Origin of the sequence: Tahibacter aquaticus, from assembly GCF_004363655.1 — a bacterium.
Taxonomy (GTDB): domain Bacteria; phylum Pseudomonadota; class Gammaproteobacteria; order Xanthomonadales; family Rhodanobacteraceae; genus Tahibacter; species Tahibacter aquaticus.
Genome location: NZ_SNZH01000001.1, coordinates 2217 through 54472, shown reverse-complemented (window position 1 = coordinate 54472; position 52256 = coordinate 2217). Strand labels below are relative to the sequence as shown.

The 52256-nt window shown below is 66.8% G+C and carries 31 protein-coding genes; 21 read left to right on the top strand and 10 right to left on the bottom strand.

What is annotated here, in order from left to right; all coding sequences use genetic code 11:
• Positions 1–307: glycoside hydrolase family 30 beta sandwich domain-containing protein (locus DFR29_RS28900; RefSeq protein ID WP_166653778.1), on the top strand; the 307-nt coding region annotated here is incomplete at its 5' end.
• Between the two features lie 45 nt (positions 308–352).
• Here the strand turns inward: DFR29_RS28900 and DFR29_RS00205 are convergent.
• Positions 353–1744: a delta-60 repeat domain-containing protein gene (locus DFR29_RS00205; RefSeq protein ID WP_133816541.1), complete on the bottom strand. Its 1392-nt coding sequence runs from the start codon at positions 1742–1744 to the stop codon at positions 353–355.
• Positions 1745–2034: 290 nt separating this feature from the next.
• Between DFR29_RS00205 and rfbB the strand changes: the two genes are divergently transcribed.
• The 7 genes from rfbB (at position 2035) to DFR29_RS00170 (ending at position 10826) form a co-directional block, all read left to right on the top strand.
• Positions 2035–3090, top strand: coding sequence for a dTDP-glucose 4,6-dehydratase (rfbB, locus tag DFR29_RS00200; protein ID WP_133816540.1), 1056 nt, complete (start codon positions 2035–2037; stop codon positions 3088–3090).
• Positions 3091–3141: 51 nt separating this feature from the next.
• Positions 3142–4029: a glucose-1-phosphate thymidylyltransferase RfbA gene (gene rfbA, locus DFR29_RS00195; RefSeq protein ID WP_133816539.1), complete on the top strand. Its 888-nt coding sequence runs from the start codon at positions 3142–3144 to the stop codon at positions 4027–4029.
• Positions 4026–4586, top strand: a complete 561-nt coding sequence (gene rfbC, locus DFR29_RS00190) for a dTDP-4-dehydrorhamnose 3,5-epimerase (RefSeq protein ID WP_133816538.1) — start codon at positions 4026–4028, stop codon at positions 4584–4586. The genes rfbA and rfbC overlap by 4 nt, the downstream gene beginning before the upstream one ends.
• A gap of 67 nt (positions 4587–4653) precedes the next feature.
• Positions 4654–5574 carry a dTDP-4-dehydrorhamnose reductase gene (rfbD, locus tag DFR29_RS00185; protein WP_133816537.1) on the top strand — a complete coding sequence of 307 codons (921 nt, stop codon included), beginning with the start codon at positions 4654–4656 and terminating at the stop codon, positions 5572–5574.
• A gap of 49 nt (positions 5575–5623) precedes the next feature.
• Positions 5624–7060: a mannose-1-phosphate guanylyltransferase/mannose-6-phosphate isomerase gene (locus DFR29_RS00180; protein WP_133816536.1), complete on the top strand. Its 1437-nt coding sequence runs from the start codon at positions 5624–5626 to the stop codon at positions 7058–7060.
• 163 nt (positions 7061–7223) lie between these two features.
• Complete coding sequence (locus DFR29_RS00175; RefSeq protein WP_133816535.1) at positions 7224–9200, top strand: alpha/beta hydrolase family protein; 1977 nt, start codon at positions 7224–7226, stop codon at positions 9198–9200.
• A gap of 516 nt (positions 9201–9716) precedes the next feature.
• A complete protein-coding gene (locus DFR29_RS00170; protein WP_133816534.1) occupies positions 9717–10826 on the top strand; it encodes an FAD-dependent oxidoreductase in 1110 nt (369 codons plus the stop codon).
• A 9-nt stretch (positions 10827–10835) separates the two neighbouring features.
• On the opposite strand, the gene DFR29_RS00165 is transcribed toward DFR29_RS00170, so the two are convergent.
• Positions 10836–12662 carry a peptide MFS transporter gene (locus DFR29_RS00165; RefSeq protein ID WP_133816533.1) on the bottom strand — a complete coding sequence of 609 codons (1827 nt, stop codon included), beginning with the start codon at positions 12660–12662 and terminating at the stop codon, positions 10836–10838.
• Between the two features lie 128 nt (positions 12663–12790).
• On the opposite strand from DFR29_RS00165, the gene DFR29_RS00160 reads away from it, so the two are divergent.
• The 5 genes from DFR29_RS00160 (at position 12791) to DFR29_RS00140 (ending at position 20012) form a co-directional block, all read left to right on the top strand.
• Positions 12791–13462: a hypothetical protein gene (locus DFR29_RS00160; protein WP_243745914.1), complete on the top strand. Its 672-nt coding sequence runs from the start codon at positions 12791–12793 to the stop codon at positions 13460–13462.
• Positions 13463–13681: 219 nt separating this feature from the next.
• A complete protein-coding gene (locus DFR29_RS00155) occupies positions 13682–14323 on the top strand; it encodes a hypothetical protein (RefSeq protein ID WP_133816532.1) in 642 nt (213 codons plus the stop codon).
• A gap of 13 nt (positions 14324–14336) precedes the next feature.
• Positions 14337–15611 (top strand): OmpA family protein, encoded by a 1275-nt coding sequence (locus DFR29_RS00150; RefSeq protein WP_133816531.1) that lies wholly within the window; start codon positions 14337–14339, stop codon positions 15609–15611.
• Between the two features lie 278 nt (positions 15612–15889).
• Positions 15890–17821 (top strand): OPT family oligopeptide transporter, encoded by a 1932-nt coding sequence (locus DFR29_RS00145; protein ID WP_133816530.1) that lies wholly within the window; start codon positions 15890–15892, stop codon positions 17819–17821.
• Between the two features lie 70 nt (positions 17822–17891).
• Positions 17892–20012 (top strand): S9 family peptidase, encoded by a 2121-nt coding sequence (locus DFR29_RS00140; protein ID WP_133816529.1) that lies wholly within the window; start codon positions 17892–17894, stop codon positions 20010–20012.
• Between the two features lie 128 nt (positions 20013–20140).
• Here DFR29_RS00140 and DFR29_RS00135 read toward each other — a convergent pair whose 3' ends face one another.
• The gene (locus DFR29_RS00135) at positions 20141–21286 is read right to left on the bottom strand and encodes a glycerophosphodiester phosphodiesterase family protein (RefSeq protein WP_133816528.1); all 1146 of its coding nucleotides are present in this window, start codon (positions 21284–21286) and stop codon (positions 20141–20143) included.
• A 256-nt stretch (positions 21287–21542) separates the two neighbouring features.
• On the opposite strand from DFR29_RS00135, the gene DFR29_RS00130 reads away from it, so the two are divergent.
• Positions 21543–23204 carry a DUF11 domain-containing protein gene (locus tag DFR29_RS00130; RefSeq protein WP_133816527.1) on the top strand — a complete coding sequence of 554 codons (1662 nt, stop codon included), beginning with the start codon at positions 21543–21545 and terminating at the stop codon, positions 23202–23204.
• Between the two features lie 102 nt (positions 23205–23306).
• On the opposite strand, the gene thrC is transcribed toward DFR29_RS00130, so the two are convergent.
• From thrC to DFR29_RS00110, 4 genes are all read right to left on the bottom strand, one after another.
• On the bottom strand, positions 23307–24620 hold the full coding sequence (gene thrC, locus DFR29_RS00125) for a threonine synthase (protein WP_133816526.1): 1314 nt from the start codon (positions 24618–24620) through the stop codon (positions 23307–23309).
• Positions 24617–25540, bottom strand: coding sequence for a homoserine kinase (locus DFR29_RS00120; RefSeq protein WP_133816525.1), 924 nt, complete (start codon positions 25538–25540; stop codon positions 24617–24619). The genes thrC and DFR29_RS00120 overlap by 4 nt, the downstream gene beginning before the upstream one ends.
• Positions 25537–28059, bottom strand: a complete 2523-nt coding sequence (thrA, locus tag DFR29_RS00115; RefSeq protein ID WP_133816524.1) for a bifunctional aspartate kinase/homoserine dehydrogenase I — start codon at positions 28057–28059, stop codon at positions 25537–25539. Before thrA ends, DFR29_RS00120 begins: the two co-directional genes overlap by 4 nt.
• A 388-nt stretch (positions 28060–28447) precedes the next feature.
• Positions 28448–29539 carry a ribonuclease D gene (locus DFR29_RS00110; protein WP_166653777.1) on the bottom strand — a complete coding sequence of 364 codons (1092 nt, stop codon included), beginning with the start codon at positions 29537–29539 and terminating at the stop codon, positions 28448–28450.
• A gap of 94 nt (positions 29540–29633) precedes the next feature.
• Between DFR29_RS00110 and DFR29_RS00105 the strand changes: the two genes are divergently transcribed.
• The 5 genes from DFR29_RS00105 (at position 29634) to DFR29_RS00085 (ending at position 36370) form a co-directional block, all read left to right on the top strand.
• Positions 29634–31538, top strand: a complete 1905-nt coding sequence (locus DFR29_RS00105; RefSeq protein WP_133816522.1) for a formylglycine-generating enzyme family protein — start codon at positions 29634–29636, stop codon at positions 31536–31538.
• A gap of 209 nt (positions 31539–31747) precedes the next feature.
• Positions 31748–34585, top strand: a complete 2838-nt coding sequence (locus tag DFR29_RS00100; RefSeq protein WP_133816521.1) for a ligand-binding sensor domain-containing diguanylate cyclase — start codon at positions 31748–31750, stop codon at positions 34583–34585.
• Between the two features lie 52 nt (positions 34586–34637).
• The gene (locus DFR29_RS00095) at positions 34638–35387 is read left to right on the top strand and encodes a L,D-transpeptidase family protein (RefSeq protein ID WP_133816520.1); all 750 of its coding nucleotides are present in this window, start codon (positions 34638–34640) and stop codon (positions 35385–35387) included.
• A complete protein-coding gene (locus DFR29_RS00090; protein ID WP_133816519.1) occupies positions 35387–35752 on the top strand; it encodes an MmcQ/YjbR family DNA-binding protein in 366 nt (121 codons plus the stop codon). Before DFR29_RS00095 ends, DFR29_RS00090 begins: the two co-directional genes overlap by 1 nt.
• A 9-nt stretch (positions 35753–35761) precedes the next feature.
• On the top strand, positions 35762–36370 hold the full coding sequence (locus DFR29_RS00085) for a class I SAM-dependent DNA methyltransferase (protein WP_243745934.1): 609 nt from the start codon (positions 35762–35764) through the stop codon (positions 36368–36370).
• Positions 36371–36386: 16 nt separating this feature from the next.
• On the opposite strand, the gene DFR29_RS00080 is transcribed toward DFR29_RS00085, so the two are convergent.
• The 3 genes from DFR29_RS00080 to DFR29_RS28895 all read right to left on the bottom strand — a co-directional run bounded on the left by DFR29_RS00080 (position 36387) and on the right by DFR29_RS28895 (position 40765).
• Entirely contained in the window at positions 36387–38345 is a 1959-nt protein-coding gene (locus tag DFR29_RS00080) for an LVIVD repeat-containing protein (RefSeq protein WP_166653776.1), read from the bottom strand.
• A 276-nt stretch (positions 38346–38621) separates the two neighbouring features.
• Positions 38622–40535, bottom strand: a complete 1914-nt coding sequence (locus DFR29_RS00075; protein ID WP_166653775.1) for an LVIVD repeat-containing protein — start codon at positions 40533–40535, stop codon at positions 38622–38624.
• Between the two features lie 2 nt (positions 40536–40537).
• Positions 40538–40765 carry a hypothetical protein gene (locus DFR29_RS28895; RefSeq protein ID WP_166653774.1) on the bottom strand — a complete coding sequence of 76 codons (228 nt, stop codon included), beginning with the start codon at positions 40763–40765 and terminating at the stop codon, positions 40538–40540.
• Positions 40766–41609: 844 nt separating this feature from the next.
• Between DFR29_RS28895 and DFR29_RS00070 the strand changes: the two genes are divergently transcribed.
• Both DFR29_RS00070 and DFR29_RS28890 read left to right on the top strand, forming a co-directional pair.
• Positions 41610–41888, top strand: a complete 279-nt coding sequence (locus tag DFR29_RS00070; protein ID WP_133816516.1) for a hypothetical protein — start codon at positions 41610–41612, stop codon at positions 41886–41888.
• 190 nt (positions 41889–42078) lie between these two features.
• Positions 42079–52256, top strand: a 10178-nt coding sequence (locus tag DFR29_RS28890; protein WP_166653773.1) for a DUF6923 family protein, incomplete at its 3' end; no start/stop codon positions are given.

Genomic DNA, 52256 nt, shown 5'->3' with positions numbered 1-52256 from the left:
ACTGGTCGGTTTCCTGGAATGGATGCCCTGGGATTCGCAGCGCTACCAGGTGGACGAGACCACGGTGCGCAAAGACCAGCGCATCCTCGCCTTCCGTCAGGGCGGTCCGACCGGCAAGCTCGCGGTGGTGCTGACCAATCGCGGTACAAGCAATTTCACCTTCACCATCGACGCCGGCACGGCCGGCAGTTTCCAGGGCCATCGCTATCGGCTGGATACCTGGAACGGCACGCTGCCCAAAGTGGCCGGGCCGAACCTGAATCTGATGGTGCCGCCGAACTCAATCGAGTTCTGGGTGCAGCAGTAGTGTGCGCCGGCGCCGCCGTTCGGGCGAACGGCGGCGCCCTCTGCGTTACTGCAGACCGTTGCGGAAAATCCGGTCCGGCAAGGGACCGCTGTTGTTGGTGATGCGCTGGATCAGGGTATGGCTGCGGCCTGGATCGCTGGAGATGACGAACGAACCGGCGAACAGCGGCCGGCCGCGGGCGTCGAGGAAAAGCTGGCCGGCGTTGTTGGGGCCGTCGTCGCCCAGGCCGCTGCCGCCGATGAAGCACAGACCGCTGTTGCTGCTGAGGCAGTTGCCGTAGGTGGAATCGAAGCCCATGCTGCCGGTGAAGGCTTGCGCAATGAAGTAGTTCGGTCCCGGCCCACTGTCGCCGACGGCGATGACTCGCGTGCCGGCGCCGTCGGCGAAGCGCACGTCGGTATAGCGGCCGTTGCCGTTCAGGCCCGGCTCCAGCCGTTCGGACTGCTGCACGCCGCTGCCGTCGAAGCGGGCGATGGCGGCCTGGCGCGTGGCACCGTCGTCAGAATAGGTGTTGCCGGCAATGGCGATATCGTTGTTGGCCGCCACGTCGATGCCAAGGATTTCATCCGCATGCGCCGTCTGCTGACCGAAGTAGTAGACGCGCCTGCCGTTGTTGATGCTGTTGTAGCCCGCGTTGAACGAACAACTGCTGGCGCAGAACGTGGCGTCCAGGCTGCCGTCCACATTGAGCTGGGCCAGTACCGGGCGCAGGCGCGAGATCGTGCTGTCCAGGGCAATGCCGCCGAGCACGATCTTGCCGTCGTTGCGTACGGCTACGGCATTCGCCTGGTCGATGCGGGTATTCGGTCCCAGGTCGAAAAACACCGTGGTCTTGCCGTCGCCGCTGAACGTGGTATCCAGGCCGCCGTCGGCTGCGCGCAGGCGCACCACGGCGAAGTCGGTGTCGCCGGCAGCGCTGCGCTGGGCCGAACCGGCGACGATGACGTTGTCGTCGCGATCCACCGTAACCGCCAGCGGGTAGTCGTTGTTGCCCTGGCCCAGGCCGAAATTGATCGCCGTGCCGCCGTCGCCGGCGAAGCTGGTGTCGTCGCTGCCGTCGGCTTTGAAGCGCACCACGCCGAAGTCGCTGCCGTCGGCGCCGGCACCCTGGGTGGGCCCGATCACGATGATGCGGCCGCGACTGTCCACGGTCGCCGCCTTGACCGACTGCAAGGCCGCGGCCTTGACGCGCAGCGAGTCGATCTGGGTGGCGTTCGTGGTCCAGCGCCGGATGCCGATACAGGCCGGGTCGCCGCAACTGCCCGACTGGGTGGGGAATTCGAAGATTTCCACCAGATTGCCGTTGGGCTGAGGCAGCAGGGCAATGGCCTTGAAGCTGTTCAGGCCGGTGCCTGTGATGCGGAAGGGATCCAGTTGTTCCGCCGCTTGCGCGGCAGTGCCCAGCAGCAGCGCCGCCAGCACCAGGGTGAGTCGCATCGATAAGCTCCGTCTTCAATCAGGGCGGAGCAGGAATACGCAGTGCCGCACCGGGCCATGACAGCACGGACGGGCGGTATCGCCATACGAGCGCGCATGCTGACGCCCGTCCATGCCGGCAGTGGGCCTGGCGCGGGCGGGACTGTCGGCAATTGTCGCTTTCCCGGCAAGCGCCTTGTTTTTGTGTCGGAAAAGCCAGGCCGGGACGGGTTGCGCAGCCTTCTGGTAACCTTTCGGGCTGTCCGGCCGCGAACTGGCCGGGTCCAGGTACCTTGGAGCGACCTTAGCGCATGAAAACCCTGCTCGTGACTGGTGGCGCCGGCTTTATCGGCGGCAATTTCGTGCTTGATCTGTTGGCCCAGGGCGGTTTCCGCGTGGTCAATCTGGACAAGCTCACCTATGCCGGCAATCTCGATACGCTGGCGCCGCTGAAGGCCAATCCCGACCACGTCTTCGTGCAGGGCGACATCGGCGACAAGGTCCTGGTCGAACGCCTGCTGGCCGAACACCAGCCCGACGCGATCGTGAATTTCGCCGCCGAATCGCATGTGGACCGCTCCATCGACGGTCCTGCCGAATTCGTACAGACCAATGTGGTCGGCACCCTGAATCTGCTCGAACGCGCGCTGGCCTATTGGCGCTCGCAATCGCTGGAACGCCAGGACGCTTTCCGCTTCCTGCACGTGTCCACCGACGAGGTGTACGGTTCGCTGGGCCCACTGGGCAAGTTCACCGAAGAAACCGCCTATGCGCCGAATTCGCCGTATTCGGCGTCCAAGGCCGCATCCGACCACCTGGTACGTGCCTTCCACCACACCTACGGCATGCCTACGCTGACCACCAATTGTTCCAACAATTACGGTCCGTACCAGTTTCCGGAAAAGCTCATTCCGCTGATGATCCAGAAAGCCCTGCGCGGCGAGGCGCTGCCGGTCTACGGCGACGGCCGCAACGTGCGCGACTGGCTGTACGTGCGCGACCACTGCCGCGCCATCCAGCGCGTACTGGAAGCCGGCCGCACCGGCGAGGTATACAACGTCGGCGGTGATTCCGAGCGGGAAAATATTCATGTGGTAAAAGTTATTTGTGAGCTTCTGGACCGACGCGAGCCGCTGGCCGACGGGCGCCGGCGCGAGAGTCTCATCACTTACGTCAAGGACCGGCCCGGCCACGACCGCCGCTACGCGATCGACTCGGGCAAGCTGCAGCGCGAGCTGGGCTGGGCGCCGCAGGAAACCTTCGAGTCGGGCATCGAGCGCACTGTGCAGTGGTATCTGGACAACCAGGCCTGGTGCGGCCGCGTGACCGACGGCAGCTACCGCATGGAGCGCCTCGGCGGCGCTTGATATTTCAGGGATGGCCGGCGGTTCCGCCGCATTGCAACGCAGGTGCATGACATGACGACCAAGAAAGGCATCATCCTCGCCGGCGGTTCCGGCACGCGGCTGTATCCGCTTACCCAGGTGGTGAGCAAGCAACTGCTGCCCGTCTACGACAAGCCAATGATCTACTACCCGCTCAGCGTGCTGATGCTGGCGGGCATCCGCGAAGTGCTGGTCATCAATACGCCGCACGAACAGGCCTTGTTCAAGCAGCTGCTCGGCGATGGCTCGCAGTGGGGTATTTCGATCAGCTACGCGGCGCAGCCTTCGCCCGACGGCCTGGCCCAGGCCTACCTGATCGGGGCGGACTTCGTCGGCAGCGATCCCTCCTGCCTGATCCTTGGCGACAATATTTTCTACGGCCACGGCTTCACCGAGGTACTGCGCCGCGCCGCCGCGCGCGACCACGGCGCGACGGTGTTCGGCTACTACGTACACGATCCGGAACGCTACGGCGTGGCCGAATTCGACGCCGCCGGCAAGGTGATTGGGCTGGAGGAGAAACCCTCCAGTCCCAAGTCCAACTACGCCGTCACCGGCCTGTACTTCTACGACGGCCGCGCCGTCGACTACGCCCGCACGCTCAAGCCGTCGCCGCGCGGCGAGCTGGAAATCACCGATCTGAACCGCTGCTACCTGGAAGACGATTCGCTGATGCTCGAACGCCTGGGCCGCGGCTACGCCTGGCTGGATACGGGCACGCACGATTCCCTGGTCGAAGCGTCGAACTACATCGAGACGATCGAGAACCGGCAGGGCCTGAAGGTCTGCTGCCCAGAAGAAATCGCCTTTCATGCCGGCTGGATCGATGAGGCGCAGCTGCGCACCCTGGCCAGGCCGCTGGCCAAGAACGGCTACGGCCGCTATCTGCTGCAGATAGCCGAGCAGGGAGTGGTGCCGTGAAGGTGATCGAAACCCGCCTGCCCGGCTGCGTGGTGATCGAGCCGGTCGTGTTCGGCGACGAACGCGGCTTTTTCTACGAAAGCTACAATGCGGAAAAATTCAAGGCGGCGGGGCTGGAACTGAATTTCGTCCAGGCCAATGTATCGCGCTCGGCGCGCGGCGTGCTGCGCGGACTGCACTACCAGTGGCCGCGGCCGCAGGGCAAGCTGGTCAGCGTGCTCGAAGGCGAGGTCTACGACGTGGCTGTGGATATCCGTCACGGCTCGCCCACCTTTGGCCAGTGGGCTGCGGTGCTGCTGTCGGCGGAAAACAAGCGCCATTTCTGGGTTCCCGAAGGCTTTGCCCACGGTTTTGCCGTGGTGTCGGAATTCGCCACCTTCGCCTACCAGTGCACCAATCTCTACGACGCCAAGGCCGATGCGGGCGTGCGCTGGAATGATCCGGCCCTGGGCATAGACTGGCCGGTCGCCTCGCCGCAGCTGTCGGGCAAGGACGAGAAGGCACCGCTGCTGGCCGATGTCGCACCTGAGCGGCTGCCGCGCTACGACGGCGCCTGATGCACCCGGCGGCACGCCGGTTGCGCTGCTGCTGCGGTATCTCTTCTGCCATTCCCGGACCAAAGCCATGAACATTCTGCTGCTGGGCGCCAACGGCCAGGTCGGTTTCGAGCTGCAGCGCAGCCTCGCGCCGCTGGGCCGCGTCATTGCGGCCACACGCAGCGGCCGCCTGCCCGGCGGTGCCGCCTGCGAGACGCTGGACCTGGCCGATGCGGCCGCCCTGCAAGCTCTGCTGCAGCGCAGCGCGCCGCAGCTGATCGTGAATGCCGCCGCGCATACCGCGGTCGACCGGGCCGAGGACGAGGAATCGCTGGCCCAGCTGGCCAATGCCACCGCACCGGGCCTGCTCGGGCAATGGGCGGCAGCGCAACATTGTTCCGTCGTGCACTATTCCACCGATTATATATTCGACGGCCAGGGCCTGCAGCCCTACCGCGAAGACGATGCCACCGGCCCGGTCAGCGCCTATGGCCGCTCCAAGCTTGGCGGCGAGCTGGCACTGGCGGCCAGTGGTGCGGCCTATCTGAATTTCCGCACCGCCTGGGTCTATGCCGCGCGCGGCAGCAATTTCCTGCGCACCATGCTGCGCCTGGCCCGGGAGCGCGATCGCCTGAGTGTCGTTGCCGACCAGCGCGGCGCGCCGACGCCGGCACGGCTGATCGCCAATACCACGGCCGCCGTGCTGGCGCGCTGGCTGCAGGGCAATGCCGCCAGCCGGCAGCAGAGCAGCGGCCATTACCACCTGGTCAGCGCCGGCGAATGCAGCTGGCAGGAATTCGCCGTGGCGATCATGGCCCAGGCGCAGGCGGCCGGACTGATCGAGAAATCGCCCGATATCGCCGCCATCGCCACGGCCGACTATCCGACCAAGGCACGCCGGCCAGCCTATTCCGTGCTCGACACGGGCAAACTGCGCCAGACCTTCGGCCTGTACCTGCCCGACTGGCGCGAAGGGCTGCGCGACGTGATCGCCGAACTGGGCGTTTGAGGGGTTCTGCCCCGCGCTGCGTCTGGCTTTACTGATTCTGGAAACGACCATGCTGATTCCCGTAATTCTCTCCGGCGGTGCCGGCACCCGTCTCTGGCCTGTTTCGCGCAGCGCCTATCCCAAGCCGTTCATGCGCCTGGCAGACGGCGAGTCGCTGCTGTACAAGACCCTGGACAGGGCCATGGCCGTGGCCGACGGCGGCCATGTGCTGACCGTCACCGGGCGCGACTACTACTTCCTGACCCGCGACGAATACGCCAGCCATCCCCACGCCGACCTGGACAAGCTGCCGTTCCTGCTGGAACCGGCGGGGCGCAATACCGCACCGGCCATACTGCTTGCTGCGCAGTACGCGATCAGCCATATCTCGCCGGATGCCGTGCTGCTGGTACTGCCGGCCGATCACCTGATCCGCGCGCTGGATACCTTCGCCGCCGACGTGCGCCGCGCGCGCGAACTGGCCGAGGACGGCTGGCTCGCCACCTTCGGCATTCCGCCCACGCAGCCGGAAACCGGTTTCGGCTATATCCATGTCGGTGCAGCGATTGCCGGGCGCGAAGGCAGCGAAGTCGCTGCTTTTGTGGAAAAACCCAAACGTGAACTGGCCGAGGCTTATCTCGCCGGCGGCGAGCATCTGTGGAATTCGGGCATGTTCTGCTTCCGCGCCGATGCCTTGCTGGCAGCGGCAGCGCAGACCTGTCCCGAGGTGCTGGCCGCAGCCGAGGCCTGCGCCGCCGGCGCGATCGCCCAGGAAAGCCCGGTCGAATACGCGCGCGAGGCCTTCCTGGCCCAGCCGGATATTTCCATCGACTACGCCGTGATGGAAAAAGCCGCGCGCCGCGCCGTGGTACCGGCCGCGTTCGACTGGAGCGACATCGGCTCCTGGAAAGCCGTGAGCGATCTGGAAGCCGAGTCCGACGAACACGGCAACCGCGTACGCGGCCAGGCCATCCTGGTCGAATCGGCCAACTGCTATATCCAGAGCGACAAGCGCATGGTCGCTGCGGTCGGCGTGAACGATCTGGTCATCGTCGATACCGACGATGCCGTACTGGTCGCCCATCGCGACCGCGCCCAGCAGGTCAAGCTGGTGGTCGACCGCCTGCGTGCGGACAAGCACGAGGCAGCGGCGTTCCACCAGACCGTCTATCGGCCCTGGGGCAGCTACACCGTGCTTGAGGATGCGCAGGACTGCAAGGTCAAGCGCCTGGTGGTGAAACCCGGCCATGTCCTCAGTCTGCAGAAGCATCATCGCCGCAGCGAACACTGGACCGTGGTCAGGGGCGTGGCCACGGTACGCGTCGGCGAGAAGATTTTTGCGCTTCATTCCAATCAATCTACGTATATACCCATAGACACGCTGCACCGGCTGGAAAACGCCACCACGGAAGATCTGCACCTGATCGAGGTCCAGTGCGGCGACTATTTCGGCGAAGACGACATCGTGCGGCTGGAAGACCGCTACGGCCGTGTCGCCCGCAGCTGAAGCGGGCGTTCCGGCGGGGATGTAGCGGTTGGTTGTGGCGGTCGAACTGCAGTACGCGCAAGGGTCAAGCAGGGCCAGCCCGTCCCTGTGCAGGGCTTCATTCGTTCCGATCGGTACCTCCGGGGAGGCGGTGCCGTTTGCGTCCCACTCCAAGGAGTCATCCATGTCCATCCATCGCCTGGCCTTCGCTGTCGCCGCGCTGGCGTCCACCGCGGCCGTTCATGCGCAAGTGCCGCTGGCCGATTTTGCGCGTCATACCCAGTACCGTTCGGTCAAGATTTCCCCCGGAGGCGACTATCTGGCCGCCGACGCCATCGTCGACGGCAAACGCCATCTGGCCCTGATCGAAATCGCCAACAACAAGGTGCTGACCATCCGCCCGCGTGGCGACGATGAACTGTCGGACTTCCAGTGGGTCGGCCCGCGCCGGGTGATCTACAGCCTGCAGCAGAAGATCGGTGGCGCCGATCGGCCGGTCAGCACCGGCGAACTGTTCGGCGTCGATGCCGACGGCAAGGGCAACGACCTGCTGTTCGGTTTCCGTCTCGGCGGCCAGTCGGGCGAAAGCAAGATCAAGAAGACGGTCGGCGAATACGCTTCGGGCGAGGTGATCGACGACCTGCGCGACGACGACGAAAACGTGCTGATCGCCACCGTGCCTTGGGATGCCGGTCCCGACGGCACCATGCCGACCGTGTATCGCTTCGACGTGCGCCACGGCACCAAGAAGGAACTGTTCAAGGCGCCGATCCGCAATGCCTCGTTCCTCACCGACCATGCAGGCGTGGTGCGCTTTTCCTATGGCGAAGACGTCAACACCAACTGGAAGGTGATGTACCGCGACAACGACGACGGCAAGTGGGAAGAAGTCTTCAGCGAAGCCGCCAAGGGTTCGCGTTTCTATCCGCTGGCTTTCGACAAGAGCAACAACAGCGTCTATTGGGCCTGCGAAAACGAAGCCCGAGCCAACGCCGTCTGCACCTGGGATACCAAGGAACGCACGCTCAAGCCGGTGTGGACCAGCAAGAGCGTCAGTGTGTGGGACCTGATCCACAGCTTCGACGAACAGTCGGTCGTCGGCGTCGAAGCGATGCCGGGCCGCATGGCCATCGGCGTGCTGGACAAGAATTCCGAAGAGATCAAGACTCTCAGCCAGCTGATGCAGCAATTCCCCGGCGAGCACGTCTCCATCCATTCCAGCGACAAGGAAGGCAACCGCCTGGTCGTACTGGTGGAAAGCGACATCAACCCTGGCGAGTTCTTCCTGCTCGACCGCAAGAGCAAGAAACTCACGCCGCTGCTCAAGCGTGCCGGCTGGATCGATCCGGCCAAGATGGCGACGATGGAGCCGGTAGAGCTGAAAAGCCGCGACGGCCTGCCGCTGCACGGCTACCTGACCCGGCCGCTGGGCAAGGAAGAAGCGAAAAACCTGCCTCTGGTCGTGATGGTCCACGGCGGTCCGTACGGCATACGCGATACCTGGAGCTTCGACATCTACGCCCAGGCACTGGCCAGCCGCGGCTATGCGGTGCTGCAGGTCAACTACCGCGGTTCCGGCGGTTACGGCCAGCGTTTCGTCGACGCAGGCTATCGCGAGTGGGGCGGCAAGATGCAGGACGACGTCACCGATGCCACCCAGTGGGCCATTGCCCAGGGCATCGCCGACGCGAAGCGCATTTGCATCTACGGTGCCAGCTACGGCGGCTACGCGGCGCTGCAGGGCGCGGTGCGCGAACCCGACCTGTACCGCTGCGCGATCGGCGACAGCGGTGTCTACGACCTGCGCCTGATGTATACCCGTGGCGACATCCAGCAGCGTCTTATCGGCGAGAACTACCTGACCAAGGTGCTGGGCGAAGACAAGGCCGAGCTGACCGCACGTTCGCCCATCGCCAACCTTGACAAGCTCAAGGCCAAGGTGATGCTGATTGTCGGCGGCCAGGACAAGCGCGTACCGCCAGTACACGGCGAAAGCCTGCATAACGCCCTGGAAAAGAAGGGCGTCAAGCACGAATGGCTGTACGAGCGCACTGAAGGCCATGGCTTCTACGACGAGAAAAATCGTGAAGTCATGTTGAAGAAAATGCTCGAGTTCCTCGATGCATCGATTGGTGCGGGGGCGTCGCCGGCGGCGCCTTGATCCGCTGTTGTGCGATTGAACGGGCTTCTGTCTTGCCTGCTGCTTTTTGTATTCGACGAGATTTGTAAGATGCGACGCGTTTTACAGGGTGCGATGAATTTGTAGGGTGCGATGAGCGAAGCGAATTGCATCATCAACGCAGAAATTTTGCGGCGCGCTCATGCTCTAGCCCTCTCCTCCACGCTTCCTGGGGGAGAGGGCTTTTGCTGCTTCGCATTGCCGATTTCCGCTTCTGCATCAAACCAGCCGCCAACCGGCAATCCAGCGACTGACGAAACTCACGCAACCGCGTCCACTGTTGCAGAACCTACTTGTACTATCCGCAAAAACGCCACAGGGCAGCGTTGACGTCGTTCGAATCCGCTGCTTCGGCTGTCGCGCGACTACGTCGGTGCAACTGCACCGGCCTCGCTAACGGCAGGGCGCTGTCACGCCGACGTCACCGAACTGCAACCAAAGCCTCACGGGGCGACTGTACTTTGCGAAAAGTTTCTCTCGCAAGGACGCGCCAACCGCATGATTCCTTCCACCGCCATCGTTGTCGGCGCCGGTATTGTCGGCCTGGCCCTGGCCAAGGCCCTGGCCGAACGCGGCTGCCGCGTCGTTGTCTTCGAGCGGCACGAGCGTGCCGTCGGCGCCTCGCTGCGCAGCCCGGGCGCGCTGTGGCTGCTGGGCGAGGCGAACGGACGTTTGCTGGAACTGGCGCGGCGTTCGCGCCGGGCCTGGCAGGAGTTCTGCGAGGCGGCTGATGTCTGGTACGAATCCAGCGGCTGCCTGGTGCCGGCCTACAGCGACGACGAAATGGCCTTGCTGCAGGAGTTCTGCGCCGCCAGCGGACAGCAGCGCGACTGCCAGCTGCTCAATCCGGCGCAGACGCGCGAACGCTGCGCACAGGTGCAGCCGCGTGGACTGCGCGGCGCGCTGTGGAGTGGCGAGGAAGCGGTGCTGGACCCGCGCGTCGCCCTGCGCCAGCTGCCGCTGTGGCTGGCCGACCGCCTCGACGTGGAATTCCGCTGGAAGCATGCGGTCACGCGCGTGGCACACCCGTATGTCTGGAGTGGCGGCCGCCGCCACGCCGCCGATGCGATCTATCTGGCCGGCGGGGCGGATCTGCCGGCCTTGTATCCACAGCTGTTTGCCGAAGGGCGCCTGTCGCTGCTGCGCCGCCAGGTCGTGCGCCTGGCGGCCCAGCCCGACGGTTTCCGCCTGGGCTGCCAGTTGCACGGCGTGGCGGGGCTGGCCGCCTGGCCGGCGTTTGCGGCCTTGCCGGCGGCGCAGCGCCTGGCCGAGCGCGCGCAGGCCGACAGCGCGGAATGCGGCCCTGACGATTTGCTGCTGCTGCAGAACGGCAGCGGCGAAATTCTTGCCAGCCATGCACTGAGTGCCGCGCCTGCCGCAGCCACTGGCGACAGCCTGCAGGCGACGCCGCTGTTCGACGCGCTGCGCCGCCTGACGTTGCTGCCGGACTGCCGCATCGCCCAGTCCTGGCAGACCGTACATGCATGCAGTGCCGGCGATTTCGCCATCCAGCCCGAAGCCGGCGTCAGCATCGTGGCTGCGCCGGCCGGCCCGGGCCTCAGCCTCGCTTTCGGCCTGGCCGAGGAAGTGGCGGCTGCCTCGGCGTAGCCGGCGGGCTCAGCGCACGCCGTGCATGAGCCGGCGCAGCAGCGGTGCAGCGACCAGCGCCAGCAGGCCGCAGGCCACACCGATGATCAGCATTACCAGGAACAGGTGGGCATAGCTGGCGCCGGCGTCGACGAAGGACAGCGTCTCGCCCTCGGGTATTTCTATCGCCGCCAGCTTGCCGAACTGCGCCGCCAGCGTCTCGGAGAACGCCGTGGCCAGAAACCAGGTGCCCATCATCAGGCTGACCACGCGCGGCACCGACAGCTGGCTGACCGCCGACAGTCCGACCGGAGAAAGGCACATTTCTCCAAGTTCCAGAATGAAATAAGCCAATACCAGCCACCATACACTGGCCTGCACACCGGTGGCGCCTGCATGCTGCGCGGCCCATAGCAGCGGCAGGAACGACAGTCCGCCCAGCAGCAGGCCGACGGCCGATTTCACCGGTTTGGACGGATCGGCGCCGCGCCGGTCCAGCCAGCCCCATAACCCGCTGAACAGCGGCGCCAGCAGCACCAGGAACAGCGCACCCAGATAGGTCAGCGAGCCCGCCGTCTGCGGCAGCACCACGCAATCGCGCAGCAGCAACAGCAGCGTGACGACGACGACAAGGCCGAACAGGTACTGCGGCGCGCGCGAAGCCGCATCGCGGTCGGACAGGCGCGCGGCAACGACGAACGCCGCCGGTGCCAGCAGCAGCGCCACCAGCGACCAGGGCGCGGTGCGCACGAACAGGCTCAGGTTGGCGCCCCAGTCGTTGCCCCAGACCAGCTCCGGCGTCGGCTGTACCAGCGCGGGCAGCACGTCCTTGGTCAGCAGCCGGTCGGTGAACGTGACCCAGGAGCCGTAGGTCTGCTCGTACAGGGTGAAGAACACCAGGCACATGAAGATCATCGCCATCAGCGCCAGCATCTGGTCGCGCTGGATCCTGGTGCATTGCGTGGCGAGGAACCAGACAAACCAGACCAGTACGCCGAGCATCATCAGCAGCATCAGCGCCAGCGCCGGCGAGATCACGCCGCCCAGGGAAAACGCGCCATTGGCCACAGCCCACATCAGTCCGGCCACTGGCAGCAGCCCGGCCACGGCGGTCAGGTAGATCAGCCATTCCCGCGGCAGCAGGCCGACACGCTCGCGCAGCCGTTCCGGCGCGGGCGGCTCGGCGTGGCCGCGCAGGTATTTCTGGCCCCAGAGAAACTGCAGCAGCCCCAGCAGCATGCCGATGCCGGCGATGCCGAAGCCGTAGCTCCAGCCCAGGGTCTGGCCGAGATAGCCGCAGATGATCGAGGCCAGCAGCGAACCGAAGTTGATGCCGGCATAGAACAGGGCAAAACCCGAGTCGCGGCGTGGATCGTCCGGCGCATACAGCTTGCCGACGATGGTGGAAATATTCGGCTTGAGAAAGCCGACGCCCATGATGATCAGCGATAGCGAGAAATAGAAGGCGAGCAGTGCACCGCTGTCGCGCTGCATCACGCCGTCGACCAGGCGTGCCTCGTGGCCTTCGATGGCCATGCCGGCGTGGCCCAGCACCAGCAGCAGGCCGCCGAACACCACCGCCTTGCGCATGCCCAGCCAGCGGTCGGCCAGCATGCCGCCGATGACCGGCAGGCAGTAGACCAGGCCGCCGTAGGCGCCCAGTACGTCCAGGCCGACCTTGTCGCCGAACTTGTGGTGCTGCAGCAGGTACAGCAGCAGCAGGGCCTTCATGCCGTAGAAAGAGAATCGCTCCCACATCTCGGTGAAGAAGCAGACGTAGACGCCTTTCGGATGGCCGAGGAAATTGTCGCTGGCCGGCAGGCTGGCCTGCGGAGTGGAGATCGCTGCAGAGGACATTGCGGGGCCGGCTGGTACTGGGGCGCGGAGTATATCGGCCGCGCCAGGGCGCCGCGCCGCAACGGCGCGGGCCGGCAACAACGCGGGCCGGGTTTGCCCGCTGCGGGCCGAAACGCTACCGTGCGCGGATGCCCAATTCCTCCTTGCGTTGCAGCGCCGCACTGGCGCTGGTCCTGCTGTCGTCCGCCTGTGGTCTGGTCCACGGCAGCCAATCCGTCCTCGTTGCCACGGCCGACGAAACGCGCACTGCCGCGTCGCCGCCGGGCGAGTTCCTGCAGCAACTGCGCGCGCTGTGCGGCAAGGCCTTCGCCGGCCGCGTGGTGGCCGATACGCCGGCCAGCACCGACAATCCGTTCGCCGGCAAGAAGCTGGTCATGCATGTGCGCGACTGCGCTGCCGGCGAGGTGCGCATTCCATTCCATGTCGGCGACGACCATTCGCGTACCTGGGTATTCACCGCCGACGCCAAGACCAGCCAGTTGCGCCTCAAGCACGATCACCGTCACGCCGACGGCAGCGCTGATGCGATGACCGGGTATGGCGGCGACAGCCGCGCCGGCGCGGTTGCGCGGAGCGCCGCCGGCTGGCGCTATGAATTTCCTGCCGATGCCGAATCGCAGCAGCTGTTCCGGCGCCTGGACCGGGCCGTCTCGATAACCAATGTCTGGGCCGTCGAACTCGATGCGAAGCGCTTCGTCTACGAACTGGCCCGGCCGAACCGGCTGTTCCGCGTCGAGTTCGACCTGGCCCGGCCGCAACCGCTGCCGCCGGCAGCGTGGGGCGCTGCCGCGACCAGGTAGCTGCGGCCGGCGCGGCGACAGTGCAGGGTGTTACTATTTATACATTAATGGTTAGTATCCTCCGGGCTCTCGACGGACCAGTTTGCCATCGGCCGGCGTATGGCGGCCGGTAGCGCTTTCCACACTGCGTTGTATGTAAATTATTTACCGTACGCATAGGCAGGCCGGCAGGCGGGTGAAATACTCGGCGCGCATCCAGTCCAAACCGGAGAATGTGCAATGAGCCTGTTCGCTTGCTGCTTCTGGTGGTTCGTACTCGGCCTGTTGCTGGGATGGTTGTTGAATTGGCTGCTGTCGCGCTGGTTGCGCAAGGATCCGCCGGCGCCTGCCGCGGCATTCGACAGCACCAGCCGGCGCTCGCAGGGCGCCTACACGCCGCCGGATGAAACACCGCGGGCTTCTTCCGCCCCGGTCGATCTCTATTCGTCCGAAGTGAAGTCCGAAACGCCGCGGGTCTACTCCTCGGGGATCGACCTGCCTCTGCCGGCAGCGCAGGCTGCCGCAGCGCGCGTGTTTACGGTGACTACCGACCCGGCGGCGGCAATTCCCATCGATCTGTCCGCGGCGCGACTGTCCGGCTTCGTGCTCAAGCACGCGGACGATCTGACCATCGTCGAAGGCATAGGGCCCAAGATCAACGAGCTGCTGCTCGGTGCAGGCGTCGTCACGTTTGCGCAGCTGTCCCGGCGCAGTGTCGACGAGCTGCGCGCCATCCTCGACAGCGGTGGGCCGAATTTCAAGATCGCCAATCCGGGCAACTGGGCGCAGCAGGCCGGGCTGGCGGCGGCAAACCGCTGGAGCGAACTGCGCACCCTGCAGGATCGCCTGAACGCCGGCGTCGAGCCGACCGACAACGACTGAGGCGGAGACTGCCATGAGCCAGGTCATCGATTGGCCGCGCTATACGCGCTGGACATGGGGCATCGCGTTGCTGCTGGTGCTGCTGCTGTTGGGTCTGTGGCTGGGCGGGCGCTGTCCGCTGGCCACGCCCGGCTGCTGCGGCGCGGCACCGGCCGGCGCTGCCGCGGCAAGCGCGCAGCTCGGCTTCAGTATGGAAAACGGGAAATTGGTACTGACCGGTGCGCTGCCGCAGCAGGCCGCCAAGGAGCGCCTGCTGCAGTCCGTCGCCGCCGTGGTGGTCACGGACGGCACGAGAGACCGGCTGCGCGTCGATGCTGCCGCGGGCGCCAGCCCCTGCGCGGCCAGGGCGGCCGACATTGCGGTCCAGCTGAGCCAGTCCGGCGCTCTTGCCGTCGTCTGCGAAGGCGGTACCGTGCGCCTGCGCGGTGATGTCGACAGCGAGGCGACGCGGCGAAGGCTGGGCGACTGGGCGGTAAGCCTGTTCGGCACTTCGGCCAGTGTCGTCAATGAACTGCACGTCGTCGTGCCTGCTCTCGCCCCTGCCGCTGTGCCGGCGGCAGCGACGGCGGCGCCCTTCGGCCTGCTGCTGCAGCAGGGCAAATGGCGGGTTACCGGCGCAGTGCCCGACCAGGACAGCCGCGAGCGTGTGCTTGGCGCCTTGCGCGGCACCTTCGGCAGCAGCGCCCTGGTCGACGAACTGCAGCTGCGGCCTGGCGCCCTGCTCGGTCCCTGCGCCGCGCGCCTGGACGGCTTGCTGGCGTGGTTGCGCAAAGCTGCCGGCGTCGGCCTGACCTGCGAGGCCGGCAGCGTGACGCTGAGCGGCGAAGTGGCCAGCGAAGAACAGCGCAGCGCCCATCTGCGCTGGCTGCGCGACTACTTCGGTGCCGATACGGCCATCGTCGACCAGCTGCGTGTCGTGGCCGCCGTAGTGCCGGCCAGCAAGGCCGAAGAAGTGAAGTGCGCGGATCGCATGGGCGCGATGGTGACCTTCCACACCGGCTCTGCCCAGATCGACGAAACCGGTCACCAGCTGCTCGATGCCGTTGCCGCCTGTTTCCAGCAGAGCGTCTACGAGATATCCGGCCATACCGACAGCGTCGCCAGCGACGACATCAACAACCCCCTGTCGCAACAGCGCGCCGACGCCGTGCGCAACTATCTGATCGGCAAAGGCGTACCCGCCGACAACCTGGTCGCCCGCGGCTATGGCTCGTACCGGCCCATCGCCGACAACGACAGCGAGGAGGGCAGGGCGCGCAACCGGCGTATCGAGTTCCAGAAAATGTAGGGGTGGAATAGGTTACAAAAACCAACCCGGCCTTGGCCGGGTTGGTTTGTGGTGGCAGCGGCGGCCGTCACCACGTCCCGTTCCGGCCCGCCACACCTGCCGCTGTACGCAAACGCAGCTATGCCCGATGCGTCTCTCGACCGGCTGCGCGACCGCGCATCGGCAGCAACAACCATGACTTCCGGACTATCCGCACCCGGGTACGCGCAGACCCCGACCCCCGGTTATGCTTGGCGCCCCCCGCCCAGTCGTGCGGGTGTCTATCTCCCGGAGTCCGCATGAGTACACCTGCAGTTCCGCAGCTGACTGTCCGCGCCGTCTTGCTGTCCGTGGTGCTGGCAATGATCCTCGCTGCCGCCAATACCTATCTGGGCCTGTTCGCCGGCCTGACCATCGCCACGGCCATTCCCGCCGCGGTCATTTCCATGGGCGTGCTGCGGGTACTGGGCGGCGGCACCATCCTGGAAAACAATATCGTGCAGACCGGCGCCTCGGCTGGTTCGTCCATCGCCGCCGGCGTCATCTTCACCATTCCGGCGCTGATCATCCTCAACTACTGGCAGGACTTCCGCTATTCCTGGGTGCTGGCCATCGCCGGCCTCGGCGGCCTGCTCGGCGTGCTGTTCTCGGTGCCGCTGCGTCGCTCCATGATCGTCGACGATCCGCTGCCCTTCCCCGAAGGCAAGGCCGCGGCGGAAGTACTCAAGGCCGGCGAGAACCCCGGCCCGGGCCTGAAGATCCTCGGCATTTCCTCGGTGCTGGGCGCCGTGGTCAAGCTGATGGCGGAGAGCGGCCTGCGCATGATTCCGGACAATGCCTCGGGCGCCGGCTTCTTCGGCAAATTCCTCGGCTATATGGGTACCGGCCTGTCGCCGGCCCTGCTCGGCGTGGGCTATATCGTCGGCCTGAATATCGGCATCGTGGTGCTGTCGGGCAGCGTGCTGTCGTACAACATCGCCATTCCGCTGTACCACGCGTTCGCGCAGTCCTTCGATCCGGCCCTCGCGTCGCAGCTGGCCGGCCTTGGCGCCGCCGAGGCGGCTGGTCTGATCCGCGCCGAGAAAGTGCGCTACCTCGGCGTCGGCGCCATGCTGATCGGCGGAATGTGGACCCTGTTCTCGCTGCGCAAGTCGCTGGTGTCGGGCATCCGCAGCGGCATCGCCGCAGCGCGCAAGGGCAGCGATGCCAACGTGCCCGAGACCGAGCGCGACCTGCCGATGAAGTGGATGCTCATCGCCCTGGTGATCTTCGTACTGCCGCTGCTGCTGCTGTACCAGGCCATCGTCGGCAACTGGGCGGTGAGCATTCCGATGGCCATCATCATGGTGGTGGCGGGCTTCCTGTTCGTGTCGGTGTCGGGCTACCTGGCCGGCCTGGTCGGTTCCAGCAACAACCCGGTGTCGGGCATCACCATCGCCACCATCCTGTTCGCCTCGGTGGTGCTGATGCTGCTGCTGGGTAGCGACTCGCCGATCGGTGCGGTGGCCGCCATCATGATCGGCGCGGTGGTCTGCTGCGCGGCCGCGGTCGGCGGCGACAACCTGCAGGATCTCAAGGCCGGCTACCTGGTTGGCGCCACGCCGTGGAAGCAGCAGGTGATGCTGGCGATCGGCGCCCTGTCCTGCGCGCTGGTGATGGCGCCGGTGCTGAACCTGCTCGCCACGGCCTACGGCATTGGCCCGGCCACGCCGGAACACCCGAACTCCCTCAACGCGCCACAGGCCACCCTGATGGCGTCGGTGGCCAAGGGCCTGTTCGGCGGCAAGCTGCCCTGGGAAATGATCATTGCCGGTGCCGTGATCGGCGCGGTCGTGATCGCACTGGACGAATGGCTGAAGGCGCGCAAGTCCACCTTCCGCGTGCCGGTGCTGGCCGCGGCGATCGGCATCTACCTGCCGCTGGAACTGATGGTGCCCATCTTCCTCGGTGGCGTGCTGTCGTACCTCGTCGAGCGCCGCTTCAAGGTGCCGGCGCACGACGAGGCTGCGCGCGACCGCGTACACCGCCCCGGCACGCTGTTTGCCGCCGGACTGATCACCGGCGAGGCGCTGATGGGTATCGCCATCGCCGTGCCCATCGTGGTCAGCGAGCGCGCCGATGTGCTGGCCCTGCCGACGCCGTTCCATCTGGGCCAGTTTGCCGGCCTGATCGTGCTGGCGCTGATCGGCTGGCTGCTGTATCGCGCGGCGGTCAAGAACCAGAACACCTGAGCAAGGCCGTTGCGGCGATTGCCGCAACGGTTATTTTGCCTTGTTGTCCACACTTTCCACGGATGCACGCATGAAACTTTCCGCTTCGCTTTCCTTCGCGCTGCTGGCGGCGCTGGCCCTGCCCGCCGCCGCCGACCGCGGCCTCAGCGTCAACGATCTGGTCAATCTCGAGCGCGTGTCCGATCCGCAGCTTTCGCCGGACGGCCGCTATGTTGCCTACCAGGTGCGCGAAACCGATTTCGCCGCCAACAAGGGCGTCAACGGCCTGTGGCTGCTCAAGCTCGACGGCAAATCATCGCCGCAGCGCCTGACCGACGCCGCTGCCAGCAGCGCCGGCCCGCGCTGGGCACCGGATGGCCGCAGCATCTACTACACCGCCGCACAGGACGGCGTGGCCCAGCTCTGGCGCGTCGATGTGGCACCGGCCCTGGCCGGCGGCGGCAAGGATGCCGACAAGTCGGTGATGCGCGATGCGTTCGAGGCCAAGCCGCAGCCGGCGGTGGTGTCCAGCGGCCTGCCCATCGACATCGGCGCGTTCAAGCTGTCGCCCGATGGCAGGAAGGTGCTGCTGGCGTTGGACGTGTTCACCGACTGTCCGGACATCAACTGCACCAAGCAGCGCCTGGACGCCACCGCGGCGAGCAAGGTCAGCGGCCAGCTCTACGACAAGCTGTTCGTGCGTCACTGGGATACCTGGGCCGACGGCCGCCGCAGCCAGCTGTTCCTCGGCGAGATCGGCGCCGACGGCGCGCTGCAGCCGCGCCTGAAGCTGATGTCCCGCGGCATCGACGGCGACGTGCCGTCCAAGCCGTTCGGCGACGACTCCGAATTCGCTTTCTCGCCGGATGGCAAGACCGTTTATTTCGGCGCGCGCATCGCCGGCAAGAGCGAACCCTGGTCGACCAATTTCGACCTGTACGCCGTGCCGGCCGATGCCTCGTCGGCACCGCGCAACCTGACCGCGGCCAACCCGGCCTGGGATGCCAATCCGCTGCCCTCGGCCGACGGCAAGACCCTGTACTACCTGGCGATGAAGCGCCCCGGCTTCGAAGCCGACCGTTTCGGCCTGATGGCACTGGATCTGGCCAGCGGCAACAGCCGCGAAATCAATCCGGGCTGGGACCGCTCGGCTGGCTCGATCAAGCTGTCCGCCGACGGCAAGACCATGTTCGCGGTAGCCGACGACAACGGCCAGCATCCGTTGTTCGGCATCGACCTGGCCAGCGGCAAGGCGCGCCTGATTGCCGGCGACGGCCATATCAACGGCTACGACGTGGCCGGCACCACCCTGGTCTTCGGCCGCGACACCTTGCAGTCGCCCAGCCAGCTGTTCCTCGGCAGCAGCAAGGGCGGCAAGACGCGCCAGCTCACCGGCAACAATGCGGACAAGCTCAAGGGCATCGTCTTCGGCGAGCCGGAATTCTTCGATTTTCCGGGCTGGAACAACGAGCGCGTGCAGGGCTATGTGGTCAAACCGTGGAATTATGAACAAGGCAAGAAATATCCAGTCGCCTTCCTGATCCACGGCGGCCCGCAGGGCGCCTACGGTAACGACTTCCACTACCGCTGGAATCCGCAGACTTACGCCGGCCTTGGCTTCGCCGTGGTGACGGTGAATTTCCACGGTTCCACCGGCTACGGCCAGGCCTTCACCGATTCGATCTCGGGCGACTGGGGCGGCAAGCCGCTGGAAGACCTGCAGAAGGGCTGGGCCGCGGCGCTGGCCAAGTACAGCTTCCTCGATGGCGAGCGCGCCTGCGCACTGGGCGCCTCGTACGGCGGCTACATGATCAACTGGATCGCCGGCAACTGGCAGCAGCCGTGGAAGTGCCTGGTCAACCACGACGGCGTGTTCGACACGCGCATGATGGGCTATTCCACCGAAGAGCTGTGGTTCAGCGAGTGGGAAAACGGCGGCACGCCGTACGACAAGCCGGAAAACTACGAGAAATTCAATCCGGTCAACCATGTGGCGAAGTGGAAGGTTCCCATGCTGGTGATCCAGGGCGGCATCGACTTCCGCATTCCGCTGGAACAGAGCCTGGGCGCCTTCACCGCGCTGCAGCGCCGCGGCATCGACAGCCAGTTGCTGCATTTCCCCAACGAAAACCACTGGGTGCTCAAGCCGCAGAACAGCGTGAAGTGGCACGAGACGGTCAACGCCTGGCTGCAGCGCTGGACCGCAAAATAGCAGCGAGACGCAGGTCGGGGCGAGCCGTCAGGCGAGCCCCGGCAGCGCGGTATTGCCGCATCGCAGCGTTGCCAGTGGCAGTTCGGTGCGCCGCACTGTCTGAGACCTCGCGGCGCACTTCGCGTTGCTTATCGCGCTCTGCGTGCATCGCGGGCGGCAACGCCGCGATCGGGAAAGTCGGTGAAGAAGCCATCGATGCCGGCAGCCAGCAGCAGGCTGATTTCCTGCTCCATGCTAAGGCTGGATCCGTCCTGCGCCGTCGCAAGGAACGCCGGTTCTGCACGCAGGGTATACGTATGTACCTTTAGTCCTGCCGCATGCGCGTGTGCAATCAGCGGGTGCACTGCGTCGCTCAACCGCGCCGGTGCCGCGCCGGTCGCTGTTTGCCGCAGCAGCAGATTGTCCTTCCAGGGCGCGACGCCATACGCGTAGCGCTGCCGCATCCAGCCCAGCACGCCGGGTGTTGTCAATTCGCCGTACGACACGGCACCGCTGCCCAGTCCGGGTAGCGCGGCACGCAGTCCCGGATACAGCGCATCCAGGTCGTCACCCCGGGCCTGATGCCAGCGCAGGTCGTAGGGCAGGGCGAAATCGCGGTTCTGCGCCGTGACCGCGCCTGTGTCGCCGAACAGTTGCATCAGGCGCAGTTCGACGCCGGTGGCGGGCAGTATCGAATCGTGCAGCTCGATCAGGTTGGCCAGCTCGAACGACTGCACGTACACGCGTTGCGTGTCGGTAAATCCGCTGCGTACGAGTTCGTCAACCAGCAGCCGTCCCAGCGAACGCGCGATCGGCGTGCCGTCGAGATAGCGGCCTTCGTGGGCGAAATAGGTCGGATGCTTGGTTTCCGGATAGATTGCCACTGGCCGGCCTGCCTTGGCTGCCAGCGCAATGACTTCGGCAAAGCTGGGAATGACGAATTCGCCGTCGTAACGCGTATTGCCGCTGCGCAGCTGCGGCAGGCGTTCGCGCGCGCGCAGCGTGCGAATTTCTGCAAACGTGAAATCTTCCGCAAACCAGCCTTCGATGTCTTCGCCATCGACGCGCTTGCGCGTGCGCCGGCCGGCAAATTCCGCATGCGCTGCCACGTCGGTAGTGCCGCCGATCTCGTTTTCGTGGCGGCAGATCAATACGCCGTCGCGCGTGACGACGAGATCGGGCTCGATCACGTCGGCGCCCTGCTCGATGGCCAGGGCGTAGCTGGCCAGCGTGTGCTCGGGCCGGTAGCCGCTGGCGCCGCGATGGCCGATGACGAGGGGCAATTCGTACTGCATGACGGTTTCCGCAGGCTGCTTCGACGCTGTGCCGGCGCAGGCTGCAACCAGCAGCAGGATAAAAGCAGCAAGAACGCTGTCGCGCAAGCTGCGACAGCGCGGCGCACCGGACAAGCTGTCCGGTCGCAGGCGAAACACAGTGGACAAGTCCGGGATACGCATGGGCGCGGACTTTCGCAAACTGCGATGGCGACAGTGTGACGCCCGACCTGCGGCCTGCTGTCGCTTCCCAGGACCCCGATCGCTAGGAGCGACCATGTACTACACCATTCCCTCCATCTACCTGCCGCCCGTCGCCAGGACTGTTGCCGCCATTCTGCTTGCCCTGTGCGGCAGCGGTGCGGTGCAGGCGCTGGGCACCCCCGGTGCCGCCAGCGGCCCGGCGCTGCGGCACAACCTTTTCGTTTCCGGCAAACAGCACCAGGCCTCCATCGCCTCCGACGCCGACGGCAACGCGGTCAGCGTCTGGTATAGCTCGCCCGCTGTGGGCAGTCCCGTGGTCACGCCCTACGGCTTGCGCGCGCGCCTGCTCGACAGCGCCGGTACCCCGCTGGGCGACGAGATCGTCGTCAACAGCACGCCGACTGCCGGCTCCTCGTTCTATCCCGAAGTGGCCATGGACCAGGGCGGCAATTTCACCGTGGTCTGGTCTGCGCTGGGCACGCAAATGGGAAGTCTCTCTCATGTATATCGGCGTCGCTTCGACAGCCTCGGCAATCCGCTGGAATTGCAGCTACAGCTCGATATCGGCTCGCCCACAGAAGGCGCCAGCCCTGCCATCGCCATGACGCCGGCCGGCGCCGCGGTGGTGGTCTGGAAGAACTACCTGCCCACGGGCGTTGAAATCCGTGCGCGCCGTTTCGACAGCGCAGGCGTGGCGCAAGGCACGGATTTTGTCGTAGCTACGCCGGGCAGCAATGCCATGAGTCCCGAACTGCGCGTGGCCCTCGACGACAGCGGCAACTTCACCGTGGTATGGACGCAGGACGTCGCCGACGGCGCCGGGCAGGACGTCTATCGCCGCCGATTCAGCGCCGCCGGCACCGCGCTCGGACCGGCGCTGCGCACGCTGGCCAGCGGCAGCCAGAGCGAGGCCGATATCGGCATGGACGCCGCCGGCAACAGCGTTGTCGTCTGTAACTCGCTGGTCTCGCGCAACAACTCGCGCATCCTGGGCCGGCGCTACGATGCGGCCGGCAATGCGGTCGGCGGCGAATTCATTCTGGCCTACCAGCAATTGCATCCCGCCTATGAAGCGATGAATCCGGCGGTTGCCATGGTGCGCAGCAGCGGCGAATTCAGCGTGGCCTGGAACCGGCGCAACAACACCGTCTACCTGCGCCGCTATGCGGCCAGCGGCACCGCGCTGGGCGACGAGACGGCGGTCCCCGGCGGTGGCCTTGGCCTGACCGAGCCGCGCATTGCCAGTGACTACGACGGCGATATCAGCCTGGTCTGGCGCGATGACGAATCGAGCTATGCCCAGGACTACGGCGTGATGGGGCGGCGCATTGCCGGTTTCGCCAGTGTCGATCTGGCGGCGCAGCTGTCGGCCGCGCTGGTGAGCGGCAGCAGTCCGGCGGCGATCGACTACCAGGTCAGCGTCGCCAACCTGCAGGCGCCGGCCAGCTATGCCGGTGCGCGCACTGCGACCGGTGTCGTCGCCGTGCTGACGCCACCGGCCGGCAGCGTGGTGCTGCAGGCCTCCGGCAATCGCTGGTATTGCGATACGGCGCAGCAGAATCCGCGTTGTACCTATCTGGCGGAAATTCCGGCCGGCGGCAGCAGCGATGCCTTGCAGGTGCGTGTCGGTGGCGCGGGCAGCGGCAACGTACAGGCCAGCGTGCAGGTGTCGGGCAACCAGTACGATGCAGCGGCGGGCAACGACAGCAACAGCGTGACGCTGCCGGTTCCCTGAGGCGACCTGCGGCGAGAGCGGTCCGATGACCTCTGCCCCGGCTTGCCGGGGCAGAGGGCTTGCAGCGATGCCGCGCGCCAGTACGGCGCAATATGTGCAGCATTATGGAAAAATAATTTCCTGAAGTTGCTGCAGCTGCGCAGAAAAGTCCGCATAGTCCGGCGCCAGCGGCTGCGCCCTTGCCGGCCGTTGCAGCAGTCCGGCCAGCGCGGGCGGTATTTCGACGGCGCGTCCGATCAGCGGCTCGACGATGCTCTCGAACTTGGCCGGATGTGCAGTCGCGACCACGCACCAGTCGCCGTCGGCACCGTCGCGGCGCAGGTCTTCCAGCAGCTTGACGGCAGTCGCCGTATGCGGACAGAACACTTCGCCGTGGTCGCGATAGCGCCGCTGTATCGTCTCGCTGATGGCGGCGTCGTCCACGCTGGCGGCCACGAAGGCGCCGCGCAGTTCCGCGGCATCGGGATACAGCCAGCGCAAGCGTTCGAAGTTGCTCGGTGCGCCCACGTCCATGGCATTGGCCAGGGTGGCGATGCTGGCTCGCGGTGTGTAGTCGGCGCCGGAGAAGAACTGCGGCAGCACGTCGTTGGCATTGCTGGCCAGTACGATGCGGCCCAGCGGCAGGCCCACGGCACGGGCCAGCACGGCAGCAAAGGCATTGCCCAGGTTGCCGGTGGGAATCACCCAGTTCAGCACGCGGGCGTGCCGGCGCCAATGCGCCAGCGAGGCTGCAGCGTAGTAGCTCATCTGCGGCAGCAGCCGGCCCAGGCTGATGCTGTTGGCGGAACTCAGCGGTACCTGCTTCTGCAGGCTGGCATCGTTGAGCGCCTGCTTGACCAGGGACTGGCAGTCGTCGAACGAACCGGAAACCTTGTAACTGTGGATATTGTCGCCAAAGCAGCCGAGCTGGTGGGCCTGGCGCGGCGAGACGCGGCCGTCGGGATACAGCACGGCGACGCGCAGGCCCGGCTGGCGATGAAACGCCGCGGCCACGGCGGCACCGGTATCGCCCGAGGTAGCGACGACAATGGTCAGCGGCCGCGTAGCGGCGCGCTGCAGCCGGCTCAGGCAGGCGGCAAGGAAACGCGCGCCGAAATCCTTGAATGCGGCGGTCGGGCCGTGGATCAGCTCCAGCACGTAGTCCTGCGGCGTGGCCAGTGCATTCAGCGGTGCCGGGAAATCGAAGGCTTCGGTACAGATCGCAGCCAGTTCGCCCTGCAGCGGATCGCCGGCAAAGAAGGGCTGCAGCAGGCGCGTGGCGATCTGTGCCAGCGTGTCGCAGCCGTCGAAATCGGCAATGTCCAGGGCCGGCAGCTGCTGCGGCACATACAGGCCGCCGTCGGGCGCAAGGCCGGCGGCAATGGCGGCGCTCAGGCCGGTCGGCGGCGTGCTGCCGCGGGTGCTGACGAACTTCATGCGATGACCTCGGCCGCAGGACCGGCCACCGGAGAAATGAACACGTCGCTGGCAAAGCCCGCCGCGGCGAAAGCCGCCTGCATCGCCGCTGCTGCGGCCGTGGCGGCGGCGGGATGTTCGAACCAGGCAAATACGCTGGGACCGGCGCCGGAAATGCTCGCGCCCATCGCATCGTGCGCCAGCGCGGCCTGCTTGACCGCGGCAAAACCCTGGATCAGCGGCGCGCGGCGCGGCTCCACCAGTACGTCGTTGAGGCCGGCCCGTACCAGCGCCGCATCGCCGCGCCAGCAGCCGGCCAGTACCAGGGCAAGGTTGGCGCTTTGCTGCACGAACTCCTTCAGTTCGTAGCTGCCCTGCAGGGCGGCGCGGGCGCGGCGGGTTTCCAGCACGGCGTCGGGGTGTACCAGTACACAAGTCCATTCGGCCGGAACCGGGATCGGCACCACCTGTTGCGCCGTGGCCAGCACCACGCCGCCGAGCAGCATGGGACCGACATTGTCGCCATGGCGGCCGCCGCTGGCGACGGCCTCGCCGGTGATGGCATGCGTATACAATGCCGTGCGCGGCAGCGGCTGGTCGAGCAGGGCGTTTGCCGCAACCAGCGCCGCGACACACGATGCCGCCGAACCGCCCATGCCCGAGCCCAGCGGTATGCCTTTGTCGAGTTCGATCTCGAAACCATAGGGCAGGGCCAGCGCTTCGCGCAGCGCAATCAGTGCTGCGCCGGCGGTGTTCGCCGCGGCTTGCAGCGGCAGGTCTACTGTGTTGCCGCGGATCGCCGCGATGCGCACTTCCGGCGCGGCGATGCGGCGCACCGTGGCACGGTCGCCGGCGCCGGCGATGGAATGGCCGAGAATGTCGAAACCCACGCCGATGTTGCCGACCGAAGCCGGCGAGAAAGCCGTCGCTGCGCGATTCATCCGATGCGTGCTCCCAGCGCCGCGGCCACGCGCAGCAGATCGGCGAATACGCCGGCGGCGGTCACTTCCGGCCCGGCGCCCGGACCTTGCACCACCAGCGGATTGTTGCAATAGCGCCGAGTGGAGAATTGCACGATGTTGTCGGTTTCGCGCAGGTGGGCGAAGGCGTGCTCGCGTCCCAGTTCGACCAGGCCGACGCGGGCGCGGCCGTCCCGGTCGAGACTCGCGACATAGCGCAACACCTTGCCGGCGGCCGCGGCGGCGGCGTGGCGGCCGGCGAAATGCGCATCCAGCTCGTCCAGGCGCTGCATGAACTCGTCCGGTGCGGCACTGCGCAGGGATGCAGGCACCAGGCTTTCCACGTCCACCTCGCCCAGCGACAGCTCGCGTCCGGCTTCGCGGGCGAGGATCACCAGTTTTCGCGCCACGTCGGTACCGGACAGGTCGTCGCGCGGATCGGGCTCGGTATAGCCCAGGCCGTGCGCTTCGCGCACCAGTGCCGAGAACGCGGTACTGCCGTCATAGCGGTTGAACAGCCAGGCCAGGGTGCCGGAGAAGATGCCTTCGACCGCGACCAGATCGTCGCCGGTATCGAGCAGGTCGCGCAGCGTGCCGACGACCGGCAGGCCGGCGCCGACGGTGGCTTCGTAGCGGAAGCGCGCACCGCTCGCCGCGGCGGCGCTGCGGATGGCGCGATAGCGTTCTATGGCGCCGGCACCGGCCTGCTTGTTCGGCGTGATCACATGGATGCCGGCGGCGAGCCAGTCCGCATAGCGCTCGGCCACGCGGTCGCTGGCGCTGCAGTCGATGATTACTGTATGCGGCAGGTGGGCTGCCTGCAGATGGTGGGTGAATGCATCCAGGTCGGCGTCGAGTTCGGCCTGCTCCAGACGCTGCTGCCAGTTCTGCGTCGTGCCGCGGTCGTCCAGCCACATGCGGTTGCGCGAGGCGACGGCGCGCAGGCGCAGGTCCAGATTGGTATCGCGCTTGAGGCGTGCCTGCGCCGCATGCAGCTGCTCCAGCAGCGCGCTGCCGACCTTGCCCGGGCCGATCACGCCGAGGGAAATCGTCTGTGCCGACAGCCAGAAGCTGGAATGTGCCGCGCGCAACGCCTTGTCCGCATCGGCACTGGCGATAGCGACGGAAATATTGCGTTCCGACGCGCCCTGGGCGATGGCGCGGATATTCACCTGTGCCCGCGCCAGCGAGGCAAACAGCCTGGCGGCCACGCCGGGCGTGCCGGCCATGCCGTCGCCGACTGCGGCCAGTACACTGATGTCGTGGATCAGCTGCACGTTCTGCACCTGGGCATTGGCCAGTTCCCGCGCGAATGCCGCCTGCAGCGCACGCCGGCCGATTTCCGCTTCGGCTTCACGCACCACGCAGCAGATCGAGTGTTCGGACGAACCCTGCGAAATCATCACCACCGAAACACGTGCGTCGCGCAGGGCGGCAAACACGCGTTCGGCCGTGCCGGGCACGCCGATCATGCCGGCGCCTTCGAGGTTGAGCAGGGCCAGCTCCGGCGACAGGGTCAGGCCCTTGACCGGGCCGGCGCTGTCGCCGACCGACGCAATGCGCGTGCCCGGGTGCTCCGGGCGGAAACTGTTGCGTATCAGGATGGGCAGGTTGCGGCTGATCGCTGGCGTCATGGTCTGCGGGTGGACGACCTTGGCGCCGAAATAGGCCAGTTCGCAGGCTTCGTGGTAGGACAGCGCCGCCAGCGGCACCGCTTCGGGCACCAGGCGCGGATCGGCCGACAGCACGCCGTCGACGTCGGTCCATATATGTAATTCTTGCGCGTTGAACAAAGCGGCAAAAATGGCGCCGGAATAGTCGCTGCCGTTGCGCCCCAGCGTGGTGATGCGGTTGGCGCCGTCGCGGGCGACAAAGCCGGTGATGATCACGCGCCGGGCCGGGTTGGCTTCGCGCCAGCGCGCCAGGCGTGCCGCGCTGGTATCCCAGTCCACCGCGACGCCGAGTTCGCCGTGGCTGACGACCAATACCTCGCGTGCGTCGAGCTTGGCCACGTCTTCGCCCAGCGCGTGCATATGTTCGCTGAGCAGGTGGGCGGAAAAGACTTCGCCCAGGCCTTGCACGCGTTCCAGCGCTTCGCGCGTCGGCGTGCCCAGTACCGACAAGGCGTGCAGCAGTTCGGCGAGTTCCTCGAACTGGGCGAACAGCCAGGCCTGGGCGGCTTGTGGTGCGGACGCGAGCAGATCGGCCGCGGCATCCAGGTGGCGCTGGCGCAGGGCCTGCCAGGGTGTACGCCAGTCTTTGCCGTCGGCGGCGCCATGGGCCAGCGCAATGAGTGCGTCGGTGACGCCTTTCATGGCCGAGACGACGGTAGCTTGGATCGCCTCGGGGCGCTTGCACAGCAGGTCCGCGACGTGGCGATAGCGCTCGGCATTGGCTACGGACGTGCCGCCGAACTTGTGCGCGACGACGCGCAACGGCGCCGTATCGCTGGCCGCCGCGGCGGCCTGGGGTTGTTGCAGTTGCATAGCGGACGAACTCATGCAGCCTCCGTTGAGGCCCGCCGTCGTCCGGATGGGGAAGTACCCGCATCCTGATTCAGGTGCGGGCCGGTGCGTGATTGAACCTATTCGCGCACGACTCGCCGCACCACGATAGTGGTGGACGTAGTAATCATGCTACCGCCGCGGCGGCAAATATCGGCGCTCATGGTCCGAGTGGAACGGAAAGCGCGGCGGCGTGTCAAGGCATATGGGGATGAGGTTTGGGTATGGCGATGGCAGGGCTCATGCCTGGCTCTCGGCCTGTTTCTCGAGCCTTGCTTGCGCCATTTCCCAAGAATGCATCTCGTGCGACTTCTCGATACTGCAGCGCAGGCGAATTCTCTCGAACGTATCGCACTATTCCCCGCACGGAACGATAACCGCCTCATCACCCCTCGACCTTCCCCATCAACGCCTCGAACAGAATCCCCTTGCGCCAGCCTTCCAGCGCTTCGGGCCATTCGCGGTCGAACACCAGGGCTTCCAGATGGCGCCGCGCACAGAGCAGGCCTTCGGGTACGTTCAGTTGCGTGGCAATTGCGACCACCGATTCCTTCATCGCCCCGATGACGCGTTTCTGCGCCGGCGTCGGCAGGGGGAAAATAGGTGCAAATTCCATTTCTTCCTCTTGCAACGGATCTTGCAATACCTGCAGCAGTTCGTCGCGCTGGGCACCGCGCAGGGCACGCAGGCCTTTGGCGCGGGCGAACAGCTCGTCGCTGCCATGCGGCGGGTTCAGCACGAACTCGGCGATATGCGCGTCGTCGAGCAGCCAGGGGCGAGGCTTGTCGATGCGCCGGGCTGCCTCTTCGCGCCACAGCAGTACCCGGCGCAGCAGCGCCTGTTTCTGCCGTGGCCATTCCGCGGCGCTCTTGAAGCCGCGCTGCGGCTGCGGATCGCCGTCGCGGCTGCGCGCCTTGGCCAGCAGGCGCTGGCAGTCTTCCGCATGCCAGTCGCGCCGGCCCAGTTCGGCCAGGCGTGCATCCAGTTGCTGATGCAGGGCGGCCAGGTGGACGACGTCCTGCGCGGCATAGTCCAGCTGTTCGGCGCTCAGCGGGCGGCGCAGCCAGTCGGAGCGTGTTTCTGCTTTGGGCAGGTCGACGCCGGTCAGCGCCGCGACCAGTTTCTGGTAACTCAGGCCTGCGCCCAGGCCGGTGATGGCTGCGGCGATCTGGGTGTCGAACAGCTGGCCCAGCCCCTGCGGCACGGCAACGGCCAGGGCTTCCAGGTCTTCGCTGGCGCTGTGCATGACGCAGATCGTGGCCGCATCGGCCAGGCGTGGTGCCAGCGCGGCCAGGCCGCCCAGGGCGAGCGGATCGAGCAGGGCGATTTCGCCGGCCAGGTTGACCTGCACAAGAGCCAGACGGGGGTAGAAGGTATCGATGCGCATGAACTCGGTATCGAGTCCGATCACGCGGGTGTCGGGATGCCGGGCCAGCAGTGTGGCGGCGGCTTCAGGCTGCGCGATCCAGTGGTGCACGCAAAACTCCATTCGGGGCGTGCAGTGCACGCGGTTGTCAGGCAGAACGCGTTAGCCTAAGGTCAGTCGTCCCTGCTGTCACACAATCGCGCGCATGGCTGGTCCCGAAAACGTCCGCAAGCAGACCACCTGGGGTGGAGCAGCGGGCATTGCCCTGCTGGGATTCGCCCTGGTCTATCGCTTCTTTCCGGACGTGATCCACGTCTCGCCGGGCGTGCGCCCGACCAGCGTGCCCCTGCATACCGGTGCGCCGCCGCCGCCGATCGATGTGCGCGCCAATGCCATGCCGGTGGTCGAATTCGGCCCGCCGCGCGAAATGGCCGCGATCGAAGGGCCGCCGGCGCCGGAAGTGCCGGCGACGGCGAATATCGCCGCCCTGCTCAAGCAGGCTGACAAGGCCCTGGCCGACGGCCAGCTGTTCGAACCGGCCGAGGGCAGCGCGCTGCTGCTGTATCAGCGGGTGCTGGACGAGGAAAAGAGCAATCGCCGCGCGCGTGCCGGCCGCCTGGCCGCGCAGGACGGCCTGGCCGGCATGATCGGCGCCGCGCTGGACCAGGGCGACAGCGCCGAGGCCGAGCGCGTGGTCGCCGCGCTGGACAAGCTGCCGCACGACGCCGAACGCTTCGCCGAACTGCGCGAGCGGGTCAAGCTGGCGCGCACGCTGGAGCCCTTGCTGGCGAATGCGGCCGAGCTGCTCAAGCAGGGCCGCGGTCTTGAGCCTGCCGGGTCCAGCGCACTGGACGTATACCGGCGCGTGCGCGAGCTGGATCCGGACAACAGGCTGGCCCAGCAAGGCCTGGAACAGATCCAGCGCGGCGTGCTCGATCGCGCCCTGGCCGCGGTGGCCAAGGACGATTTTGCCGCTGCCGATACGGTGCTGGCCGAAGCGGCCACGCTGGCGCCGGGTTCGCAGCAGCTGCTGGACACGCGTTCGCGCATCGAAGGCATGCGCCGGCAGCGCGCGGAAACCGTGCTGGCGCAGGCGCAGTCGGCGCTGGATTCGGGCAGTGCCGACCTGGCCGAGCGCCTGGCCCAGCAAGCCCAGCGCATCAGCCCCGACCTGCCCGGCGTGGATGAATTCTCCGACCGGCTCAACAATGCCCGCGTCTACGCCAGCATGCATCCTGGGCAGGCCATCGAAGATCCGTTCCTCGACCGCGCCGGCAGTGCGCCGGGATTGCTGGTCGTGCCGACCGGCACGTTTCTGATGGGTTCGCCCGACAGCGAGGAAGGCCACCGCGGCGCCGAAGGCCCGCAGCGCGAAGTGGCCATTGCCAGCGGCTTTGCCCTGGGCCGCAGCGAGGTGAGCGTCGGCCAGTTCCGCGAATTCATCCGCGCCTCGGGCTACAAGACCACGGCGGAAAGCGAGGGCGCGTCGAGCATCTACGACGAGGCCTCCGGTCGGATGGTCGACGGCCGTGGCGTGACCTGGCAGGACGACTATCGCGGCCGCCGCGCCGCCGACAACCTGCCTGTCGTGCATGTCAGCTGGAGCGATGCGACGGCCTACCTGGCCTGGCTCAGCGAGCGCACCGGCAAGAATTACCGCCTGCCCTCGGAAGCCGAGTTCGAATACGCCATGCGCGCGGGCTCGACCACGCGCTTTGCCTGGGGCGACGGCGATCCGCAGCGCGTGATCGGAAATTTCACCGGTGCTGGCGACCGCTCGCCGGCCCACCGCACCTGGCGCAAGGCCTTCCCGCGCTACGCCGACGACCACTGGGGGCCGGCGCCAGTGCAGAGTTTCCCGGCCAATCCGCTGGGCCTGTTCGACCTCGAAGGCAATGTGTCGGAATGGGTCGAGGACTGCTGGCACGACACCTATATCCGCGCGCCGCGGGACAGCCGCGCCTGGGTCAACCCGGGTTGCGAGCGGCATGTGGTGCGCGGCGGCTCCTGGGGCAGCGATCCGGACCAGGTGCGTTCGGCCTTCCGCCTGTCCGCGCTGACCGTGACCCGCAGCGGCCGCGTCGGCTTCCGCGTCGCCCGCGACCTGTAGCACCCTACGGACCAAGCGCCGCGGCGCAGGCGCGCTGAGCAACACGAATTGCGCCGTCCGGCTGGCAATCCCTGCGAAAGCCGCAAGGCTGCCGCTGCATCCAGGCCCAGGCTAGGCACCTGCCCCGACGATGCGTTCGCTACCTCTTCTGCGCTATACCCTGTCCATGCGCGCCGCCGCTGCGGCGGCACGGGACAGGGGAGTCGCACATGGGACTGCGCCTGACGCGCTGGCTGGTCTTGGCGGTGCTGTGGCTGTGCGCCGTGCCGGCCATCGCGGCAACGCCGGCGATGACGCGCTTCCGGCCCGACCTGGATGTTTTCCCGCAGTACTTCTCCGTCGCGCGCAGCGCCGACGGCCTGCTGTATGTCGGCGGTATCGGTGCGGTGCTGCGCTTCGACGGCGTGCGCTGGGAAGCGTTCGCGCTGCCGCGGCCCGGCGCCGTGCGTGCGCTCTGGCGCGACAGGCGCGGCCGGCTCTGGTACGGCGCCAGCGACAGTTTCGGCTGGATCGAGCGCACTGACGACGGCGGCGAGCGTTTCGTCGACGTCGCCGGCGCATTCGCCGACCCGGTCGGCGCACAGGGCTTCGATGACATCTGGGATGTGCTGGAGCGCGACGACGGCATGTATTTCCGCGCCCTGCGCTGGCTTTTCCAGGTCGATGCGGACGGTCGCCGCGTACAGGTCTGGCATGCACCCGACCGCTTCGGCGGCATTGCCGAGCATGCGGGCGAGCTGATCGTGAACTGGCGTGGCGAAGGCCTCAAGCGCCGCGTCGGCGACCATTTCGAACGGCTGCCCGGCGGTGCAGAATTTGCCCAGCAGCCGGCGTTCAACCTGATTTCGCTGGGCGAGCAGGGTCTGCTGGTGCACGACCAGACACCGCGCCTGGTGCTGCTGAAGGACGGAAGGCTGCACCCCGTGCTGGCCGGCGACGAAGTGGCACACTTCCACGACGCCCAGGCGCTGGACGCGCGCCATGCCGCCTTCGGCAGCGACGACGGAGTTTTGCGCATTGTGGACATTGCCGACGGCAGCCTGCTGCGGGTGCGTACCGGCAACGGTTTCCAGAACAGCCTGCAGCGCGACCGCGACGGCGCCGTGCTGATCGTCGACGACACGGGCGTGGTGCGGCTGCCTTGGCCGGTGGCCTGGCGGCAATACAGCCAGGAAGACGGCATCAACGGCGCCGTGCACGATGTGCAGCTGGTTCAGGGCGAGCTGCGCGTGCAGTCGGCCGCAGGCGAGGCAGTGGCGCCCTGGGACGAAAGCGGTGCACGAGGCGCGTTTTCCCTGCAGCGCTCCAGTCGCGGCGAAGCCTGGGCCCTGTTCGTCGACGGTGCTACGCGCATTCTTGCCGGCACCTACGGCCTGCGCCATCTGGACGGCAGCGGCGCGGCAGTAGGGCCGGACGATCTGTACCCGCGCCGCATCGAGCGTTCGCCATTCGATCCCGGCCGCGTCTGGATCGGTGCCGAGTCAGGTTTTGCCTTATTGCAAAAAGGGACTTCCGGCTGGCAGCTGGCCGCACGGCATACCGACCTGCGCGCGCGGGTCATGAGCCTGGTCGAGACCGCGCCAGGCGAACTGTGGCTGGGCAGCGAAGACCATGGTCTGCTGCGCGCCCGCATCGCCGCCGATCCGGCGCAGCCGCCGCAACTGCAGCGTTTCGACGGGCAGCTTGGTGTTGCCGCCAGCGACGAAGTCATCGTCAGCCGCCTGGAGGGCGCGCTGTATGCCAGTGCTCGCAGCGGTCTTTTCCGCTGGAACGGCCAGCGTTTCGTCGCGGCGCAAGCCGACGGCCTGGCGGCGCTGCTGCCGGCGGGAGAGGCTGTGCGCCTGCGCGACGGCGCCCATGGCGAGGCCTGGGCCTGGAGTTTTCGCGTTGTATACAAACGCGATGCGGCGCGGCGCTGGCGGCGCGTCGATGCAGTCGACCTGTCGCGCGGCGCCGTGGATACCTTGTATCCGCTGCCCGACGGCGACGTGATCGTCGGCAGCGCCGGCCGGCTGCTGCACTACGACGCGGCCGCGGCGAGTACCACGGAAAGCCTGCCGGCGCTGCGCCTGGCCGCGGTACGGCTGCAGCCGCGGCAAGGCGCTGCGGCGTCCTTGCCGTTGCAGCAGCCGGCGCAACTGGATTACGGCGCCGGCAGCCTGCTGTTTCGCCTGGGCATGATCGACCTGGCGCGTACGCTGCCGCCGCAGTTCCAGGTGCGTGTGGCAGGGCTGGATGCGAACTGGTCCGACTGGAGCCCGCGCGCTGAATTCAGCTATGCGCAGATTCCACCCGGCGAGTATCGCTTCGAGGCGCGCGCGCGCCTGGCCGACGGCCAGCTGTTCGATGCGCCGGCCTTCGCCGTGCATATCGCGCCGCGCTGGTATCAGCGCGGCAGCGTGCAGGCGCTGGCCGGCCTGCTGCTGCTGGCGCTGCTGGGCTTTGCCGCCAGCTATACCTTGCGCGCGCGCATCCGCCGCCTGGATGCACGCAACCGCAGCTTGCACGCGCTGGTGCGCGCGCATACGGCCGAGCTGGAAACCGCGAATACCCAACTGCGCGACCTGGCCGAACGCGACGGGCTTACCCAGGTGGCCAACCGGCGCCGCTTCGACAGCCTGCTGGCCGCCGCGCTGTCGGCGTCGGTGCAGACCGGCCGGCCAGTGGCCGTGCTGCTGATCGATGTGGATCACTTCAAGGCCTATAACGATAGCCACGGGCATCTGGCCGGTGACGAGGTGCTCAAGAGCGTGGCCGCGGCCTTGAGCCGCGGCGTGCGGGAAAACACCGTGGTGGCACGCTACGGCGGCGAAGAGTTTGCCCTGGTCGTGCCGCAGTGCGACCCAGCGGCGGCGCTGGAACTGGGCCGCCGCCTGTGTGCGCTGGTGGCCGAAGCCTGCGCCGGCGTCACGGTCAGCATCGGCGTTGCCGCCACCGTGCCCGCGGCCACCGATGCACTCGACCTGCTGCTGGCCCGCGCCGATGCGGCGCTGTACCGCGCCAAGCGCAACGGGCGCAACCGGGTCGAGGCGTTCGAGGCGGCGTAAGCCTGTCCTGCCTCAAGTACACTGCGGCGTCATTCCGCCAGAACCCTTTGCCATGCTGCGCTGGATTGTTTTCATCGTCGCCGCCCTGGCCGCCGTCGCGGCGCCCTGGGCCTGGAGCAGCAAAGGCCACGTCGTCATGAGCGCAGCGGCAATCAGCAGCAATCGGGCGCAACAGGCCGCCGAGCGGGTAAAACCCGGCCTGCAGCGCGATCTCGCCGCGCAGGGTCTGCACTACGGCGCGCCGCTGTTCGTGCGCATCTTCAAGCGCGAGGCCGAACTGGAACTCTGGCTGCGGCACAGCGACGGCAAGTTCCGCCTGTTCCGCACCTATCCTGTCTGCCGCTACTCGGGCGAACTCGGCCCCAAGCGCCGCGAAGGCGACAACCAGGCACCGGAAGGCTTCTACCGGGTAGGCCTGGGCCAGCTCAATCCCGCCAGCAGCTATCACCTGAGTTTCAACCTGGGCTATCCGAATGCCTACGAGCGTGCCCAGGGCTATACGGGCAATTTCCTCATGGTGCATGGCAACTGCGTCTCCATCGGCTGCTATGCCATGGGCGATGCGGCGATAGAGCAGATCTATACCCTGGCCGAGGCGGCGCTGCGCGGTGGCCAGGCGGCGTTCGAGGTACATGCGTTTCCGTTCCGTCTCGACGAAGCGGCACTGGCCGCGCAAAAGGCGTCGCCCTGGTTCGGCTTCTGGTCCCAGCTTAAGCCCGGTTACGATGCGTTCGAGCGCACGCACCAGCCGCCGCGCATCGGCGTGCAGGACAAGCGCTACCGTATCGGCGAGGAAGGTTGATGAGCACGCTGCAGGCAGAACAACTCGATGCCATCTGCCTGCACTGGCCAGGCGTAACCACGGCGATGAAATGGGAAGTCGACCGGGTCTACAGCGTCGCCGGCAAGATGTTCGCGGTGTATTGCACGCTCGGCGTCGAACGTGGCCGCGTGTCCTGCAAGGTCGACGCCGACCGTTTTCTCGAACTGACCGAACAGCCCGGCTTCATGCCGGCGCCGTACATGGCCCGCGCGTTCTGGGTCACCCTGACCGATCCCGATCAGCTGGCCAGGGGAGCGCTGGAGGCTTTCCTGCGCCGTTCCTACGATCTCGTTGTGGAAAAGTTGCCCGCCAAGATGCAACGCACTCTTGCCGCGCCGGAGTAGACCTTGCCCGTGCCTGCCAAATCCAAGCTCTACGACCGTGCCTATTTCGACAAGTGGTACCGTGACGACAACCATCGCGTTATCTCCCGCGACGTGCTGTCGCGCAAGGTTGCCATGGCGGTGGCCATGGCCGAGCACTATCTGGGCCGGCCCATCCGCAACGTGCTCGACGTAGGCTGCGGCGAAGGCGCCTGGCATGCACCGCTGCACGCACTGCGTCCGGATGCGCACTACCTCGGTCTTGATGCCAGCGAATACGCCATTTCGCGCTGGGGACGCTCGCGCAACCTGCGCCTGGCCACATTTGGACAATTGGCCGAATTGCGCTTCGACCAGCGTTTCGACCTGATCGTCTGCGCCGACGTGATGCACTACCTGGGCCGCGGCGAACTGCTGCGCGGCCTGCCCGGCATCGTCGACCAGCTGGAAGGGCTGGCCTACATCGAGGTCTATACCAGCAAGGACAAGCTGATCGGCGACCTGGAAGGCTTCAAGCGCCGTTCGCCGCAGTGGTACCGGCAGGCGTTCGCCGAAGCGGCATTGCTGTCGGTCGGCTCCATGGGCTGGGTAGGCCCGCGCCAGGCGCCGTGGATTACCGCGATGGAAGCCGCTGGCTGACGAGGAAACGGCGGACTCATTCCAGGCCGTCGGCAAACAGCTGGTCGAGCTGGAAAACGGCAATGCCGTCGGCCAGACCGTACAGGCGTGCATCGCTGCCGATGCGCAGCCTGTCCGCGCCGGACTGTGCCAGTGTCCGCAGCGTGACGGGATTGAGCGGATCGGTCAGGTCTGCCTCCTGGATCGTGCTGCCGCTGCTGAAATAGATGCGGTTGCCGCGGCGCACCAGCGCCCGCGTATCGCCCCCTGTGGGGATGCGCTGCAGCAGTGCCGGGCTGGCCGGATTCTGCACGTCGACGAGTTCCACACCGTTGTCGCAGGCCAGCGCCGCCACGCGCGCGTGGCGATCCAGCGCCACGGTATGCGCACGACTGCAGCTTTCGTAGCTGCCGAGCAAGGCCGGCGCGGCGGGATTGGAAATGTCCACGATGCGAAGTCCTCCATTCCAGCTGGCACCGCCGCTGACCCCGGCGAACAGCAGATTGCCGTGCAGGACCAGGCTGGATGCGGTGGGGAGGGGCAGGCTGCTGCGCAATTGCGGGGCGGACGGATCGCTCATGTCGACGATATCCAGTGTGCCCTGTGTCGCGGGAAGGGTGCTGCGGCGACCGAGATAGACCACGTTGCCGCGCACGGCCAGGCTGTTTGCCGGCCCTGCGTGGAAGCCCAGCGCGACAGCCTGGGCAGGATCGGCAATATCCATCACCTTGACGCCGTCGTTCGCGCTCAGCAGATAGGCGCGGTTGCCTTCCGCTGCCATCGCATTGACGACGTAATAGCTGCTGCCGGCCGGCAGCGGCTGGAAGCCAAGGCGATCGAGCCTGCCCGTGCGCACGAGGCCCAGGCCGCCGGGTTCGCCCAGCAGAATGCGGTCGTCGCGCACGAGCAGATCCTGGGCCGAGGCAGCGGCCGGCAGCAGGGCCGTGCCGCTGATCTGCGGGGCGGCCGGTTGTGCCGGCTCCAGGCGCAGCAGGCGGTTGCTTTGGGTGGCAGCGACGATGTGCGGGCCGATGCGCTCGACCCTGCGCAGTTGGTACAGGTCCAGCGGCACGCTGCCGAGCAGGGAGGGTTGTGCCGGATTGGCCAGGTCCAGCACATCGATGCGGCTGTCGCCGACGTTCCAGGCATAACCGTCCAGCATCAGCGGGCGAGCGTCGAATGCCTGCGCCAGCTCGGTCTGTACCTGGATGCTGGCCGGGTTGCTCAGATCCAGCACGCGGAAAGGGTCGCCGAACACATAGCCGTAGCTGCCCTGCACGCGGGTACTACCGAAGCTGCAGCAGTCGAAATTCTTTCTGCCGAGCAGTTGCGGCGCCAGCGGTGCGCTGAGGTCGTAGATGCTCATCTGCGTATCGCCAAGATCGTTGTTGCCGACGGCGTAAAGCCGGCTGCCCTGTGCTTCCAGGGAATAGTCCGAGGCCGCGGCGCCGGGGCCCAGCACATTGACGAATTTCGGGTGGGCAGGATCCGCGAGCGGGCTTGCATAAACACCGTAGCGCGGATCGACCAGATAAAGATGATCGGCCGCCAGCAGCATCCGGGCGATGCGGCGCGAGGTTTCGGCGCTGAAATCGTCGTACTGCCCCAGCAATAGCGGCTGGGCGCGGTTGGCGATGGAATAGACGGCGACGCCGGCGCCATAGTCGGCATAGAGATAATCGCCGCGCCGTACCAGCGAACCGATACTGCCGGCTGCCGGCGCTGTTCTCGTGTCGCCGCCTGGCGTTATGGCCCCGGCCGTGTCGCTGTACCAGGCGGTGATCGTGCGTCCGGTCGGCACGTAGAAGTAGCTTTCCGCCGCCGCCGGCGTACCCACAGTGCCGCCTTGGAGGCTGTCGAACACCATTGGCCCTGGTGCTTCCGCGGCGGCGGCGGCGGCGAATGCGAGGCTCGACGCCAGCGCCAGATATTTCTGCCTTGGCCGGGTGCCGCAGCTGGTAATGCCGGATAAAAATCTACAAAAATATTTCTTCATTGCGAGTCTCAAGCAAAGCGCATCATTGCTGACGCCACTGCTGGCTGAGTGCATCGAAACAGATGCGACTTGCCTGAGACGGCCACGATCCGCGCATCCCCCAAACGGGCGATTGCGAGGTCTTGCGAGGATGGGTGCAGCCCCACACCGCGCCTGTGCAGCGCGGTGTGGGGTTGCGGGCGTGCCTTACCGGGGGGATGGGGAGGAACCGGCACGCCTGAACGCCGACGCCAACAGGCTGCAGAACGTCGCAGCCTGTGTGACAAATCGTTCCGTCTATTGCTGTGTATCGGCAAAAATGCGGTCGGGTTCAAATACGTAGACGCCGGCCAGTCCGGTCATCGCATAGACGCGGCCGTCGGCGGCGGCCTGGACGCGCATGGCCGGCGCAGCCAGGTTCCAGCGTTGCAGGCGTTGCGGCTGGGCCGGATTGGCCAGGTCGACTTCGTCCAGCGTGAAATCGCTGCCGATAAATGCCCGGTCGCCGCGCAGGGCCACGGTGCGGCCGCCGTCGGTGTAGATGCCCAGCAGCACGGGCTGGGCGCGGTTGCTCACATCCACCAGGTGGGCAAACTCGCCGCAGGCGATCAGGGCGCGGCGGCCGCTGGGGTCGACGGCCACGTCGCTGACCGAGTTGCAGCCGGTATAGCGCGAGGTTTCCACCGGCGCATCCGGATTGGAAATATCCACAAGAATAAGACTGCCCGGGCCGTCGACGGCTTCGTCGGCGATGAACACATGATTGCCGTGCAGGGCCAGGCGCAGGATCTTGCTGCTGGCCAGGCTGCCGCGGGGCTGCGGCTGGGCCGGATTGCTGACATCGACCACGACCAGCTCGCCGCCGTTGGTGGAGCGGCCGACATAGGCGAAGTTGCCGCGTGCGACGACCGCAGTGGCGAAACCGTAGGGCCAGAAGCCCAGTTCCTGCGGCTGGCGCGGGTTGGCGATATCGGCGATGACCAGGCCGCTGCCCCAGCTGGTGAGGTAGGCGCGATTGCCGTCCAGGGCCAACTGTTCGAAGGCGCGGCCCTGCAGCGAGGGCTCCAGGCTGGTTTCGTAGCGGCCCAGCGGAGCGAGGTCGCCGGCCTTTGCGATGTTCAGGCCATACGCATTGCCCAGTACCAGGGCGGTATCGCCACGCACGGACAGGTCGTAGGCCGCCGTGCCGGCGGGCAGCTGGCTTTCGCTGCGCTGAGTCGGTGTCGTCGGCAGGGTGGCGTCCAAGCGCACGAAACGGTCGGCGCGTGTCGCGAGCAAGGCATCCTCGCCGAGTACAGCGGTGGCATCGGTAGCGAAAGTACCAATGGTGAAATGGCCGGCTTGGGCCGGCTGGTCCGGATTGGCCACGTTCCACACGTCCAGTCCATCCAGCCCCACACCCCAGGCATGATCGCCCAGCAGCAGGCCTTCGTAGGCGACCGGTGTGTCGATGCGTCCGCGCGGCAGGATATTGGCCGGGTCGCCGATGTCGGTGATGTTCATTGCCAGGCCGAAGCCATACGCATACGGCGCACGTACCTTGAGGCGGAAATTGTCGTAGCCGTCCAGCGTGGTTGCGCCGAGCAGCTGCGGCGCCAGCGGCGTGGTCAGGTCGTAGATGTTCAGCGCGGTGCCGGACAGGAAGGTGCGTCCTACGGTGTAGAGGCGGTTGCCCTGGACAGTGGCGTGGTCGTAACTGCCCCAGTCGGTGCTCACGCGGCTGAACGCGGGAAGGGCGGGGCTGGCCAGCGGGCTGGCGAAAATGCCTTGCTCGCTGTCCAGCAGATACAGATAGCCGTTGGCGATGGCAATGCTCTCGGGCATGCGGATCGCCGCGTTGCTGTAGTTGTCGTACAGACCCAGCAATTGCGGATGGGCGCGGTCGGCGATGGAGTACACCGCCACGCCGGCCGCCTCGGCGGAATAGCCGCGATAGCTGGCATAGAGATAGTCGCCCTGGCGTACCAGACCCGTCAGCCAGCCGTCGGCCGGCGTGCTGCGCGTGTCGCCGACCAGCTGGACTGCGCCATCGCTCAGGCGATTCCAGGCCGTCAGCGTGGAGCCGGTCGGCAGATAGACATAGTTCTCGGCGCTGACCGGGTCGCCCAGGTTGCCGCCGCGGGAGGCGATGAACGAGGTCGGGGCCGGCGGCGCAGCCGCGGCGGTACAGGCGAGGGCAGACAACAACAGAGCGGAATGCGGCGCTTTCATGACTACTCCGGACGGTGATCGAACCCGTCCAGTGTGGTCAGGCCGCCGCTCCGGCCGCATTCGTCGGTCATGCGTTTGCCATGCGTCGCGCATTGTTTCGACACATTCCATCGGTTTGGCGATGTTTTTTGCACAACAATCGGATCGGACGACGGTGTTCCCGGTGAGGCCGCGCTAGCGGCAGCGGTGGCAGAACTTGCCATGGCGCCGATGCCATTGCGCTTGCCCATGAGGCGGTTGAAAGCGGCCCGCCCCACCGCCGCGGCGGGTGCGCGCCTGCGTGGGTTCCTGCCGCAGTCAGCTGGTGGCGTCAGGGCCAATCGATGCGGAGGGCGAGGCAACCGGGCAGCGCAGCGCCCGGCCGACTGCAGCGCACGGGGCTGGCGCTGGATCGGGTTGGCCTGCACGAATGTGGGAGAGGCGCACGGGTCGCGCCTGGTCCGGGCGCGAAGCAAGTGGCGGGCGAACGCGCAGGGTCCAGTGGTTTGCTGCGAATCATCCGGATGACCTGAGGCGCGGATCACGTCCGCCTGGCCGCCGGAGGCGCGCGTCGCGGTTGCCGGTCGGATGCTGTGCCGGTCCGACGACCGAGCAGGCGCTGCCCGTCGAGTTCCTGTCCCGCCCTGGGCAAGGCGGACAGATTTGCCGCACCAGCAGGCGGCAGCGCAAAACGCAGGCCAGGGTCTGGGCGTTCACGCACACGCCGCTGCGAGCCTTCCTGCCAGGGCGGACTACCGGAAACGTTTCCCTGCACGACACAGGCGTCGTCGCATGCGATTGGCCAAGTCGCCGTCTGTCAGTCTCTTTTGGCAATACATCCCTATGTGCATTCGTTGGCAGAGTTGCGACCGCTGCAACGACCGCGCCGCAGCGAAATAAAACATACGCATGCGAATTGAAATTTCGATTCAGTACGCAAGCGAATTTAGAATTTCGACTGCTACTCTGCGTGCCTGAGGTGCTGCGTCTTTTCGCCGATATAGGCGTGCCAGAGATACGTGACAGGATGTAAATACTGGTACGCCCTGGGGGATATTCCGTATCTCAGAAACGAGATCCCAGCCTAGAATTAGAGTGACGAATGCCGAAAATATCCGTTCTTATGGCGGGTTTTCCCTACGCCAGGAGCCTGTGTTCGGCTTGTCAATGGTTTTTCAGAATTGGCAAACTCGGAAAAATAATGAAGTTTTGCCGTGGTCAATTCTATTGATGGCGTTTCGGTGCGGGTCGCGAGATCGGGAAAGGGCGCGTAAGCAATTTATCCGTGCCTGGGAATTTGAATTTTCAGGTCATGGTGCGCGAGGGTGTGCCGCTTTTTGGCGCGAAGCCCTGCCGGGCGCAGCGGTGGCGTGACTGAATTTGGTCCGTACGCGGCGCAAAGCCGCCGTGCTGATGCATTCGGAACGCGGGAAGTTTCTGCAACTTATCGAGGGTGACAATGGCTATCCGGACCGTAAGCGAACGCGTGGCGTTGCCAACCAGGGTGCATAGGTGCGTCGCCTGGCGTTGGGTAAGTGCAGCGCTGTTGGTCTTGGCATCCGCCTTGTCCATTCCTGCCGCACAGGCACAGATCCAGCGCAACTTCCTCGACGCGAGCTTCGAGATCCCTAACGCCGGACCGACATCGGTCTGTGCAGCAATTATCGGTTCGGACGCGTTCCCTGGCTGGAACACGTCGCATCCACCCGCCTCGGCCACGATGTCGGCGTTTTACTGCCCACCCGGTATCACCGCTGCGACACCGGGCGTGAATTCGGGCGGTCTAATGGAACTGTGGACCAATGCTCCCAACGGTGTCCCGGCATTGGGAGGCACGCAGCTGGCCGAACTGAACGCGTATGTGCCTTCGCGTCTTTCGCAGAGCCTTTGCCTGCTCAATGGCGAGACCGCTTCCTTCACATTGGGGCATCGCGGACGTGAGAACCCTACCATTCCGGATATCGCTGAGTTCAATATCGACTCGGCGGCCAACAGCGTGCTGCGCGCCAGCACCACCAGCACCGCGGTCGGCGGCGTCGTTCAGTGCGGCAACACCACGATGGCAGCGACCAACGGGCCGATCGTCGGCGCTAACGACGGCTCAGTACTTACACCTACCTGCAGTTCGAGCGTCGGCCCCAGCGGCTGGCGGCGCTATACCGGCACCTTTGTCTGGAACGGCACCAGCGGTACGCACAACTTCGGCTTCGAAAGCATCAGTGCGGCCAGCGGTCCTGCATCGGGCAACTTGTTCGACGAGGTCAATGTCACTCTGCCGCCGGTCATCGAGTTCGCCGCGGCCAGCTATTCCAGCCGCGAAGGCCAGCCCATAACGCAGCCGCAGCTGATCGTTGTCGGCAACGTCCCCACGGGCGGCATCCCGGTAACCGTGGCAGTCTTAGGCGGTACGGCTACCGCAACGGCGGACTTCACCACGACGACGTTCACAATTCCGGCCGGCACTTACGATACGCCGACGACCATTTCAATGACGGGCCTGATCAGCGTCGTCGACGACAGCGTGATCGAGAACAACGAGACAGTGCAACTGCAGATTCAGCCTGCGCCGGGCTATCTCATCAACTCGACCAGCGTATGCGATGCCGGGGGAACGCCGGATACCACATTTACTATTCTGGACAACGACGTCGACGTCCTCACGACGAAGACGGTATCGAACGCCAATCCGGCTCCCGGCGGCACGACGACATTCACCGTCACCTACCAGAACAACACGGCGCGGCCGACGGTGGGTGCCAACCTGACCATCCACGACGTGAACGCCACGCTGGCCGATGCCTTGCCGGCCGGGTTTACCGCGTTCAACTGGACCTGTGCCGCAGGCGGTACGCCAGCGCCGATCTGTCCTGCCGCGAGCGGAACCGGCGCCATCGCCGTTCCCACTGTGACCCTGTTTGCCGGTAACGGCGCTGCGGGCGGCACATTGACCTACACCATCACCGGCACCGTGGCGCCAGCGCGGTGCGCAGCCACGACCAATACGTCGACCATCGCCGTCGTGGCGAGTCAGGTTGCCGAGGGCACAGCCGCGCAGGCCGGCTTCACTACGCCGGTTCCAGGCGGCACGGCCAACAACAGCGCCAGTGTCGCGGTCGATCCAGGTTGCCTGACGCTGAGCAAGACAACGCTCGGCGGCGTCGGTGGTCCGTTCACCTTCACCCTGGCCAATACGGCGCAGACCACGGGCACAGCAACGACGACGGTCGCCGGCACGCCCGTGCAGGTCGACGGCAACGCAGCCGCGGGCGTGCAGCCCTATGGCGTTTCCGCTGCAGGCTCGGCGATTACGATCAACGAAGCGGCGTTGCCGGCGGGCTATGGGCTAGCGACAGCCAGTTGCAGCGACGGTACCGGCACGGTCGGAAGCCGCAGCGGGACGACCTATACAATCCCTGCCGCTAGCGTAACGGGCGGCACCGACTTCACCTGCAGTTTCACCAATTCCCGTCCGTCAATCCGCCTGTCCAAGCTACTGTCGGCTGGTGGCCGCATAGCGCCGGCCGACCAGTTCACGCTGACGATCGCGGGCCCGAGCAACGGCACGGCTACTACGCAGACCACAACGACGACGGGTACCGGCAACACGGTCGGCGCGGGTACTGCGAGTTTCCTCGCTGCAGACAGCGGCGCGACCTATACCTTGTCCGAAGCCATGGCTGCCGGCAGCGCCAATACGCTCGGCGCCTATACCGGCACCATCAACTGCACCAATGCCAATGCGGGTTCGACCACGGTATTACCGGCGGCCGGCAGCACTTACAACCCGGCCAGCCCGATCACGGTGGTGCCGACGGGCGCTGACGACATCACGTGCACCATCACCAATGCGATAAGCACGCTGCCGACTTTTGCTGCGCCGGGCGTCTGCACGGATACGCCTTACCTGTCGCAGTTTTCCGGCGGTCCGCCGACCACGCTTTTCGAGGTTGGCACGACCACCAACCCGTTTACCTACAACCCATTGGGTACGGCGGTAGGGGCGCTTTACAACGCCATCGGCTACCGCGCGGCGGATGGCTACATCTACGCAGTGGAGTCTTCGGCGCCGGGCGGCTTGGTGCGCGTCGGCAGCAATGGACAGGTCCAGAACCTGGGCGTCATCGCGGGGTTGCCTGCTTCCGGCGTCAACTCGGGCGATGTCGGCTCCGACGGTTTCTTCTACGTCAAGCCGGGTAATGCGACCAGTGTCATCTACCGGATCAATGTCACCGCACTGACCGCAACGGCGATCAACCTGCATCTGGCCGCCACGCCGGCTACGCCATTCGGCTTCGCGGTAAGCGATATCTCCTGGACCAACGGGCTTCTCTACGGCCATGGCACAACGACTAGCAGTCCTACGGCCCAGTTCGGCCAGCTCTATGCCATCAATCCGGCCAACGGCGACGTCACGCTGATAGGAACACCGCACCCGGTGCCCGGTAGCACAGCGGGCTTCGGTGCGATGATCGGTGCAACCAACGGCGTGTTCGGTGTTATCAATGACGCGCCCGGCGGCTTCTACCAGTTCAATACGACCACCGGCATACCGACGCTGCTTTCCGCAGCCCCCCCGAGCAGCGGCAACGACGGGGCAAAGTGCGTTTCTTCCAATCTGGTCCTTGGTGCCGACCTGGCCGTAACGAAAACCAACAATCAGACGGTATACACACCGGGACAAGTGGTCTCCTACACCATCGTCGTCAGTAACAACGGTCCGTTCGGTGCCCAGGGCGCTGTCGTCAACGATCCGCTGCCGGCCGGCGTTGCGGCGGGATCGGTGAGCTGGACCTGCGGCAGTCCGACCAACGGCGGCCAGTGCGGCGCGGCGAGCGGTGCGGCTGTCGGCGGAAACGCGATCAATAACCAGCTGGTCGACCTTCCTGTCGGTGCCAGCGTCGCCTACACCCTGCAACTGACAATTCCCGCGGGCCAGGTAGGCAACTTCGCCAATACCGTTACGGTAACGGCGCCGATCACCGTGAGCGACCCGACGCCGGCCAACAATTCGGCGACCGATACGGACCTGCCGCAACCGCAGCTGGCCCTGGCGAAGACCTGGTCGAACGCTGTGCTGACCGATACGGCGTCGTTGACGGCAACCGGCGGCACCGGCAGCCCGACCCTGGCCTCTGTCGTCAATGCAACGAATGAAACCGACACCGGCACTTCGGTACGCATGCAGGTCGGCAACGTCGTGACGCTGAATGAAACGCTCGGTGCCGGCAATTCCGGCCTGTACGACGCCAGTAGCTGGAGCTGCACCGGCGGTACGCTGAGTGGCAACCAGCTGACACTCGGAGCCGGCACTGCAGGCACCAGCATCGTCTGCACGATTACCAATACGCGTCGCCAGGTAAACCTGACCGTCACCAAGACGGCAACCCCCACGGGCAGCTACCTGCCGGGGCAGCCGCTGAACTACAGCATCGTGGTGACGAACAACGGCCCGGGTGCGGCGAGCAGCATCGCGGTGAGCGACACGGTGCCGGCGAGCGTGACGGTGGCGAGCTGGGCGTGCACGGCCAGCGGCGGCACGGCCGATTGCGACACGGTGGCGGCGGGCACGGGTGCGGCCGGTACGACCAACGCGATCAGTCTGCCGAACGTGCGCCTGGGCGTGGGCGAGAGCCTGACGATTGCGGTGACCGGCGCGGCGCAGCTGGGCGCGACCGGTGCGATCGTGAACACGGCGACGGCGACCCCGCCGGCGGGTGCGACCTGCACGACACCGCCGTGTGGCGTGTCGAGCACGACGACCAACACCAACGGCGGCACGCCGCAGCTGACCCTGACCAAGAGCGCCAGCCCGGCGTCGTTCGCCGTCGGCCAGGCCGCGACGTATACCTTGCAGGTCGGCAATACCGGCACGACCAGCACGGCCGGCGCGATCACGATCAGCGATCCGCTGCCGTTGGGCATCACGACCACGGCGCTGCCCTCGGGCACAGGCTGGGACTGCTCGGCGAGCACGTCGACGACGGTGAGCTGCACGACGGCGCAGGTACTGCTGCCGGGTTCCAATGCGCCGCCGATCACGGTGCCGGTGACGATCGGTATAGGCACGGCCACGCCGGCGGTGAACACGGCGACGACCAGCGGCGGCGGCGACGCCAGCTGCCCGGTGGCGGCGCACTGCCAGAGCACGACGACGACGGCGATCAACGCGCCGCGCCTGGACGTGAGCAAGGTGCTGCAGGGCAACTTCGTGGTCGGCGTGCCGAGCAACTACCTGATCACGGTGACCAACACCGGCCAGGCCGATACCCTGGCCGGCACGATCACCGACACGATTCCCGCGGGCCTGACCCTGGGCACGCTGCCAGCGGGCTGCACGGCCGTGGGCCAGAACCTGACCTGCACTATCCCGGCGGGGATTTCCGCCGGCACGGGCATCAGCTTCACGATTCCGGTCACGCCCCAGGCCAGCACCAGCGGTCAGAGCCTGAGCAACAGCGCGACGGCGCACGACGGCGGCGATCCGAGCTGTCCGGCGGCGGCGCACTGCACGGGCACGACGACGAACACGGTCGACGCCCCGCAGCTGCAACTGGTCAAGACGGCGTCGCCGACGACCTTCGTAGTCGGCGTGCCGGCGACGTATACGCTGCAGGTGACCAATATCGGCACGGCCGCCACGACGGCGGCGACGACGGTCAGCGACCCGATACCGGGCGGCCTGACCCTCGGCACGCTGCCGGCGGGCTGCAGTGCCGTGGGCCAGGTGGTGACCTGCACGATCGCGGCGGGCCTGGCGACGGGCACGCCGGTGAGCTTTGTCATTCCGGTGACGGCGACGCCGGCCCTGAACGGCCTGTCGGTGACGAACAACGCCACGGCGACGGGCGGCGGCGATCCGAGCTGTCCGACCGGCGGCAGCAGCCTGCCGGCGAACTGCACGGGTACGACGACGACAGCGATCAATGCGCCGCAGCTGACGATCGTCAAGAGCGCGAGCGCAGCGAACTTCGTGGTCGGCGTACCGGCCAGCTATACGCTGCAGGTGACCAATACCGGCACCGCGGCGACCACGGCAACGGCGACGGTCAGCGACACGATTCCGGCGGACCTGATCATCGGCACGCTGCCGGCGGGCTGCAGCGCGGCAGGCCAGGTGGTGACCTGCACGATTGCGACGGGCTTTGCCACCGGCACGCCGGTGAGCTTCGTGATTGCGGTGACGCCGACGGGTGCGGCCAGCGGCCAGACGCTGACGAATACGGCGACGGTCTCCGGCGGTGGCGATCCGACCTGCCCGGGCGGCGCGCCGTGCAGCAGCACCACGAACACGCCGGTGAATGCGCCGCAGCTGACGATCCAGAAGACGGCGAGCGGCAGCAACTTCGTGGTTGGCGTACCGGCCAGCTATACGCTGCAGGTGACCAACACCGGCACGGCGGCGACCACGGTGGCCGCGACGGTCAGCGACACGATTCCCGGCACGCTGACGATCGGCACGCCCTTGCCGGCCGACTGCAGCGCGGCGGGCCAGGTGGTGACCTGCACGATCGCGGCGGGCTTTGCCACCGGCACGCCGGTGAGCTTCGTGATACCGGTGACGCCGACCGCGGCGGCCAGCGGCACGACGGTGAGCAACACGGCCACCGTCTCCGGCGGCGGCGATCCGGCCTGCCCGGCGGCGTCGCACTGCACCAGTACGACGACGACACCGGTGAACGCGCCGCAATTGACGATCGTCAAGAGCGCCAGTGGCGCGAACTTCGTGGTCGGCGTGCCGGCCAGCTATACGCTGCAGGTGACCAATACCGGCAGTGCAGCCACCACCGCCCCGGCGACGGTCGGCGACGCAATACCGGGCACACTGACGATAGGCAGCTTGCCCGCGGGCTGCACGGCGACGGGCCAGAACGTCAGCTGCACGATTCCCGCCGGCCTGGCGGTGGGCACACCGGTGAGCTTCGTGATACCGGTGACGCCGACCGCGGCGGCCAGCGGCACGACGGTGAGCAATACGGCCACCGTCTCCGGTGGCGGCGATCCGACCTGCCCGGGCGGCACGAACTGCACCAGCACGACCAACACCCCGGTCGATGCGCCGCAACTGAGCGTGAGCAAGAGCGCGAGCGGCAGCAACTTCGTGGTCGGCGTACCGGCCAGCTATACGCTGCAGGTGAGCAACACCGGCACGGCGGCGACAACGGCGGTGGCGACGGTCAGCGACACGGTTCCGGCCGGCCTGACCCTGGGCACCTTGCCCGCCGGCTGTACAGCCAGCGGCCAGACGGTGAGCTGCAGCGTGGCGGCCGGGCTGGGCGTGGGTGCGAGCACCAGCTTCATCATCCCGGTCACGCCGAGCGCGGCCACCAGCGGCACGACGGTCAGCAACACGGCGACGGTATCGGGCGGCGGCGATCCGACCTGTCCGGCCGATACGACGCATTGCTCCAGCACGGTCGACGTGCCGGTCAATGCACCACGGCTGACGATGACCAAGACCGCGAGCGCAGCGAGCTTCGTGGTCGGCATACCGGCCAGCTATACGCTGCAGGTAACCAATACCGGTTCGGCAGCCACGACGGCAGCCGCCACCATCAGCGACACGATCCCGGCCAGCCTGACCCCCGGCGCGGCACCGGCGGGCTGCACGATCACGGGCCAGAACGTCAGCTGCACGATCGCAGCGGGTCTGGCGGTCAGTGCCAGCACGAGCTTCACGATTCCGGTCACGCCAACCGCTTCGGCCAGCGGCACGACGGTCAGCAACACGGCGACCGTATCGGGCGGCGGCGATCCGACCTGTCCGGCCGATACGACGCATTGCTCCAGCACGGTCGACGTGCCGGTCAATGCACCACGGCTGACGATGACCAAGACCGCGAGCGCGGCGAGCTTCGTGGTCGGCGTACCGGCCAGCTATACGCTGCAGGTGACCAATACCGGTTCGGCAGCCACGACGGCAGCCGCCACCATCAGCGACACGATCCCGGCCAGCCTCGCGCCCGGCGCGGCACCGGCGGGCTGCACGATCACGGGCCAGAACGTCAGCTGCACGATCGCAGCGGGTCTGGCGGTCGGTGCCAGCGCGAGCTTCGTCATCCCGGTCACGCCGACGGCCGCGGCCAGCGGCACGACGGTCAGCAACACGGCCACCGTCTCCGGCGGCGGCGACCCGACCTGTCCGGCCGATACGACGCATTGCTCCAGCACGGTCGACGTGCCGGTGGACCAGATCGTCAACCTGACGATCGCCAAGACGGCCACGCCGTCGGGCACGTATGTCCCGGGCCAGGCGCTGAACTACAGCATCGTGGTGACCAATACCGGAAGCAGCCCGGCCAGCGGCATCAGCGTCAGCGACACCGTGCCGGCCAGCGTCCTGGTCGCCAGCTGGACCTGTACGGCCAGCGGCACCACGGCCGATTGCGATACAGCGGCGGCCGGCACGGGGGCCAGCGGCACGACCAATGCGATCGGCCTGACGGCAGTGTCCCTGGGCGTGGGCGAGAGCCTGACGATTGCGGTGACCGGCACGGCGCAACTGAGTGCGACCGGCGCCATCGTCAACACGGCCACGGCGAGCCCACCGGCGGGTGCGATCTGCACCACGCCGCCCTGCAGCGTGACGGACACGACGACCAATACCGACGGTGGCGCGCCGCAGCTGACCCTGACCAAGACGGCCACGCCCGGCGCCTTCGCCGTCGGCCAGCCGGCGACCTACTCGCTGCAGGTCGGCAATACCGGCACGTCGAGCACGGTGGGTACGATCACGATCAGCGATCCACTGCCGGCCGGTATCACGACCACGGCCACGCCCTCGGGCACGGGCTGGGATTGCTCGGCCAGCACGACGACGCAAGTGAACTGCACAACGAGCACCGTCTTGCTGCCTGGTTCCAACGCCCCGGTGATCAGCGTGCCGGTCACGATCGGCGTCGGCACGGCCTCGCCGGCGGTGAACACGGCAACGGCCAGCGGTGGCGGCGATGCCAGCTGCCCGGCCGACACCACGCACTGCACCAGCACGACGACGACGCCGGTCAATGCACCGCGCCTGGACGTGACCAAGGTGCTGCAGGGCAACTTCGTGGTCGGCGTGCAGAGCAGCTACCTGATCACGGTGACCAATAACGGCCAGGCCGATACCCTGGCCGGCACGATCACCGACACAATCCCGACCGGCCTGACCCTCGGCATCCTGCCGGCGGGCTGCACGGTGGCGGGCCAGCTGGTGACCTGCAACATCCCGGCGGGTCTCTCCACCGGCACCAGCCTGAGCTTCGCGATTCCGGTCACGCCGACACCGGCCCTGATCGGGCAGAGCGTGACGAATACGGCGACGGCACACGACGGTGGCGATCCGACCTGTCCGGCGGAACTGCACTGCACCGGCACGACGACGGACACGGTGCAGGCCCCGCAATTGCAGATCGTGAAGTCGGCCACTCCGGCGACCTTCGTGGTCGGCGTGGCAGCCAGCTATACGCTGACCGTGACCAATACCGGGACGGCAGCAACGACGGCGATCGCCACGGTCAGCGACACGCTGCCGGCCGGCCTGAGCATCGGCGCCGTCCCGGCGGGCTGCACGGTGACGGGCCAGGTCGTGAGCTGCACGATCGCGGCCGGCCTGGCCACGGGCACGCCGGTCAGCTTCACCATCCCGGTCACGCCGACGGCGGCCCTCAGCGGCCTGTCGGTGACCAACAACGCCAGCGTCCGCGACGGTGGCGACCCGAGCTGCGCCACGGGTGCACCCACCCCGCCGGCCCGCTGCACCAGCAGCGTGACGGTGCCGGTCGATGCCCCGCAGCTGACGATCGTGAAGACCGCGAGTGCGGCCAACTTCGTCGTCGGCGTACCGGCCAGCTATACGCTGACGGTGACCAACACGGGGTCGGCTGCAACGACGGCGGCTGCTACGGTCAGCGACACCATCCCGGCCAGCCTGACCCTGGGCACCGCACCGGCCGGCTGCACGCTGACCGGTCAAAGCCTGAGCTGCAGCATCCCGGCCGGCCTGGCTGTCGGTGCCAGCGCCAGCTTCATCCTTCCGGTCACCGCGACGGCGGCGGCCAGCGGCACGACGGTGGTGAACACGGCCACGGTCAGCGGTGGTGGCGATCCGACCTGTCCGGGCGGCACGAACTGCTCCAGCACGGTCAACGTACCGGTCGATGCGCCGCAGCTGACGATCGTGAAGACCGCGAGTGCGGCCAACTTCGTGGTCGGCGTGCCGGCCAGCTATACGCTGACGGTGACCAACACGGGCAGCGCGGCGACCACGGCCGTAGCGAGCGTTAGCGACACCATCCCGGCCAGCCTGACCCCGGGCACCGCACCGGCCGGCTGCACGCTGACCGGTCAAAGCCTGAGCTGCAGCATCCCGGCCGGCCTGGCTGTCGGTGCCAGCGCCAGCTTCATCCTTCCGGTCACCGCGACGGCGGCGGCCAGCGGCACGACGGTGGTGAACACCGCAACGGTCAGCGGTGGCGGCGATCCGACCTGTCCGGGCGGCACCAACTGCTCCAGCACGGTCAACGTACCGGTCGATGCGCCGCAGCTGACGATCGTGAAGACCGCGAGTGCGGCCAACTTCGTGGTCGGCGTGCCGGCCAGCTATACGCTGACGGTGACCAACACGGGCAGCGCGGCGACCACGGCCGTAGCGAGCGTTAGCGACACCATCCCGGCCAGCCTGACCCCGGGCACCGCACCGGCCGGCTGCACGCTGACCGGTCAAAGCCTGAGCTGCAGCATCCCGGCCGGCCTGGCTGTCGG

Bases quoted from the DNA above. Each gene is read 5' to 3' on its own strand.
- DFR29_RS00205 (WP_133816541.1), bottom strand. From the start codon at position 1,744: ATGCGACTCACCCTGGTGCTGGCGGCGCTGCTGCTGGGCACTGCCGCG.
- rfbB (WP_133816540.1), top strand. From the start codon at position 2,035: ATGAAAACCCTGCTCGTGACTGGTGGCGCCGGCTTTATCGGCGGCAAT.
- rfbA (WP_133816539.1), top strand. From the start codon at position 3,142: ATGACGACCAAGAAAGGCATCATCCTCGCCGGCGGTTCCGGCACGCGG.
- rfbD (WP_133816537.1), top strand. From the start codon at position 4,654: ATGAACATTCTGCTGCTGGGCGCCAACGGCCAGGTCGGTTTCGAGCTG.
- DFR29_RS00180 (WP_133816536.1), top strand. From the start codon at position 5,624: ATGCTGATTCCCGTAATTCTCTCCGGCGGTGCCGGCACCCGTCTCTGG.
- DFR29_RS00175 (WP_133816535.1), top strand. From the start codon at position 7,224: ATGTCCATCCATCGCCTGGCCTTCGCTGTCGCCGCGCTGGCGTCCACC.
- DFR29_RS00170 (WP_133816534.1), top strand. From the start codon at position 9,717: ATGATTCCTTCCACCGCCATCGTTGTCGGCGCCGGTATTGTCGGCCTG.
- DFR29_RS00165 (WP_133816533.1), bottom strand. From the start codon at position 12,662: ATGTCCTCTGCAGCGATCTCCACTCCGCAGGCCAGCCTGCCGGCCAGC.
- DFR29_RS00160 (WP_243745914.1), top strand. From the start codon at position 12,791: ATGCCCAATTCCTCCTTGCGTTGCAGCGCCGCACTGGCGCTGGTCCTG.
- DFR29_RS00155 (WP_133816532.1), top strand. From the start codon at position 13,682: ATGAGCCTGTTCGCTTGCTGCTTCTGGTGGTTCGTACTCGGCCTGTTG.
- DFR29_RS00150 (WP_133816531.1), top strand. From the start codon at position 14,337: ATGAGCCAGGTCATCGATTGGCCGCGCTATACGCGCTGGACATGGGGC.
- DFR29_RS00145 (WP_133816530.1), top strand. From the start codon at position 15,890: ATGAGTACACCTGCAGTTCCGCAGCTGACTGTCCGCGCCGTCTTGCTG.
- DFR29_RS00140 (WP_133816529.1), top strand. From the start codon at position 17,892: ATGAAACTTTCCGCTTCGCTTTCCTTCGCGCTGCTGGCGGCGCTGGCC.
- DFR29_RS00135 (WP_133816528.1), bottom strand. From the start codon at position 21,286: ATGCAGTACGAATTGCCCCTCGTCATCGGCCATCGCGGCGCCAGCGGC.
- DFR29_RS00130 (WP_133816527.1), top strand. From the start codon at position 21,543: ATGTACTACACCATTCCCTCCATCTACCTGCCGCCCGTCGCCAGGACT.
- thrC (WP_133816526.1), bottom strand. From the start codon at position 24,620: ATGAAGTTCGTCAGCACCCGCGGCAGCACGCCGCCGACCGGCCTGAGC.
- DFR29_RS00120 (WP_133816525.1), bottom strand. From the start codon at position 25,540: ATGAATCGCGCAGCGACGGCTTTCTCGCCGGCTTCGGTCGGCAACATC.
- thrA (WP_133816524.1), bottom strand. From the start codon at position 28,059: ATGAGTTCGTCCGCTATGCAACTGCAACAACCCCAGGCCGCCGCGGCG.
- DFR29_RS00105 (WP_133816522.1), top strand. From the start codon at position 29,634: ATGGCTGGTCCCGAAAACGTCCGCAAGCAGACCACCTGGGGTGGAGCA.
- DFR29_RS00100 (WP_133816521.1), top strand. From the start codon at position 31,748: ATGGGACTGCGCCTGACGCGCTGGCTGGTCTTGGCGGTGCTGTGGCTG.
- DFR29_RS00095 (WP_133816520.1), top strand. From the start codon at position 34,638: ATGCTGCGCTGGATTGTTTTCATCGTCGCCGCCCTGGCCGCCGTCGCG.
- DFR29_RS00090 (WP_133816519.1), top strand. From the start codon at position 35,387: ATGAGCACGCTGCAGGCAGAACAACTCGATGCCATCTGCCTGCACTGG.
- DFR29_RS00080 (WP_166653776.1), bottom strand. From the start codon at position 38,345: ATGAAGAAATATTTTTGTAGATTTTTATCCGGCATTACCAGCTGCGGC.
- DFR29_RS00075 (WP_166653775.1), bottom strand. From the start codon at position 40,535: ATGAAAGCGCCGCATTCCGCTCTGTTGTTGTCTGCCCTCGCCTGTACC.
- DFR29_RS28895 (WP_166653774.1), bottom strand. From the start codon at position 40,765: ATGGGCAAGCGCAATGGCATCGGCGCCATGGCAAGTTCTGCCACCGCT.